Below are 50,003 nucleotides of genomic sequence, written 5' to 3'. Positions count from 1 at the left end.
TAGCTAACCTGAGCTGCGTAAGAAATAATGCTTCAAAAGTTCGAGCTGAGACCCTTCGGCTTCGCTTATTCACATGGATGTGATGTATGCCGATAACGCAGGATGCAGTTATCGGTCAGGGTGACTTCTTTTATACTCCAAGGGGCTCGCCGTAAACAGAAACGGTGTCTTGCCGACCACCAATTGCTCCTGCATTGGTGGCATACCGTCCATCCTTGGACATAACCGTAGCGGAGGCATCTCTTGTTGTACATATAGGAAAAGATGGGTGTCGTTTCTATTCTTTTCCTTATACGCAGCTCAGGTTAGCTAGGTTTTAAACGGCTGTTTCCAGCCAACGGTGTTAATCACCCGCCTGAAGTGACAAAATATAAACTCATCAACTGCATCACCGCTCACAGGAGTAAGTTATGAAATTAACTGAATTGAGCCGGCAGCTAAAATGAACTGGAGAGCAGTCAGCCATATCCTATGGCAGTGGTCAGCCGCTGTGAGCGGGTTACTGCTGTTGACCGGATGCGGCCTGGGCTTGCCTGATGACGAAGCAACATGGGTATTGAAAGATCTGGCGGCAGTGGAAAAACCATCACACCTCAAAGACATCACCCCCGCCCCCGAGAGACAGCAAATTTTCTATACCATCGAAGACCGCAGCTATCAGGCAGACTTGTATATACCGGCCCAACCACCACTGGCCGCACTGGTACTGGTACCGGGACTCGCCGAAGCTGGCAAGAACGATCCCCGCCTCAAGTCTTTTGCCACCACCCTGGCCCGTGTCCGCTTTCTGGTTTTGGTACCCGACTTACCTAACCTGCGTGCGCTTAAAGTAAAAGAAGAAGACGTACAAGGGTTGGTCGATACGTTTGAATATATGCAAAGCCTGCCCCAGGCCAGCAACAACATCCCTTCAGGCATCGGCGCGTTCAGCTATGCGGCTGGCCCGGCTGTGTTGGCAGCACTCAATGCCTCAATCTGTGAACAAGTCAACTTCGTACTGGGCGTGGGCGGCTATTATGACCTTAACCAAGTCATCAGATTTTTTACCACAGGTTATTTCCGCAGGCAGGGCGAATGGCAATATCTGGAACCAAACCGATATGGCAAATGGGTATTTATACTCAGTAACGTCGATCTGTTACGTAATGCTGATGATCGCCGGATCTTACGCACCATAGCCAAACACAAACTGCGTAACCCTGAAGCACAAAATGACGAACTGAAAAAGCAACTCATGCCTGCAGCACAAGTTGACGATCTGGAGCAGCAGCTCACCCCTGAAGGTGAGTCTGTGTTGGCATTAATCGAAAATCGTGATCCGGCACTCAGCCAATCCCTGATTGCCAAGCTGCCCGCTGAAATCCGCGCTCAACTTGAAGCGCTTAACATTGCCAGCCAGGATCTTTCACAACTTGAGGCACAACTGATTTTACTGCATGGCACCGACGACACCATCATCCCCTACACCGAAAGCATCGCTTTGAGCAAAGCCGTACCAGCCGATCAGTTCGAATTATTTCTTATTGACGGCCTTGCCCACGTTGATCTGCACCCGCTTAAACTCGACCGTCAGGCGGCTTGGCGTGCTATCACAGCGATTCTGGCTCAAAGGAAAAACGCTGAAGAAGAATAGGTTGGAACAGTTGAGTTTTAGCTCGACCAACTTGCAGATAGCACCCCATCCTGTTTTAAACACAACTCAACAGCTTCATCAGCTGAGTATTTCCAACTACAGAGAACCCACCTTGCCAATATCATAACTGCTGATATAGTCGTAGCCGGTAGATTTGAACCAATCGAGGCAGAGCTGCTCCAGCTGATCTTCCGTAATCATAGGCTATGATTTTCTCAATAAAATAAAATGCTCTATAAGCCTTATCATCAGCTCTTTTTGCTTAGGCAGGCTTTCCGCCACCAGCAAAGCTAATGCGACCAATGTATTGTCATTGATTAACTGCTCAACAGGTTTAGCCAGCAAGTGTTGATTCAAACTCAAATACCATAAAAACAAAAACGATCCACTGCGTTTATTACCGTCGGCAAGCGGATGATTCTTAATGACAAAATACAGCAATTGCCATTGACCTGGACTGTTCCAGTTATCTGCAACTCATAATCAAATTGGCTGAAAGGTGTCTAGCAAATTAGTGGCGATTCATTCTTTGATTTTACTGGGCTGGTTGTTCAGATAAACGATGAGATTTCATCTGTCGGAAGCCAGTGGTTGTGTGTTGTCATGCTTTTTCCAGCCTCGTGGCTGTATGCTGATTTCCAGTCCCAGGCTTTTCAGCACATGCAGGGCTTTGCCAAGCTCGATGGTTTGCTTGCCATTTTCCAGATCAGAGATAAAACGTACCCCAACACCGCATAACGCAGCAAATTCTGCTTGGGTGGCAGATTGTGATTTACGATGGGCCCGGACGAGCTTGCCAATATCCTCGACGGACTCAATATTACCGTACGGTATTTTTTTATCTTGACTCATGTTTCTGACCACTAAATATTCCCGTTCAGGAATATTACGACTAATATCAAAATATGACAAACAAATTTTCCCGAACGGGAAAATAAATCAATATCAACAGATATGAAACCAGTGATGCGTGGTAGTTTTTACTGGCAGAAAATCGGTTGAAACAGAAGTCAATTAGCCTGTGAGGCCGATCAGGATTTAAGGGGTAAACATTAGCAGCAATACGTCAAGACATGTATTGAGACTGAAATAGTGAGCTAGAGAAATGATTGGTCGGGACAGTAGGATTTGAACCTACGACCCCTTGCACCCCATGCAAGTGCGCTACCAGGCTGCGCCATGCCCCGACATTAGATATTGCAACGGTTTGCGGGTTTTTGAAGATTTGTGAAAACGCCGATTTTCGACAACGTTTCCAACAACCCCCATCGTTGCAGGTGGCAATTGTAGCAAAAAATAACAGGGTTGCCATGGCATTTTATGGCAGCATGACAAATGACTCATTATCAGATCACACTTTGTCGTTTGACCTGACCTCTCCAGCAATGCTTGAAACAACGATTGGAGTGAAAGAATTCCAGTAAGAAAGGCTGCTGTAGCCGTCAAAGTAGGCGTTACAATTGGCTGATGATAGACTCTTCCGGAAAAAGATATTTTCCAATCACAATAAGAATCCCTCCGGACACCCAAAAATGTCGACTAACAGGATAAATATCGAATCCGAAGCGACCCTTATCAGCCAGTTACAAGCAGGTGATCAGGAAGCATTCCGCCAAGTGGTCAGCCTTTACCACCCCAAACTCCTGGCTATTGCCAGGGCGATTGTCGGCGAAGCGTTTGCTGATGAAGTCGTTCAGGACAGCTGGGTGGCCGCATTGAAGGCAATCCACGATTTCGAGGGACGGTCAGCGCTGCGAACCTGGTTGATCCAAATTGTCAGCAACCGTGCTAAAACACGTTTGAAACGGGAAAACAGGCATGTTTCTCTCGATGAAGGCTGGCACAATCCTGACGAAAACGCTTTCGATGACAAGGGCAGGTGGTCTCACCCGCCGAAACCCTGGCATAACGATTCTCCAGAGGCACTCCTATCCAGCTCGGAACTGAGAGAGGTGATTCAGAAAACATTCGATGGCCTGCCCTATAATCAACGTGCGGTGATGTCATTACACGATATGGAAGGATTCGGTTTTGACGAGATTTGTAACATCCTTGATGTGAGTCAGTCCAATGTCCGGGTGCTGCTACATCGGGCACGTCTTACTATCAGAAAAGCTATTGCTGAGTACCAGGAACAATGAAATTGATGTTTTCTTGCAAGGACATTCACGACAAGGCCAGTCATTATCTTGATCATGAGGCTGGCCTGATGACAAGGCTGGGTGTTTTATTCCATCTCCTGATGTGTGGTCAATGCCGGCAGTTCCTGAAACAGCTCAAGCTCGCCGTCTCAACGGTCTCCAGGCTGAAGCCTGAACCGGAAATAACTACTGCTGATATGGAGGCATTAGCGGACAAACTTCATGCGATCAGTTGCAAGAGCGAGGCAGGAAAACAGGATGATTGACGCTTGTTCAAAATTCGTCACCGGCTTACTGCTGTTCAATAACCAGGAAATCGTAAGCTGGCATCGGTTTGGCCAGCAGGTATCCTTGTAGTTGATCACAGCCCCATTCTGCCAGCGTTTCCCGTTGTGCTTTTGTTTCTACACCCTCGGCCACGATCAGTAATTTCAGTTGATGAGCAAGGGCGATGACACTTTTTACGATCGCGGCATTCTTACCGCTCTCTTCAAGCTGGCGCACAAAGCTCTGATCGATTTTCAGTTTATCAACGGGTAGCCGGTGCAGGTAGTTCAACGAAGAGTAGCCGGTACCGAAATCATCGATAGCCAGTTTGAACCCGAGGCTTTTCAGTGTCTGCATGGTAGTGATTGTTTTTTCAATATCCTGCAAAGCCGCTTGCTCGGTGATTTCCAGCGTAAACAGACTCGCTTCAAGCCGGTATTTTTCCAGTTGCACTTTCAGGCTGTCGCATAACCGTTCGTTTTCCCAATGGCTTGCCGAGATATTGATCGCCAGGTTTGTCGGTTCATCATGGCTGGCCGTCCATTGCTTCGCCACATTAAATACCTGCTCGATCACCCAGTCACCGATCATAACAATCTGTCCGGAAGCTTCGGCCACCGGGATGAACTCTACGGGCGACACCCATTCATCACGACGGCGATGCCAGCGTATCAGGGCTTCGGCGCCAACCATCGTGCCACTGATGGCCGAATAAATCGGTTGCATGTAGATAACAAATTCTTCATGCCTGGCGGCATGTCTGAGATCGTTTTGCAGAGCTGTTTTTCTTAAGTAAAGCCTGTCCAGTTCATCATCGAACTCGCGATAGCCGTTACCGCCGGAGCTCGACACGGTCCGCAGTGCACTGTCCGCCTTTCGCAACGCTTCGAATAACTCGTCCCCTGGTGAGAGCATCACGCCACCGGCACTCAAAGAAAGATAAAAATGACGCTCGCTCAAGATGATAGGTTCACAGAATTTTGCAATCACCCGGTTCACCAGGCTTGTTACCTCGTCATGTTTGTCGAACAAAATGGCAAACAGATTGCTTTCCAGGTGAAACAACGCGACATCTGCTTGGTCAATCAACGCCCGCAAACGACCGGCAGCTTTCTTGATGACCAGATCGGCAGTGGCATGCCCACTGGAAGTAATGATGTGCTGATAGCGATCGATTTCGAGCAGGACAAGAAAGGCGGCCTGGCGATGTTCGAATGACTGTTCGAGTTGCTGTCGGTTGGGCAGGCCTGTCAGGACCTGGTGATAGGCCATGTGCGCGAGTTTTTCCCGCGCCTGTTTCTCTGCTGTCGCCTCGGTTAGGTAAAGATGATACTCCGCCAGGTCTGCCAGCCAGTGCAGTTCGGCGCTGAATGTTCTGCCGCAGATATCGTACTCCAGCCGCACGTTGCCCAGATGGTTTCTGGCGCGGGACATCAAGCCTTCCAGGCCGTCTGGTAACAGCAGCGAGGTATCTTCGGTCTGGAATAGCTGTTGTGACAACTGCCTGGCTCCCGGGTTGGCGTAATCGACCTGTCCCAGCTTGTTGATGGCAATAACCGGATCCGGGTTGAGTTCGGGAAAAGCTGTCAGCCTTTTTTGTTCCCTCAATGCCTGGGAGAGTTTTTTATTGATCAACAACAGAAAAACGGCGGCTATAAACAGCATCAGACTCATTGCGGCAATCCAGCCGACGCCTTTTTCAGTCTCGTTCAGGCTGGCCGAGGCATTGTGCCTCACCTTGTCATTGATGTCGCTCAACAGCGCAAAACTCTGCTGATTGATGCTGTCAGCTATCGGGGTAAATTCTGACAATACCGCCCTGGCTTCATCCCAGTCCGTAGGCGGCAACATGGCCGTATCAAATTTTCTCGAGATAGTTTTGAGATGCGCCGCCGAGGTCTGGATTTCTCGCAATGGTGCGCTCGGCCCCATTATGGATTCCATTTTTGTCAGCTCACGCTGAATCTGATCCGACGTTTCAGCTAACTGCTTATTAAATTGCCGGTTTTCACCGTCCAGGTAATATTGGTAAAACAATAATTCCTGGTGATTGAGTTTATTTTTGACCGATTGAATGTGTTCAAACAATGGCAGCGCCGTTTCAACCAGTTGACGGTTTGTCCGTTCCAGCTGCCTGACCGTATTAAGACCAAGCAGAACAACAACAGCTATCGCGGCAAGCGTGATAACCGTCAGGATTAACCTGATTTTCATTGTTGAAGACGCCAAAAGCCGACTCCGCCCACGAGTTAACGGGGCCGGCAGCCCATGCCGGATTCGTTCACCTGTCGCTTATACATGCCCTCGATGTTGTCAGCGACATGATCAATACGGCAGGGTTCCTCCAATGCCACCATGCTGGTGAACATGGTCACGACAACGAAAACAAGTCTGACAGTTGTTGATAAGCCATGTGCGCCCCTTCTCGCTATCGCGGATAATTAACGGAAAACAGCCGGTCCTCATCACGCAGCAGATAAAGCGTGACGCAGGCGGCCAACATCGGCCAGGCAGCAAAGAACAGCAGGTGATTGAACGGATCCAGGTATTGCGGAAACGATGAAAAAGTCGAAATGCCATGAAGAATAGCCACCAAGCCGTAACTCCACCGTTTCCACACGCCGGCGACAAAAGCGATGATGAGAATCAGCTCAAGCACACCGACAACAAGAAATGCGGTGTCACTCCAGCCACCCAGACCATAAAAATTTTCGAACACTTTACTGCTGTGTTCCGGCTGCACGAATTTATCGAGTGTCCACATCAACATGACAATAAACACGCCCAGCCGGAGTAAAAAAAGTGACCATTGCAGTTTTGTTGTTTTCATAACATTCCTCCGTTTGATAGAGAAAATTGAACAGGATCCATGAAACCTGCCGGCAACGCAGCCAAATCCCCCGGCTCGTCAATATCCTGCAATGTCGCCAGCTCTATCATATTCCAGCCTAATTGACTGACACGCTGTCGTGTCTGTTGCGCCACCACAGCGCTGCCCCAGAAAATATTGCTGAATAGGGTCGCATCAAACTGGCTCAACCCCAGCAGGCAATAACCACCATCCAATACCGGTATCATGCTTACCACTCCATGCTCCAGCCACCGGGCCGCCAGTTGTAAATGCTGAGCCTCCAGCCCGGGACAATCGGTCCCGATCAACAACAGAAACTCACCATCGGTAATCACCCTGCGGGAAACATCCTCCATGCGCGCGCCCAGATCCCCATCGCTTTGTGAACTCCAATGCAATGCGGCATCGTATTGTCTTGCAGACCAAACAGGATGCAGGTGGTCTGGCGTAACACAGCATTCAACCGGGCCGATAGCGGCTGCAAGTGCCGTAGCAATAGTGTGATCCAGCATTCGTTGTGCCAGCAACGCAGCGCCATCTTCGCCAAGGGCCGGGATCAACCGCGTTTTGGCAAGGCCGGGTAAAGGGGCTTTGGCCATGATCACGATACGAACCGGCTTCACTGGTAACGCCCCGCCAGTTTGCTGGCCGGCACCCCGCGCCAGTAATCAAATCGCAGTTGCCACATAAGCCAGATAGTGCGCCAGACCCCGAATTTTTGCCAGCGCCGGCCCGACGTCGTGACCTGATCCCACAGGCAGGCAGGCAGGCCGAGCCCCTTGAGCCTTTTACTGATTTCGATGTCTTCCATCAGCGGTTGTCTGGGGAAACCGCCCACTTTATTAAACACTTCCCGAGTCATAAACAAGGCCTGGTCACCCGTTACTATGCCAGACAACCTCGATCGCAGATTCATCATCATCGCAACGATCTTGAGCACAGGATGCCTGGCTTCAATCTTCACATTGAAACGCCCCCATTGGCGGCCTGCCGCCAGCGCCCTGCCGATAGCAATATCGGCCGTGTCCGGCAGCCGGGTATCAGCATGAAGGAATAACAAAACGCCGGCATCACTGGCTTGCGCGCCAGTATTCATTTGCAGAGCACGGCCACGGGTTGAAGTGATCACGGTGAACGGAGACTGACTGGCGATGTCCCGTGTAGCATCATCACTGCCGCCATCGACCAGCACGATCTCCATGCCCCTGTCGTGAAAGCGCTGCAAATGCGCTAGCAGTTCCGGCAAGGTACCGGCTTCATTCAGCATCGGGACGATAATGGCAAGCTGTGGCTTCATGATTTGTCGTTCAGTCTCCAGTCGTAATCGAGAAATTCGATTTCCAGCGCCCCTGTCTGCAAGGCCGCTTGCTGCGCTGCTGAAAGATCCAGTGCGTCGGCGTAGATGGCCAGGAACGACGCCAATGACTCCCTGCCGCGCCAGCCCTGTTCAAAATCTTCGCGATACCATTTGAAAATTTGTGAGACAGCGAGCCGCCCCGTTTCAAGTCGATTGCGGCTGGCATCGGCAAGAAACAAGCGGGTTTGCTGCTCAAGCTGTTCATTGAGCCGTTCAGCACTGTAGGCTTCTGCCCGTAGTGCCGGACAGCCAACGCTTGCGCAATTGACGGCAAAATGAATGCGTGGCTCCTCAAAGCGGCCGCTGCCACGGATCATGTCATGTTCAATGTGATCCAGCGAGACCTCTTCTCCCAGCAGGGGAATGAACGTTTTTTTCCACGGCGAGCGCAGAACACTGCCAAGGTCACGGATGGATTCCAGATCCGGGTATGCGGTGAGAATAAGCTCAACAGTCCAGGCATTGTAAGCATTGATCAAAAACGCCAATTGCGCCTCAGCCGGCCACTTTTCGAACTGTGTTGCTTCAACAGCGGCAAGTTGATTAAGGTAAAGTTTGAGCCTGCTTCGCTCATTGGAAAACCCGCCATAATCAACTTGTGTAGCCTTGCCGTCATCCAGCACAACCACGTGATTCCGCAATAATTTATCCCAGATACCGTGATCAAAATCAGCGGCATAAATCTGATTTACCATCAACATGCCGGCAAGAAATAAAATCAAACGCATCATCACCCCCGTTGCCATTGAAAATAACGTTCCAGTAGCGCCAGCACTTTCGCGGGTGCGTGGGCCCGTTTCCACTCGCCCGCAGTATATTTATTTGCCTCGCTCCAGGTCGGATAGGTATGAATGGTGCCGAGGATCTTATTCAGCCCCAGCCCGTGTTTCATCGCCAATACGAACTCGGCCAGCAGTTCAGCGGCATGTTCGCTGACTATGGTCACCCCGAGAATTGTATCCTTGCCGGGCGGTGTCAATACCTTGATAAAACCATGCGCCGCACTGTCAGCAATCGCCCGGTCCAGGTCGTCAATGCCATAGCGGGTCACCTCATAGTCAATGCCCTGCTCTTTTGCCTCCTGTTCATTGATGCCGACGCGAGCTACTTCGGGGTCGATAAACGTGGTCCAGGGAACAACCCGGTAATCGGCCTTGAATTTTTTCAAGTGGCCAAACAAGGCATTGACCGAGGCATACCAGGCCTGGTGCGCTGCGATATGCGTGAACTGATAAGGGCCGGCCACGTCACCCGCAGTCAGAATATTCGGGAAACGGGTTTGCAAAAACTCGTTGCTGCCGATGGTGCGGTTGCTGTCAATACCCAGTTGTTCCAGCCCGTAGCCTTGCAGACGCGATTCGCGCCCCACTGCGCACAACAGCGCATCGAATTCCATCCGTTGCTCACCGGCGGCGTTGTTGACCACGATGAATTTCTGTTCGCCGTTGCGCTCGAAACGCAGGGCTTCGTGGCTGGTCAGCACGTTGACCCCGTTATCGGTCAATACTGCCTTCGCCAGTTCCGATACTTCCGGATCCTCCCGCCTCATAATACGATCGGATCGCTCGATCTGTGTGACTTGTGAGCCAAACCGGGCAAATGCCTGTGACAGTTCACAGCCTATCGGACCGCCACCCAGCACCACCAGTCGTTGCGGCATAGCATCGAGTTTGGCGAATTGTTCCCATATCGTATCGCTGGTTACATATCCGACTTCATTGATGCCGGGCAAATCGGGTACCACCGGCTGGGCACCGGTAGCGATAATGATGCTGCGGGTGGTCAATGTCTGCGTGCCGCCATCGTTCAAGGCAATTTCAACTGTCCATGGATCGATAATCTTCGCGTAACCCTCCAGCACCTCAACGCCCAGCCTGGTGTAACGTTCGACGCTGTCATGCGGCTCGACCTGGCTGATAATGTTATGGACTCTCGCCATGACCTTACGGAAGGAAAATTGCGATTCGGCCGCTTCCAGTCCGTATTTTTCGGCATCCCGCATGTGCTGGGCCAGCTTGGCGCTGCGAATGATTGCCTTGCTCGGCACGCAACCGTAGTTCAGGCAATCGCCGCCCATTTTGTGCGCCTCCACCAGAGTCACGCTGGCCTTGACCGTGGCAGCAATATAGGACGACACCAGGCCGGCTGCGCCAGCGCCGATAACCACCAGGTTACGATCGAATTGTTTCGGTTTGCTCCAGCCTTGATAAACCCGGCGTCGCTGCACCACATTGACGATTTTTTTCGCCACTAGCGGGAACAAACCCAGCAAGGCAAACGAGGCCAGTAACTTGAATGACATGATCCCCGCCAGGCTGTCGATTTGGGCCAGTTGCGTACCGGCATTGACATAAACCAGCGTGCCCGCCAGCATGCCCACCTGGCTGACCCAGTAAAATGTCCAGGTCTTAAGCAGTGTCAGCCCCATCAACAGATTAATCACGAAAAACGGGAAGATCGGCACCAGCCGCAGGGTAAACAGATAAAAACCACCCTCTTTTTCTATACCGCGATTGATTGTTTTCAGCCGCTTGCCGAAACGGTTCTGCACCCAGTCCCGCAGCAGGAAACGGGAGACCAGGAAAGCCAGCGTCGCGCCGATGGTGGAGGCAAAAGAGACTATCACCGTACCCCACAGCAGGCCGAACAGCGCACCGGCAGCCAGGGTCATCACCGCCGCACCGGGCAGGGACAAGGCAGTGACGATGATATAAACCGCCATAAAACCCAGTCCGACTGCTACAGGCTGTGAACTCCGCCATTGCTCAAATTCTGCAAGGCTGTTCTTGAGGCTGGTCAGCGTCAGGTATTGCTGTAAATCAAATACAAAAAATGTAGCGATCAGCAGTACGACCACTGTGAGGATTATCTTTTTTTTCATCAGTGCTGTTTCCCGGTGATAACAAGGTGAGATCGCGGCATCAAAGTGCACCGCCGCAACTGCTGCCCTGCCCTGCTGTGCAGCCATAGCAGTGATTGGCGGTATTGATTTTTTCCATTTCAAAGGAACCTGCCAACAAATCCCGCAAATGCGGTTTTTGCTGTTCTCCGAGTGGCAGCCCCAACTGCTGGTTGAAATCGCAATCGTAGAGATAACCCTGCCAGTCAACGCTTATCACGTTGCGGCACATAACATGCTTCAGGTTGTCTGCTTGATAATTGTTTCTGAGCAGATTGAGATAATCATCGAACTGCCCTTTCGAAATCAGCATCGAACCGAAGCGCTTGATGGGCATGTTGGTCATGGTGAACAGTCTGTTGAATGTAATGCCGAAATGCGACTGTAATTCCCGTTTGTAATCCTGCTCAAGCTGCTGCTGGCCGGGTGGTAAAGAGGGTCCTTGCGGGTTATAGACAAGGTTTAGAATCAAACCCTTGTCCTGCTTTCCATAGCCCAACGCATTGAGTGACTGTAACGCCTGAATACTGCGACCAAAGACCCCTTTCCCCCGTTGCCCGTCAACGTTTTCCGGCGAATAACACGGCAGCGAAGCCACCACCTCCACCTGATGATCGGCCAGGAACTGCGCCATGTCCTCGTACCCAGGCTCGGAAAGAATGGTCAGATTGCAGCGATCAATCACGTGGACGCCTGCATGCCTTGCATGCATAACCAGATAGCGGAAAAAAGCATGCATTTCCGGCGCGCCGCCGGTCAGATCCAGATTTTTGATGCGGCCGGAATCCAGTAACTCGACGAGCAATTGCAGGTTATCCTCGTCCATCATCTCGGTGCGGTTGGGCCCGGCATTGACATGACAGTGCACGCAGCTTTGATTACACAAATAGCCGAGATTGACCTGAAGCGTGTGCAGTGCCTGCCGATGAATGACGGGAAAGTCTCCCGGTTTGAGATAGGCTAGCGTTTCATGCATGTCTGTTCCCCAATTCCAGTAAATTGATAAAAATGGGACTGACCAGCACCCTGAATGTTACAGCTGAAACAGTTATTCATCCTTTTGCACCACTGATATAAGCCGCCGTGAGGGCATCCTGCGGTTGTTCGAAAAGATGCTGACTGCGACCGAATTCGATAAGTTTGCCGACACGCTCCTTCATCCAGAAAAAAGCCGCGTAATTGGCAACCCGTTTTGCCTGCGCCAGGTTATGCGTGACAATCACCACTGTATAACGTCCGCGCAAAGAGATAATCAGTTCTTCCACTACCGCCGAGGCAATCGGATCCAGCGCGCTGCAGGGTTCGTCCATCAGCAGGATCTCCGGTTCAAGCACCAAAGCACGGGCAATACACAAACGCTGTTGCTGGCCGCCGGACAGTCTGGTGGCCGGGCTATTCAAACGGTCATGCACCTCCTCCCATAAGCCCACATCGGATAAAGCCTGGCGGATTTTTCTGTCAATTTCCGCCTTGCTGCGAACTCCGTGCTCTTTTAGTGGCAATGCCAGATTGCGGTAAATAGATAAGGGAAAAGGATTCGGTTTCTGGAAAATCATGCCGATCCGCCGACGCAGTTGCAGGCAATCGACCGAATTTGACAGCACATCACTGCCATCAAAGATCACCCTGCCACTGGCTGAAGCACCGGGGCTCATGTCTGTCATTCGGTTCAGGCTGGAAAGAAAGCTGGTCTTGCCGCAACCGGAAGGTCCTATCAAGGCGGTAATGCAGCCTTTATAGATATTCAATGAAACCGATCCCAGCACTGTTTTCTGCTGATAGGAAACGGATAAATCCCTCACTTCCAGGTGGGCGACCGGCTCACAACAGGCCTTGGCCAGATTGAGCGAACCGATTGTATAGGGGGTTTCAACTGTTAGCATCGGGAAATCTCCTTGCCATCCAACGGTCGGTCAAAGCATAAGCAGAGACATTGAAAAAAATGATTATCAATAACAACATCAGAGCTGAAGCCTGCGCGGCAGCATCGCCACCGGTAACATTCATTGACAGATCATAGATATGCACGGAAAGGGCGCGCCCGGAATCCAGTAACGATCCCGGCATCCGGTCAACATAACCACTGGTGAAAATAAGTGCAGCCGTTTCTGCCGTTGCCCGCCCCATGCTCAAAATCAAGCCGGCGACGATGGCAGGCGCAGCAGCTGGTAACAGCACATGCCACACCGCCTTGATTTTTTGCATGCCCAGCGCAGACGCACCTTGCCGCCAGCTATCGTTGACCGAACGGACTCCCATTTCGCAGGTGCGGATAAACACCGGCAGGATCATGCAGGCAAGGGTCAAACCACCGGACATAATGGAGAATCCCATGCCCAGGTATAGACTGAAAAAAGCATAGCCGAACAGACCAAATACAATGGAAGGCACACCTGCCAGCACATCCAGGAAAAGCCTGACATAACCGGCAAAGCGGCTGTTACGTCGGGTAAATTCGGCCAGCCAGACAGCAGTAGCCAGTCCCAAAGGCAAAGCGGCAACAAACGTCACGCCCAGGATCAGCAAAGTCGCCACCAGCACTGGCGCGATACCGCCGGAACGCCCTGAATCGGCCGGTGCTTCGAGCAGGAAGGACAGCGACAGATGAGACAAGCCCTTGTCCAGCAAGCCGCCAATAATCCAAAGCAGCAATACCAGCACCAGCAATGCCGAGAGCCAGATAAAGCCATGAAATAGCCGCTCAGACATGGTGGGCGCCCCGCTGCAAACGTGCCGCGCCGTAAGCAATAATCAACACCAGCGCAGTTAACAGCAAGCCTGAAAAGAACAAAGCAGCGCGGTGCAAATCCGTCGCATAGGCCATCTCCAGCGCAATATTGGCGGTCAGCGTTCGGACCGGCTGAAACAGACCTGTCGGATATTGCACCACATTTCCCGCCACCATCAATACGACCATGGTTTCCCCCAAAGCTCGTGCCACCGCCAGCAAAATACCACCGGCAATTGAAGCCGAAGCTGCAGGCATCAGTATTTTCAGAATCTGACTGGACTGGCGAATGCCCATGGCGGCGGCACCTTGCTGCAAACTGTTGGGCAGTGATTCAAACGCCGCCAATGTGGTCAGGCTCACCGTGGGAAGTATCATCAGGCTCAAGACAAAGCCCGCCACCAGCAGGCTGGTGCCAGGCGGCTGCCAGCTGGCAATAACAGGCACCAGTGCCATCAACCCCCACAAACCCAGCACCACGGAGGGCATGCCTGCCAGCAGCGCAATCAGGAAACGATAGGGCTTGCGCAGAAAGTCCGGCGCCACAAAAGCGACAAAGATCGCACAGGCAATACCCAGTGGCGCCGCCAACACTATCGCCAGGCCCATCACGGCCAGCGAGGCCAGCAGCATCGGCAGCATGCCAAACAGGCCTTCCAGCGGGTACCAGCCGGTGTCGATAAAGAATTTCTGCCAGCCGCCTTCGCTCAATACCGGCGCAGACTCTTTCAACAATACAGCGATAATGGCCAGCAGGACCGCCGCACAGAGCAAGGCGGCAAATCTCAGGATAATGGAGGCCAGCTGATCACTGCGTAGTTGGAACATAAAACTGCGCCTCTACCAGATCATGAACAGCGGCACTTTGCGCAAATTTAATAAATTGTTGTGCCAGGGCTTTGTTCTGATGTTTAACCACTAAATTCAATGGGCGTGACAAAGGGAACCGGCCTTGGCTAACTGTCTCCGTCGAGGCTGTCACCCCCTCCATGGGAAGCAGTTTAATCGGGGTGCACGCTGTCTGTTCGAACTCAGCCGTGCCAATCGATACATAACCAATAGCGCCGGGACTACCGGCTACAGTCTTGATGCCTTGCTGATTATCGCCAATCACTACATCCGCTTTGATCCGGCTGTTTTTCAAGCTGAAAAATTTGAGGAACAGCTCCAGCGTCGAACGGCCTTCCGCCTTGTTGACCACGGTGATTTCACGATCTTCGCCCCCCACTTGCGACCAGTTGCTCAGCTTACCGGTATAAATAGCTATGATCTGTTCATTACTGAGCGATTCGACCGGGTTACTACTGTGGATAATGATGCTGATACCATCCTGTGCGATGGTAAACGCCGTCAGGTCTGATTCATTTTCTTTCAGGCCGCGTGAGACCATGCCGATGTCAGCCAGGCCGGAACGGGCATCGATAATGCCACGCGTCGATCCCCCCATCTGCACATCAATCCGGCTGCCCGGATGTTGTGATTCATAACGTTTGGCAATTTCCATTGCCAGCGGCGCAATGGTGCTGGAACCGGTCAGCGTGAGCCTATCATCATCGGCATAAGCCGTGTGCATCAGGCCCACCAGTACGATAGCAATACCAGCATGGAAAAATGGCTTCATCGTTATTACCCCTTAGAACCTGTCTGCAATCTGGCTTCCAGCCAAAACAGCATAACTTCATAGTTCATTATTTCTCTCCATCACTGGGGGGGACTAAACACCTAACAACAAGCATTGCTCTGATCATCACCGTCAGCGAAAGGCAAGTCGGTGCCGCAACCTTGAAAAATCCCGTAATGGCGGGAAAAATTGCCGATAAATTGAAAATGCGCGGCAAAACGGGTTTCCGCCAGCATTTTCCAGGTATTACCACAGACCGGGAATACCTTGCCGGTTTCAATATCGTGATGCTTGTCCAGCACAAAACGAGCCGGGTGATGCTCAACCGTACCCTGATAAATGACAGCCTGGCCGTAATCTTCACAGGCTGTTTCCAGATCGGCGATCTTGAACAGCCGGTAGGTGGCAGAATAAAAGCGAATCGCACCGATATGAGCCGCCAGCAGCGGATCGGTGATTTCAAGCGGCCTGTCTTCGATCAACCGTGGATCTGTAAAGCCGGACTGGTGAGACAGCCGTTCGAAATCCTTCCAGTACAGAGCGCCGCCCAGACATTCGCCATAGAGCACCGGATCGTTTTTAACGGACTCGGGTATGCGCCGGTCGGCATAAACATCGGAAAAATAGAATTCACCGCCCGGTTTGAGCAGATTGTAGATACCCCGCATCACGGCAGGTTTGTCCGGAGACAGGTTGATAACGCAGTTGGAGACGATGACATCAAATGATTCAGCTTCCAGCCCCAGTTCGTCGAGCCTTTCGATGTAGCCATGCAGAAAACGTACATTATCAAAACCGAATTTTTCCCCATGATAGTGGCGATGCCGCTCGGCAACAGCCAGCTGTTCATCGGTCATATCAACACCGACCACCTCACCCTCCGGTCCGACCATCTGCGCCAACGCGTACACATCGCGACCACTGCCACAGCCCAGATCAAGAACCCGGCAGCCTTTCAGCTCGGCCGGGCACACCAGACCGCAACCGTAATAGCGCACCAATACCTCATCATGAATGTTGGCCAGCAGCGGTTTCAGCCATTCCGGAATGGTTGTGACATCACAACACGCCGTGGTTTTCAAATCCGCCGAGTTCTGCAACTGTCGGCCGTAGTAGTCTTTAACTACCTCATGCATATTTTTTGTCCTCTCTTACATTATGAATAATGAGTCTTCTGAAGAACTGTGTTGTTACAAAGATCGCCCTATTTTTTTAAAAAGGCAGCTTCAAGCTATTCGTAATTTTTTGACAAACCTTCGGTCCAGATATGTTTTCCAGAGGCCAAACAAAAGAGAATAAGCGGCCGAATTTGCATAACTGAAGAGCGCTTTACCGTCAGCAGTATCAAGCAAGGCCAGTACATTTTTTTGTGGTGTGTATTCAATCAACGGCTTGCCTTCGAATAAGGCAGGAATGTTCCGAGCTAATATCGTCCCTTGTCTGACCGAATAAACCCCGGAATGCCTGGCGCCACTGAGGCTTATGGCGTCGCCTGCAGCAAAAACTTCCGCAAAGGCGGTGTTCTGCAGTGTGTTGCCGACTTTGATAAATCCGCGATCATCACAGTCGAGTGATGAAGCCGGATACCAGGACAAGGGCGCCGACCCGGTGGCTAAAACCAGCCCGTCACAACGAGTTACAGCCAGATCCCCATTTAACAGTTGATCGCCTTTAATTTGATCGATGAGCTGATTGTCGATCAACCGCACGGCCCTTTTCTTTAAAATTGAACCTGCAAGGGACGCCAGTCCAGGTGGGTGATCGGGCAAGAATTTCTCACAAATCAGACTGAGATCAAACTGCGGTAATTTTTTCCGCAGTGCCAGACTGACCTCAAAGGCTGCAGCACCGCCGCCGAGGATCACCAGATGGGCCGGTTCGTCCAGCTTCAGCCATTGCTGCCACTGCTGAATAAAAGTCGTGAACGGCTTTACCGGTGTGACCGGGATCTCCGCCATTCTGATATCCGGTCCGGGCGGCGATGCGCCGGTATTTATCGATAAAACCTGATAACCATATTGCTGCCCCTGCCCGGAGATAATGGTTTTTTTATCGGCATCCAGGTGAGCAACGGTACCGTAGATCAATTCAATGCCCAGCTTTTCACATAACGGCTGCAGTGGAATTGCGCAGTCTTCGGGTTGATAACGCCCTGCCAGCAATCCCGGCATCATGCCTGAATACCAGGCATTATCAGTGGGATTGAGCAGAATTGTACCGGCAGGCGGTTTAAAACCGGCCAGAAGCCATTGCCGCATTGCCACCAAGTGAGCATGACCTGCTCCGGCGAGAATCAAGGGGTGAGTTTCTTTTTCATCCATCGCTTAGCCGGCTTCCTTTTGTTTCAGTATGCAGTCTGGTTCAGTTTTACAGCACAAGGCGCACCAATGTCACATGCCGCCGCCATCTCCGGCGGGGTTTTCCTTGCCATGAACCGGAGGACCGGGCACCGAACCATAGGAGCAGGACACGCAGCGATCGGCCGGGATGCTGGTTATAACACGATTGGCAGAACGATCAACAAAGCAATGAAGATCATTATCGCCATCGCAACCAGGCCTCGTTTTGACTGAGAGACCATGGATAATGCTCCCGCGATACGTGACAAGAGCCAGATCGGCGGTGCGCCAAGAAGTAATTCACGGTAGGCGCGTTTGCCAGCCAGATTCAGCGTTTGATGCATATAGCCTGCCCCTCGCAGAAAAGGCATCAGCATTTTCTGGCTGACAGTTCGCTGCGGTGGCCGACCGGCGGCTATATCTATCAAAGCCTGCCTGACAGCGTCAAAATCTCCCGACCACAATGACTGGAACAGAATGTCACCATCGGCACTGATGATATGCAAGGAGTTGGGTTTGGTATCCAGTGTCCGATGCAGGCTGCCGTCAATATCATCGACGATGACAGGCATATCAAGTTGATAGAAATCCCTGAACCTTTCGGCATTTGCCCGTTTTTCATCCTGTTGCTTAGCTTGTGGATAGGATTCTCCAGGGTGGGCTTCCCGCACATAGACCAAGGCAAAGGCAAACTGCTGTCCGGACGCTGCATACAACTCGCGCAAGAAAGGCAAGGCGCTGACCGTCATCGGACAGCTCAATGATCCTGTGACCAGCATCAATGGCAGGTTTGAGGCGAGTTGTCGAAGCGTTGTCGTGCCACCGCCGGCCAAACGGACTTCCTTGCCGGTATCTATCCTGTCAGTACGTCTTGCTTTTCGACTGAACCGCAGATCCGACATCATCACACCGAAATCGAAGTGATCAAACAGGTATGATGGCTGCTTTTTCTTACTCTCTTTTTCCAACATCAATCTTCCCATTTCCTTGATTCGAACATCTCATCAACTTCGGTATGGAAAAGATGATTGGTGTAGTTGCTCAGGGTCTTAACTCCGATGGCGGTGACAATATCGAGAATATGACGCTCGCTGTAGCCAGCTTGAAGAAATGCTCTCACATCCTCCTCTTCAGGTAAGCCGCGATTGTCGTGCATGACCCGGGTAAAGGCATGCAGAGCGGCAAGTTTCGGATCTGGAATGGCCTGGTCGTCGCGGATAGCATCGGTCACCTCGACCGGGACATTGGACATCTTGTCTGCAATCATGCTGTGGGCACTGACACAATAACTGCATCCATTTTCACGGCTGATGGTCAGTAACACCACCTCCTGCTCGGCGGGGGTGAACGCCGATTGCTGACGGAACTGGTCGTAACCGTATAGATACGTCTCCAGTAAGCCGGGGACTGTCGCCATATTACGATACATGTTGGGAATAAAGCCCAGGTTTTTTTTCGCTTTGACCAGTGTTTCGTGATTATCGTCAGTCACCGGCGCCAGTGTGATTTTGTGTTCTGATTGCATATTTCCTCCTGACAAAACGGACCGCTTGGTCCATATTTGGACAAAAAAATTATTTCAATGTGGCTAGTAACATAGCCGCCACCTTATCCAGCTTCTCCTTATCCATGCCGGCCTTGACCATGGTCCTGAGTCCACTGATGCCGGAAACAAGAAAATCACTTAATTGTTCAACATCACTATCAACAGCCAGTTCACCCTGCTCCCTGGCCCGTATTAGTGCTTGCGTAATGACCGAACGGATCGTGCCGAAACCGCGATTGACGGCTTGTGCAATAGCGGGTTGGCGACAGGCGGTTTCATTGGCGGTATTGACCAGCAGACAGCCCTTGCGTTGAGCACTGGATGCTTCGGCTGTCACCGAAGCAAGTAAGTCACGGATAAATCCCAGGCCTGAGCCTGTTTGTTGCAACTGTTTCGTCAGGTCTTCACCCAGTTGTTGCTGATAATGTTCGAGGCAACGGACGAATAACTGCTCCTTATTACCAAAGCTCTGGTAAAGACTGCTCTTGGAAAGATGCATGCAATTGAGCAAGTCCTGCAATGACGTCGCCGCATACCCTCCATGCCAGAACTGAAGGGTTGCTTGGGACATTGCCTTATCGGTATCAAATTGTCGGGGTCTGCCTGTACTCATAAATAAATTATGGACCATTCAGTTCATAATTAAAAGTGCGTATTTTGATTTACAGTCATTGCTGCTCGTCAGCAAGCGCCTGCCAAGTACTGACCACGGTATCCGGATTCAGGGAAATACTGCTGATCCCCCGTTCCAGCAGCCATTTGGCCAGATCGGGGTGATCCGATGGCCCCTGCCCGCAAATCCCCACATATTTCCCGGCCTCGCGACAAGCTGTAATCGCCATATCCAGCATCGCCAGCACGGCAGGATCCCGCTCGTCAAATGCACTGGCGACCAGCGCTGAATCTCTGTCCAGCCCCAGCGTGAGTTGGGTCATATCATTCGAGCCAATCGAGAAGCCATCAAAATACTGCAAGAAGTCTTTAGCCAGTACAGCGTTGGAAGGCAGCTCACACATCATGATCAGACGCAGGCCATTTTTGCCCCGCTCCAGACCATTTTGTTTCAAAATCTTAACCACCGCTTCTGCCTCGCCCAAAGAGCGCACAAACGGAATCATGATTTCGACGTTAGTCAGGCCCATTTCATCACGCACCCGTTTCATCGCTTCACATTCCAGCTTGAAACATTCCTCAAACTCGGGGGACTTGTAACGGGAAGCACCCCGGAAACCAATCATCGGGTTTTCTTCGCGCGGTTCAAACTGAGCGCCGCCGACCAGATTGGCGTATTCATTGGATTTAAAATCCGACATGCGAACAATGACCGGCTCGGGATAAAACGCCGCGGCGATGCTGGACACACCTTCAGCAATACGGCTGATGTAGAATTCGACCGGATCGCCGTAAGCCGTGGTTTTTTCATAGATGATCTGCTGGACTTCATCATCCATTTGTTCGGCAGCCATCAGTGCTTTAGGGTGAATGCCAATCATATTATTGATGATGAATTCCAGCCGCGCCAGCCCGACACCTTGATGTGGCAATTGGGCAAAACTGAAGGCCCGATCCGGATTGCCGACATTCATCATGATTTTGACCGGCAGCTCCGGCATCCGCTCCAGTGTTTCCACCCGGTGCTCATAATCGAGCAAGCCGGCATAGATATAACCCGCCTCCCCCTGGGCGCAGGACACTGTCACTTCGCTACCGTCAGCGACTTTTTCGGTCGCATCCCCGCAGCCCACTACCGCCGGTATGCCCAGCTCTCTGGCGATAATCGCCGCATGACAGGTTCTGCCGCCGCGGTTGGTGATAATCGCGGCAGCCTTTTTCATAATAGGTTCCCAGTCCGGGTCGGTCATATCGGTCAGTAACACATCACCGGCCTCAAATTTCCCCATTTGTTCCAGACTGTTGAGAATCCGTACTTTGCCACTGCCGATTTTTCTGCCGATGGATCGGCCGGTGGCAAGCACGGTACTTTTTTCCTTTAATACAAAATGTTCAGTGACATTTTTGTTGCGGCTCTGTACGGTCTCCGGCCGGGCCTGCACGATATAGATCTGACCATCGTTACCGTCTTTAGCCCATTCGATATCCATAGGACGCTGATAATGTTTTTCTATGGTTATCGCCATTTGCGCCAATGATTCGACTTCTTGATCGGTCAGGCAGAAGTGCAGGCGCTCTTCCGCGCCGACATTGACTGTTTTGACCGGCTGCCCGGCCTCACCGGAATAAATCATCTGGATAGCTTTATGCCCCAGGGTACGTCTCAGCACCGCCGGACGCCCTGCTTCCAGCGTGTTTTTATGAATATAAAACTCATCCGGATTGACCGCGCCCTGCACCACCAGCTCACCCAGACCGTAACTGCCGGTAATAAACACCACATCACGAAAACCGCTTTCGGTATCAAGCGTAAATGCCACACCGGCACTGGCGATATCGGAGCGCACCATTTTCTGAACAGCGGCTGACAGCGCTACTTCGCTGTGTACAAAGCCCTGATGCTCACGATAAGCGATGGCCCGATCATTAAACAAAGAAGCAAACACTTCGCGGATGGCGGTTTTAATATTGTCGAGGCCAGAGATATTCAGAAATGTTTCCTGTTGCCCGGCAAATGACGCATCAGGCAAATCTTCCGCTGTAGCAGAGGAACGAACAGCCCAACTGGTTTCTGTGCCATATTGTTTTTCCAGACCGGCATAAGCTTCATCAATCGCTGCTTCCATCTGCTGAGGAAAGGGAATATTGAGGATCCACTGCCTGATCTCGGTGCCTGCTGCCTGCAAGGCACTGACATCAGCGATATCCAGGTCGCGTAATCGCCGGTTAATTTTGTGTTGCAAACCATCATGCAGCAGAAACTCGCGATAAGCATCTGCCGTAGTGGCAAAACCGCCGGGTACCGTAACACCCAGCGGTGCCAGGTTTTGCAGCATTTCTCCCAAGGATGCATTTTTACCGCCGACCCTGCCGACGTCTTGCATATTCAATTCATCCAGCGGAACAACATATTCAGTCATGGTTTTACCCTTTTATAAATGACTCACGAAAGGCATGGCCAACACGGAAAATATTTTATCCGCAGATTTCGCCGATTAACGCAGATTAAAAACAAGCCTTTATCTTTATTAAAATCTGCGTTAATCGGCGAAATCTGCGGATATACCATACATCTCGGCAGCATCAAACCATACCGCTTCTTTCGCGGCCAACGCCCAGCGTTTTGACGACCTGACCCGCGATTTCTTCTATAGAGGTATTGGTGGTATCAAAAATCGGTACCGCACTTTTCTCAAACAAAGCCCGTGCTTTTTCCAGTTCGTGCTGACAAACCTGTAATGACGCATAATCGCTGTCGGGACGCCGCTTGTGCCGGATCCGGCTCAACGGCACGGCCTTGATCGTAAGCCCAACCAGCTTGTGCTGCTGCTCCAGCAAAAATGCCGGCAGGGTTTCCGCCTCCAGATCTTCGCCGGTCAAGGGATAATTGCTGACCTTGAGCGAAAAGTTCATGGCCAGATACAGGCTGGTCGGGGTTTTGCCACAACGTGAAACGCCGACCAGAATAACGTCTGCTTCCTGGTATTGATCCGGCAACAACCCATCATCATGAGTCAAGGAATAGTCAATGGCATCGAGCCGCCTCAAGTAACCTTCATCGCCGAATACGGTGCGTGACAAGCCCTGCCTGTGGGCCGACTCCATTTCAAAACAGTTTTCCAGCGGCCCGACAAAAGTATGAAACAGATTGATAACACAGGCCTGACTGCTCTCGATAATATATTGCTCGTTGTCATCGACCAAAGTGCTGAATACCACCGGTTTCAGCGATGATTTCAGGCTCACTTCATTGATTTGCTCACGGGCTTGCAGGGCTTTTTCAGTGGTATCGACAAAGGCCAGTGTCACGGTCACAAATTCCAGATCCGGAAACTGGGCCAGCAAACTCTTACCGTAAGTTTCTGCGGTCAAACCGGTCCGATCCGATACAAAAAACACATTGCGGACCTGTGTGTTCTGCTGTGGTTCACTTCGTTTCATAAACAGGCCATTTGCCAAAGACTCTAGATCATGTGCCAGATCTTGCTATCGCAATATCAGGGCTGACTTCCCGCCGCAGGATTTTGCCGTTTTTGGTGCGGGGAAACTCTTTAGCGATATAGACAATCTTAGGGGCTTTGTATGCTGCCAGATGCTGCTTGCCAAATGCCTGTAATTCGTCGGCTGTCACCTGCTGATGCTCCTGCAAAATGACATAGGTCACCACCAGAATCTTGTCTTTATCAATTTCTTCGCCCACTGCCGCACAGTCACTCACCGCCGGATGAGACTTGAATACCCGCTCGATTTCATAGGGTGAGACCCGGTAACCAAAACTCTTGATAATGTCGTCCTTACGCCCCAGAAACCAAAGATAACCGTCTTTATCATAACGGGCATAATCACCGGTGAAAAACCAGCCATCATGTTTCAGTTTGGCCGTTTCTTCCGGCAGGTTCCAGTATTCCAGAAACAGGCCCGGATCATTTTCCGGCACGCAAATCATACCCTCTTCACCGACAGCTACCGGCTTTAGCGTTTCCGGGTCCAGCAGTTGGATATCATGGCCCGGTTGCGGGAAACCCGCCGAGCCGGGACGAATCGGACGTGACTTGGTTTCGCACAGATAGTAGGAAAACTCCGACATACCGACCGCTTCGTAAATATCAATGGCAAAGCGTTCACGCCACAGTTGCAGCACTTCGTCAGACAAATGCTCACCCGCACTCATACAGTGACGCAGGCTGGGCACATCTGTTTTGCTGAAATCAGTTTTTTGCAGAATTTGCCGGTAAATGGTGGGCACCCCGATAAAAATGCTTGCCTCATGTTTGGCAATCAGTCTGGGCCACAGCGTAGCATCGTTTTTACCTTCATGCACAATCACGGTTTTGCCCAGGTAAAGCGGATCCATCAGGCCTGAACCCAGCACATAGGTCCAGTTGAACTTGCCCGAATGCAGAATACGGTCCTGTTTGCTCTCGGAAAAGTCAAACCAGTAGGTGGAAGCCGGGGTACGCCCTATCATGGCGCGATGGGCATGCAACACCCCCTTGGGATAACCGGTGGTGCCGGAGGTGTAAACCAGATAAGCCGGATCATCGGCGGCCGTCTGTTTCGGTGGCTGCCAGGTCTCGATCTGTTGCAGGCTGTCAGTCAGATCCAGCACTTTCATGCCTGGCACATCATCCTCCTCAACCTGGCCGGGACCGGAAAGCAGCACCAGTTTTAGTTGCGGGCAATCAGCTACATGATCTTTCAGCTTGCTCCACATCGCTTTATCAGTGACCAGCACTTTGGCAGCAGAATCCCGCGCCAGATAAAGCACTTCTTCCACCGTGAGCAATGTTGAAGTCGGTACTGAAATCGCCCCCAGCTTCATTGCACCCAAAAAGGCAATCGGATAATCCAGACAATTGGGCAGACGGATCAGCACCCTTTCGCCGGATTCAATGTCTTCGTTTCTCAGAACCTGGGCAAACTGGTTGGTTCGCCTGGATAGTTGTGCAAAGCTAATTTCATCCGTGCCCAGTTCATCATCTTCGACAATCATCGCGATGGATTTACCCACCAGCGTACCGAGGTGCCTGTCTGTACAGGCCACACCAATATTAAAATGACTGGGCACCTGCCAGTGCCAATGCGGGAAAGGCGGTAAATTTCTCATAAAATGGCTCCATAAGGCCAGTTTTCACGGATAACCTGTGTAGGCATCAATTGCAGCACTTGCATGGCAAAACTGCGGTCTTCTTCGTTAAGTGCGTGCAGCGCATTGGCACGTAACAAGGTTTGCAGCGCCTTACCGAACATAGGCGGATCCAGCATTTCGCCATCAAATCGAATCGCACCGCCCAGCAGGGCATCGGCTTCTATCGCCGCTTTCAGGATGCTGATCTTCTGATTAATATCGGTAGGTGAAGGTGTGTAGGCAACTTTGCATAAATGGATATGGCCGGGGTGAATCACCTGTTTTCCGGTCAAACCCAGGGCAGACTCTTCACAGGCATGTTTGTATACAATGCGTGACTCTTCCTCACCGTGCAGATCCAGCCAGCGGCGCACATCATTGGGCTCGAGAAACTTGTCCGGCATGCTGGAAGAACCGATCAGCGTTTCTACCCCGCCGATTACCCCTTTACCGGCAATCCGCGCCTCAAACATAATCTGATACAGAAAATGTTTCAGCTCTTCAGTCCAATGCTCCGGCGTGATGTGTATGCCCATGGCTTTGGAGAAATCATGGATCCCGAATACCACGTGTTTGACCGTCGAATACTGCATCAGATCCGGCGCAATCTTCAAAGATTTCGGATGCTCGATAATCGGCTGAATCGTAATTTTGTTATTGATGCTCACCAGCAGGTTGGACAGATCCCGCACTTCCGGCGCCCCGTAAGCTTCGCCGGCCTTAGCCAGCATCACCACATCGATACAATCGCCCATCTCCCGCACCAGTTGCATATCCTTTTCGTATTCATGGGTACGGAAAGGATTGACTCTGATCGCGATAGTGACGTCTTTGTTGTGTTGGCGCAGACCGGGCAATTCCTGGCGCAGCAGGGTCCGGCTCATGGTTTTCTGACGGCAGCCATCCTCGAGATCGAAGATCAACGTGTGGGCATTAGTCTGGTAAGCATGTTTTTTCATGCGCTGTGACGCCGCTTCCAGATCTTCATAGATCCCCGACTGCGGCGAATATTTCACCGGCGGATAATAAAGCTGTATCCCCGGCCAAAAATCTCCCAGTACACTTGAATTAAACACCCGGCAGAAATCCACATCTGCATACGGTTCAGCATACTGGTTGTTGCGATGGTCCATGATTCTTCCCCTCTTTTTATGCTCTGGATGGCTACCATCCATTTCCGCAACACAGTTCAGCGTTATGCGGATAGCCTCCCCTTCTAGGCAAGTTCGACGCGCTGATTTTTTCTCTCTTCAATACTGGCGGCGGCAACCGCCTCGGAGACATACTTGAGCAGTCTCGGATCAAAGGGTTTGGGAATAATGTAATCTTTGCCGAAAGACATTTCTTCAACGTCATAAGCTTCCAGCACCGACTCAGGCACAGGTTCTCTGGCTAACTCCGCTAAGGCATGGGCAGCGGCAATCTGCATATTTTGTGTGATTTGCGGCGCCTTGGCATCCAGCGCCCCGCGGAACAGATAAGGGAAACACAATGCGTTATTCACCTGATTGGGAAAGTCGGAACGCCCGGTTGCCATCACCAAATCATCACGAACTGCATAAGCCAGCGACGGCAGAATTTCCGGATCAGGATTTGCCAGGGCAAACACCACCGGGTTTACCGCCATTTTTTTCAACAACTCCGGCGCCAAAGCATTAGCCGCTGACACGCCGATAAACACATCAGCATCCTGCATGGCATCAGCCAGGGTCCGGTCATCCGTATCTCTGAGTAAATCCTGCATATCCTCGCTGACATCCTCCCGTTCCGTGTGTAAGACACCGGTTTTATTCACCAGGGTAATATCCTGCGCGCCCATGGCTTTCAACAGTCTTGCTGTTGCCATACCGGCGGCGCCGGCGCCGAGAAAGACGATTTTTGACTGCGCCAGTTGTTTGTCCTGTAATGCCAGCGCATTGATAAGCCCGGCACAAATCACCACTGCGGTACCGTGCTGATCATCATGAAAAACGGGAATATTCAATCGCTCACGCAGTTCACGCTCGATACGGAAACAATGTGGTGCGGCAATATCCTCAAGGTTAATACCGCCAAAAGTGGGCGCGATATTGACCACGGTTTCGATAAAACTTTCAACGCTGGGCGCAGTGACTTCGATATCAAAAACGTCGATATCTGCAAAACGTTTGAACAATACGGCTTTGCCTTCCATCACCGGCTTACTGGCCAGTGAACCGACGTTGCCCAGACCCAGTACAGCCGTGCCATCGGTGATGACGGCAACCAGGTTGCCTTTATTGGTGTATCGGTATGCCGTATCAGGATCCTGATGAATCGCTCTGACCGGTTCCGCAACACCGGGCGTGTAAGTCAGTGACAACTCGGCTGCAGTTGCACAGGGTTTGCTGGATTCGACACTGAGTTTGCCCGGACGCGGGAACTCATGGTAATCAAGTGCTTGTTGCTGGAAAGTCGGCTGCTGGGATTGGCTATCGTTCACGGTTTACTCCAGTTCGTTCATATAGTGATGATCATCAGTCACACACAGTCCCACTCGCCATTCCATCGGTTTATCTTCGTAGGTATAAGCAACACGCTCAATGCGAAGTAAAGGAAACCCTGCTTTGATGTTCAGTAATTGCGCCTGTTCGTCGTCGGCTGCAACAGCGGTCAATTTTTCTTCGGCCCGTACCATCGGCACACCGTATAAAGTCTCGTACATGCTGTACAAAGAGCCGTTATGTTCATTAATTTTGCTGCCGTTCAAACCACGAAAGGCTTTCGATTGCACGATGATGTAATCGATAATCACCGGCCGTTTGGAAAAGGTCAGCAGGCGTTTGATTTCGATCACCGACGTGCCTTTTTTCAGGCCGGTCAGCTTGGCAATCTCGGCTGTCGCTTTCAGCCGTTTACATTCGATAAGTTCGTTTTCCAGCAATTCTTTGCTGCCATCGGCCGAGGTCAGTCGCAAAAAGCGTAATTTGCTTTGTTCTTCTTTATGGGTCGCCACAAACGTGCCTTTACCCTGGCGTCTGACCAGAATATTTTCCATCGCCAGTGCATCAATCGCTTTGCGAACCGTGCCCTGACTCACGTTGAAACGGGCTGCCAGCTCCATTTCACTGGGAATACTTTCGCCGGGTTTCCACTCACCGGCTATCAGGCTCTGGGTCAGAAACACCTTGATTTGCTCATAAAGCGGTTTAAAAACGGGTGCTGTTATCGGGTTACTCATTTTCCTTCCTAAATTTCATTCAGCTTCTAGCCTAACAAATTCAGTCTTATATAAGATACAAAAACCAAAAAACTATTTCTCTGCTGAAATACCACATCCATTTATACTCAAACTACGCATCGTAAACTTCCCTATAACACTCTCCATAAGCCGATAGACAATGTGATTATTAATTTATCGCAGATAAAAATAATTGTCTAGTGTTTTATATCTTATATAAGACATAAGATAAATGTTGACACTTTAAAAGTGACTGACATAGAATCAATATCAAGGTCAGGTTCAACACGCTGACGATAAATATGAGGAGCCGTATGAATAATTATTTCCGGCCACGCCGTTCCATGCTGTATGTGCCTGGTTGCAACCAGCATTACCTGGAAAAAGCGCGCAGTTTGCAGGTTGACTCGATCATTCTGGATCTCGGAGCGCCGATTTTGCTCTCCGCCAAGGAAACATCCCGGGATAATGTTGTCGCAGCGCTTAAACAGGGCGGCTACGGTCAGCGTGAAGTTGTCGTACGGGTTAACGATCTGGATTCTGAATGGGGTTATGACGATGTACGTGCGGTTGCCGGACTCGGTGCTGACGCCATTTTGTTTTCTAATATCGAAAACCATGATGATGTGATGAATGCCATTTCAGCTCTGGATGAAAGTGGCGCTCACGACACACCAATCATGGTCATGATAGAAAGTCCGCTTGCTGTATTACATGCCGAAGAAATCGCCAAAGCGTCCGACCGTATCGCCTGCATGGTGCTGGCCACCTCGGACTTAATCTCTGATTTGCATGCCAGAACAACACTGGAAAGGACGGCCATTCGCACCAGCCTGTCATGGGTGGTATTAGCGGCGCGTGCTTATGGTAGAGCCGTGATTGATGGTATAAACAGTGATCTGAAAGATATGCAGGCTTTTGAATTTGCCTGCCGCATCGGGCGTGATATGGGCTTTGACGGCAAATCGTTAGTCCACCCTTTCCAGTTGCCTTATGCCAATGATGCCTACACGCCTAAACCGGTGGAAGTGGAAAGCGCTAAAGAAATTATTGCAGCCCTAAGTGCGGCTAATGCCGCCGGACGCGGGACGGTTCTGGTTAACGGCAAACTGGTGGAACATCACCATGTCACCGCCGCTAAACGGTTTCTCAATCTGAGTGAAATGATCACGCAACTGGAGCTGGACAATGACTGATCAGCATATCAACCACGGACGATTTTTTGAAGATTTCACGCTGGGTGAAGAAATTCTGCATGCCACACCCCGCACTATCACCGATGGCGATGCGGCTTTATATATTGCTTTGACTGGCTCACGCCATATTATTCACTGCGCACAGCCGGTGGCGCACTCTTTGGGTTTTGCCGATAAAACTATCGATGATCTGATGACCTTCCATATTGCCTTTGGCAAGAGCGTGCCGGATATTTCCGTCAATGCCGTCGCCAATCTGGGGTATGCCGAGGTTACCTTCAGCCAGCCTGTTTATGCCGGCGATACGCTCACCACCAAAACCACGGTGATAGGTCTCAAGGAAAACGCCAGCAAAAAAACCGGCATCGTTTATGTCCGTTCAGTGTCGTTGAACCAGAATAATAAAGAAGTGTTGTCCTGGGTACGCTGGGTCATGGTGCATAAACGTGATAGCCAGGCACCGGCGCCGCAGGAAGTTATTCCGGCGCTGGCCAGTGTAGTCGCAGTGGCAGACCTGACCATTCCGGCAGAGTTGGATGCCAGGGACTTTGACACCACAACTACCGGTTCAGATCGCTTGTGGGACGACTATGTCGAAGGTCAACGTATCAATCATCCTGCCGGTATGACGGTAGACGACAGCGATCACACGCTGGCAACCAAACTGTATCAGAACAATGCCAAACTGCACTTCGATGATTTGGCGATGAAACAAACCAGATTCGGCAGACGCTTGATGTATGGCGGCCATGTTATTTCGGTCTGCCGTGCCTTGAGTTATGACGGGCTGGAAAATGCCATTTCCATTGCCGCTATCAATGCCGGCACTCATGCCAACCCCAGTTTCGGCGGCGACACTTTTTACTGCTGGAGCGAAGTGCTGGAAAAATGGCCCATCCCCGGCCGCCAGGACATTGGTGCGCTGCGTCTGCGTATGGTCGGCATCAAGAACCAGACAGCCGAGAGTCTGGAATCCAGCCATATAACGTCGCCAGCTAAACAGGAATATCACCCTAATGTTGTCCTTGATCTGGACTACACCGTGTTAATGCCGCGCAAGACAAATTGATAATTTAAGGATTCAAAATGACCAGCCAGACTCACCCGAGCGAAGCTCTGTTTGACGATGAACAAGCCTTTCCGATTATTCCCAGCTGTGAGCATTTTGCCGGCAGCGAAAAACTTATCCTGAAAGCCTTATCGCTGCAGGATACACTGGGGCCGATTTTTGATATCACCTGTGATTGTGAAGATGGCGCAGCAGCCGGGGCCGAGCGCGAACATGCAGAAATGATTGTTCGTGTACTCGATTCACAAGCCAATAAACACAAAATGGCCGGTGCCCGTATTCATGACTATACCCATTATGCGTGGCGTCAGGATGTCGATATCCTGGTCGCAGGGCTGGGCAACATCATCAGCTATATCACCATTCCGAAAGTGACCAAAGCAGCGCAGGCAGCCAAAATGATTGCCTATATTCAGCAGGTGGCCAGAGATAACGGGATCAGCCGTGAAATCCCTGTCCATGTGCTGATAGAAACTCATGGCGCGCTGCGTGATGTTTTTGAAATTGCTGCCCTGCCCTGGTTACAGGTGCTCGATTTCGGCCTGATGGATTTTGTCAGTGGTCATCATGGCGCTATCGCCGCCTCTGCCATGCGTAGTCCGGGACAGTTTGAGCACCGCCTGCTGGCACGGGCCAAAACCGAAGTTGTCGCGGCAGCTCTGGCTAACGGCGTGGTCCCCGCCCATAACGTCACGCTGGATCTGAAAAACACTGAAATCACCTACGCCGATGCTTATCGGGCCCGCCATGAATTCGGTTTTATGCGGATGTGGAGTATCTATCCGACCCAGATCACAGCCATTGTTGATGCAATGAAACCTGACTATAGCGAAGTGCTTGATGCGGCTAATATCCTGTTGGCGGCGCAACAAGCAGATTGGGGACCGTTACAGTACGAAGGCGAATTACACGATCGTGCTACCTACCGTTATTTCTGGGAATTGTTACAAACAGCCAAAAAAACCGGCGTGGCATTGCCTGAAAAAGCGGAACAGGCATTTTTTTAGAAGGAACCCCCATGAGCAAACTATTATCCGCCGGCGCGCGTTTTCGTCAGGCAGTGAAAGAAGAGCAGCCGTTGCAGGTTATCGGCGCCATTAATGCCTATCATGCCCGTTTGGCTGACCGGGTGGGGTACAAAGCTCTTTATGTTTCAGGGGGTGGCGTGGCAGCCGGATCACTCGGTGTGCCCGATCTGGGGATTACTACCCTGTCGGATGTGCTCACTGATGTGGAACGCATTACCAATGTGACCGACCTGCCGGTGCTGGTTGATATTGATACCGGCTTCGGTGGTGCCTTTAATATCGCCCGCAGCATTAAATCCATGATCAAAGCCGGCGCCGGTGCCGTGCATATCGAAGATCAGATACAAAACAAACGCTGTGGGCACCGTCCTAATAAGGCGATTGTCAGCCAGGCTGAAATGGTCGATCGCGTTAAAGCCGCCGTTGATGCCAAAACTGATGATGATTTTGTGATCATGGCACGTACCGATGCTTTGGCGGTTGAAGGTTTGCAGTCCGCGATAGATCGGGCCTGTGCCTGTGTGGAAGCCGGGGCGGACATGATCTTCCCGGAAGCCATGACGGAATTATCCATGTACCGGCAGTTTGCCGAAGCAGTGCAGGTGCCGGTACTAGCCAATATTACCGAGTTCGGCAGTACGCCTTTGTTCACCGTTGCCGAACTGGCGGCACATAATGTCAGCTTGGTGTTGTATCCCCTGTCCGCCTTCCGCGCCATGAATCAGGCGGCGTTGAATGTTTATCAGTCAGTGCGTGAACACGGCACGCAAAAACAAGTGATTGATTTGATGCAAACACGTGAAGAACTCTATGACTATCTTGATTACCACGCGTTTGAGACCAAGCTGGATCAATTGTTCAACGACGAAAAAAGCAGCTAACAACAATAAGTCATAACAGCCGCTCAAAGCTATTGAATAACAGTAAAGAACTGTTCAGGAGAGAACCATGAGTGAAGTTCAAAAAAAGAAAAAAGGGGTGGCGCTGGCAGGCGTCGCCGCCGGTACCACCGCTATTTGTACTGTCGGCCACAGTGGTAATGATCTACATTATCGCGGCTATGACATCCTGGAACTGGCTGCTAAAGCCACATTTGAAGAAGTGGCGTATTTGCTCATTCATGAGCATCTGCCCAATCAGGCGGAACTGGCCGCCTATCACGCCAAACTGAAGACACTGCGCCATATTCCCGATGCACTCAAGGTAGTGCTGGAACAACTGCCCGCCAGTGCCCATCCGATGGATGTGATGCGAACCGCCTGCTCGATGCTGGGCACTTTAGAAACTGAAAACACCGATCATTCAGCCGCGGGGGCGCGTGATATCGCCGATCGCATGATTGCCTGTTTTGGTTCCATTCTGCTCTATTGGCACCACTTCAGCTTGAACGGTAAACGTATCGAACTGGAAACCGATGACAATTCCATTGCGGCCCATTTTCTGCATCTGTTACACGGTAAACCACCCTCATCCCTGCACACGGCGGCGATGAATGAATCGCTGGTGTTGTATGCGGAACATGAGTTCAATGCTTCAACCTTCACCGCGCGTGTGATTGCCGGCACGTTGGCAGATATCTATTCAGCCATCACCGGCGCTATCGGCGCCTTGAGCGGCCCCAAACACGGCGGCGCCAATGAAGCTGCGATGGAAATCATTCAACGTTATCAGACACCGGATGAAGCCGAAATGGACATCATGCGGCGGATGGCAAACAAGGAAATCATTATCGGCTTCGGCCACCCGGTTTACACCATTTCCGATCCGCGTAATGTCGCCATTAAGGAAGTCGCACGCAGGTTGTGCGAAGACGGCGGCAATATGAACCTGTTCAATATTTCCGAACGCATTGAACAAGTGATGTGGCGCGAGAAAAAAATGTTTCCCAACCTCGACTGGTACAGTGCGTCCAGCTATCACATGATGGGTATCCCGACCAGTTTCTTTACGCCTGTTTTTGTCATCTCGCGCATTACCGGCTGGGCTGCCCATGTTATCGAACAGCGGATCGACAACAAGATCATTCGTCCCAATGCCGAATATAACGGACCGGAAAATCGGCCGTTTGTCCCCATTAATGAACGAGCCTGACCCTCGTTATTTCAGTTTCAAAGGAAAATTTATGTCGTCTGCTATCTCTGATGTGCGCCCGAATCCCGATCAGGTACTGGTTGATATTGCTGATTATGTGGCTGATTATCTGGTCACCAGCAAAGAAGCGCTGGATACCGCGCGTTACTGTTTGATGGATACGCTGGGCTGTGGTCTGGAAGCCCTCTCCTATCCTGCTTGTACCAAATTGCTGGGTCCGGTTGTACCCGGTACCGTGGTGCCGAATGGCAGTAAGATCCCCGGCACCCAGTTTCAGCTGGATCCGATTCTGGCTGCATTCAATATTGGCGCCATGGTGCGCTGGCTGGACTTTAACGATACTTGGCTCGCCGCCGAATGGGGCCACCCTTCTGACAATCTGGGCGGCATTCTGGCCACCACTGACTGGTTATCACGCAACCGCCGGTCAGACAAACACCCGGCTATCACCATGCATGATGTATTAATCGCAATGATCAAAGCCCATGAAATACAAGGCGTCTTGGCGTTGGAAAACAGCTTTAACCGGGTCGGACTCGATCATGTTGTACTGGTCAAAGTCGCCTCCACTGCGGTTGTTACCGGCCTGCTCGGCGGCAGCAGGGAAGATATTATCAACGCAGTCTCTAATGCCTGGATTGATGGACAAAGCCTGCGTACCTATCGCCACAGCCCCAACACCGGTTCACGTAAATCCTGGGCGGCCGGCGATGCCACCAGTCGTGCTGTTCGTCTCGCATTAATGACGATGAAGGGAGAAATGGGATATCCCACGGCGCTGACTGCCAAAACATGGGGGTTCTATGATGTTTTATTCAAGGGCCGCCCCTTTACCTTCCAGCGCCAATACAGCAGTTATGTCATGGAGAATGTATTGTTCAAAATCTCCTTTCCTGCCGAATTCCATGCCCAAACAGCAGTGGAGTGTGCGATTCAGCTGCATCCACAGGTTGGAGACCGGCTGGATACGCTGGAAAAAATCGCCCGGATCGACAAAATCACCATTACTACCCACGAATCGGCTATTCGAATTATCGACAAGCAGGGCCCGCTGGCCAACCCGGCAGATCGCGATCACTGCATCCAGTATATGACGGCGGTAGGCTTGCTCAAGGGCAATCTGACAGCCGCCGATTATGAAGATAATGTAGCCGCCGATCCGCGCATTGATGCCTTACGCGATAAAATGCAGTGTGTGGAAAATCCAGCATACACCGAGGATTATCTCGATCCGGAAAAACGCTCGATTGCCAATGCGGTGCAGATCTTTTTCAAAGATGGCTCTCAGTCGGACAATATCAGTGTTGAATACCCGATTGGTCATCGCCGCCGCCGTAAAGAAGGCATTCCCGAGTTGGTCAAGAAATTCAAAATCAACCTTGCCCGCCGTTTCCCGGCCAGACAACAGGAAGCCATAGTCAATATCTGTATGGATGAGGCGCGGTTATCAGAAATGCCGGTACATGAGTTTGTGGACTTGTTTGTTATCTGAGCTGATAACGTTTTGAAATTCAGTCCGGAAGATACAGATAGAAATTCGGCCTGGATATAAAAAAACCCACAGCACATAGCAATGCTGCGGGTTTTTTATTGTCTCGGAACGCTTCTTTAATTAAGCAAAGTACGTAAATCTTCCAGTTCTTTCAGCAATTCACGTACCAGTTCTTTTTGATCGGCACTGGTGGTCGGGGTTGCTTTGTTTTCAGCACCCAGCTGCTGGCGCGCACCACCAATAGTGAAACCCTGTTCATACAGCAAACCACGGATTTCACGAATCAATACCACATCATGGCGTTGATAATAGCGTCGGTTACCGCGACGCTTGACCGGTTTAAGTTGAGAAAATTCCTGTTCCCAGTAACGCAATACGTGGGGTTTTACGCCACATAATTCACTGACTTCACCAATAGTGAAATAACGTTTGCCCGGGATCGGGGGCAATTCATTGTTGTTACTCGCTTCCAACATAACCGTCCACCCTCGCTTTCAGTTTTTGTCCGGGACGGAACGTCACCACCCGTCGTGCGGTGATGGGAATTTCCTCGCCGGTTTTAGGGTTACGTCCAGGCCGCTCGCTTTTATCTCTGAGTTCAAAATTGCCAAATCCGGACAGCTTTACCTGTTCGCCTTTTTCTAATGCAGTACGGATTTCTTCGAAAAACATTTCTACCAGCTCTTTAGCTTCACGTTTGTTAAAGCCTAGTTCATCGTAAAGTTGTTCCGTCATGTCGGCCTTAGTCAGTGCCATGTGTACCTCTATGAATTCTTATTTTATTATTAACAGCTTATGATCTTATAGCCGCACCAACATTCTGCTCTAACGTCACGATCACAGTTTGCATAAGTGCATCCACTTCTTCATCAGTCAATGTGCGCTCGCCATGCTGGAGATGAAAAGCAACGGCAAGACTCTTCTTGCCAAGCTCGACTCCTTCTCCAGTATAGACGTCAAACAGTTGAATTGACTTAAGAATATCAGAATCAATCCCTTGCAGGCAATGCTCAATTTGTCCTGCTGTGACCGACTCATCGACCAGCAAAGCCAAATCACGGCGAATCGCAGGAAAGCGGGATAATGCCTCAAATTCGGGCACCTGAGCCTGCAACACAGCGGAAAGATTTAATTCAAAAACATACACCTTACCATTGATATCTAAGGGTTTGTTAAGTTTTGGATGTAAAGCGCCGAGCCAGCCAATTGCTTGCCCGCCCTTGTAAACGCGCGCAGATTGCCCCGGGTGTAAGGCTGAATGCTGCTCTGCCTTAAAGTTGATCTCACCACCGCCTACACTGAGTAAGGCCTCAACATCAGCTTTGATATCAAAGAAATCCACTTCACGTTGTGGCTGAGACCATTGTTCCGGATAACGATTGCCGTAGATCAGACCGCCAATCTGACGATGCTGTTCAATATGGTTCAAGTCGCCTTTGAATACCCTGCCCACCTCAAATAAACGTACGCGTTCGTGTTGACGGTTAGCATTGTAGACCAGCGCCTGAACCAGTCCCGGCCACAAAGAAGTGCGCATCACAGATAAATCGGCTGAAATCGGATTAGCCAGTTTGATAGGCGCCAAATCATTTTCGGCCAGCAACTGTTGGGGTTTGGGATCAACAAAACTATAAGTGATAGCCTCAAAATAACCGCGGTCTACCAACAAGGTTTGCAGGCGTTCAGTATCGGTGGTGTGCTCAGAAATCTGTGAGGTCAGCACGGTGCCCTGCGGCCGGGTTTGTGGCAGTTTGTCATAACCATAAAGCCGGCCCAGTTCTTCGATCAAATCAACTTCAATTGCTAAATCAAAGCGGAAGCTGGGCACTTTCACCTGCCAGCCATCAGCCACTTTATCCAGCATCAAACCCAGACGGGTAAGTTGCTCGGTGACTTGTTGTGCATCCAGTTCAAGACCCAACACTCTTTTGATTCTGTCAGCACGCAGGTGAATGGTCGCCGATTTCGGCAGATCAGCTGCACTGGTTTTTTCTGTGACCGGACCGGCTTTGCCACCAACAATGTCCAATAACAGCGCGGTTGCCCGTTGCATCGCCAGTATCGTCAGTTCCGGATCAACTCCCCGCTCGAAACGGTGGGAAGAATCCGTGTGTAAACCATAAGCACGTGCTTTACCGGCAATCGCTTCCGGGCTGAAAAAAGCGGCTTCCAGGAACAGGTTCTGGGTACCGCTGGTCACACCGGAACCTTCGCCGCCCATAATGCCGGCCAATGCCAGCGGTCCGCTATCATCAGTGATCAATAAGGTATCAGCTTGAGTTTCAATCTCCTGTCCATCAAGCAGGCTTAATTTTTCGCCAGCTTTGGCCAGTCGAACAGTAATAGCACCGCTAAGTTTATCCAGATCAAAGGCATGCATCGGCTGCCCCAATTCCAGCATCACATAGTTGGTGACATCAACAACCGGCCCCAGACTGCGCAAGCCGCTACGGCGCAGTCTTTCCTGCATCCACAGTGGTGTTTCAGCTTGCGGTTTGATGTTTTCAATCACCCGGCCGAGATAGCGCGGACAGGCTTGGGGCGCTGCTACATTGACCGTAAATTGTCTGTCTACTGCTGCCGGCACCTCGGCGCAGTCGACATGAGCCACATCTTCAGACGTCAAGACACCCACTTCACGGGCGATACCGGCCACGCCAAGACAATCACTACGGTTAGGCGTCAAATCAATATCAATCGATTTATCATCCAGATCCAGATATTGACGAAAATCCTGCCCAACCGGCGCATCATCAGCGAGTTCCATCAGGCCGTCAGCCGATTCAGCCAAACCGAGTTCTTTGGACGAACACAACATACCAAACGAGGGGACGCCGCGTAATTTGGCTTGTTTAATCTTGAAATTGCCCGGTAAAACCGCACCGATCACCGCAACCGGGATTTTCAGCCCTTCACGTACATTAGCGGCGCCACAGACAATGTCCAGTAATTCATCAGCGGCTACATCGACCTGGCAGAGGCGTAATTTATCGGCATCGGGATGTGGCACCACGGATTTGACCTGCCCGACCAGCACACCACTGAATTCACCGGCAACCGGTTCAACGGCATCCACTTCCAGACCGGCCTGAGTCAGTTTTTCCACTAAGGCTGTGGTGTCCAGTTCAGGATTGACCCATTCGCGTAACCATTTTTCACTAAACTTCATTACTTTTCCCGCCGATTAACTGAACTGTTTGAGGAAACGCAGATCATTGTCAAAAAACAAACGCAGATCATTGACGCCATAACGCAGCATCGCCATACGTTCCACCCCCAGACCAAAAGCAAAGCCGAGATATTTTTCACTGTCTATATTGACGTGTTTGAAGACGTTCGGATGTACCATGCCGCAACCGAGAATTTCAATCCAGCCGGTTTGACCACACACCCGGCAACCTTCACCGCCACAAATCACACATTCAATATCAGCTTCCGCTGATGGTTCGGTGAACGGGAAATAAGAAGGACGAAAACGCACTTTCAGCGGTTTCTCAAAGAAGGCTTGCAGAAAGTCGGACAGAACCCCTTTCAGATCAGTAAAACTGATATTTTCATCCACCATCAGACCTTCCACTTGATGGAACATCGGAGTATGGGTCAGATCTGAATCACAGCGATAGACACGGCCTGGCGCAATCAGTCGCAATGGTGGCGGCTGTTCTTCCATCACCCGGATTTGAACGGGCGAAGTGTGCGTGCGCAGTAATTTATCGGCATCAAAATAAAAGGTGTCATGCATAGCACGCGCCGGATGATGCTCAGGAATATTCAGCGCGGTGAAGTTATGATGACAGTCTTCAATCTCAGGCCCTTCAGCCACATCAAAACCGATGTTCTGGAAGTAGCGTTCAATACGTTGCAATGTTCGCGTCACCGGATGCAGGCCACCGACGTCACTGTTGCGGCCCGGCAAGGTCACATCGACTGTTTCAGCAGCTAATGCTGCTTGCATCGCAGCATCCGCCAAGGTTTTAGTCCGTTGCTCGACCAACCCCGTCACTTCCTGCTTGGCAAGATTCACCGACTTGCCGATAACCGGGCGTTCTGCCACGCCTACATTACCCAGTTGTTTCAGATAGGCGGTGATTTTACCTTTCTTACCCAGATATTCCACGCGTACGGCATCGAGCGCTCTATTATCCTGAGCATTGGCTACAGCTTGTGTGGCTGCCGCTACGATTTCATCCAAAGCCTGTAACTGTGACTCCAGTTCAGCCATATTACCCCCATCTGAGGAAACATCATCAGAAACAAAAAAGGGCCGTTTTGGCGGCCCTCTTCTAACTTATTAACAGCACTAAGGCTATCGCTCTACGAAGCGATGTTATTCTGCCAGTGCAGCTTTCGCTTTTTCCGCAAGTGCAGCGAATGCAGCTTCATCATGTACAGCAATATCGGCCAACACTTTACGATCGATTTCGATAGACGCTTTTTTCAGACCATCAATCATACGGCTGTAAGACAAACCACACTCACGGGCTGCCGCGTTGATACGAGCAATCCACAAGATACGGAATTGACGTTTTTTCTGACGACGATCGCGATAAGCGTATTGGCCGGCTTTGGTGACAGCCTGGACAGCTACACGATAGACATTTTTACGACGGCCATAATAACCTTTGGCCTGATCAAGAACTTTTTTGTGACGTGCATGGGCAGTTACACCACGTTTTACTCTAGGCATCGGAAAACTCCTTAATTACAGATTAGGCAACATTTTACGAACTGACATATGGTCTGCTTTGCAGATTGTCAGCGTAGAACGCAGTTGGCGTTTCCGTTTAGTGCTCTTTTTAGTCAGGATATGACTAGTGAACGCTTGAGAACGCTTGAATTTTCCGCTGCCGGTACGTTTGAAACGTTTTGCAGCACCACTGTGATTTTTCAATTTAGGCATTATTTAAAACTCCGCATTGGGTTTATTATCTAATCTTTATTTTTTACTACCTGGGGCCAGAACCATTATCATTTGACGCCCTTCTTTCTTCGGATGCTGCTCAATAACAGACAGGTCTTTAAGGTCATCTGCCACACGTTGCAGCAATTTGAGACCCAAGTCCTGATGCGCCATTTCACGTCCGCGAAATCTGAGACTGACTTTGGTTTTGTTCCCGCTTTCTAGGAAACGTATCAGGTTGCGTAGTTTTACCTGATAATCCCCTTCCTCCGTCCCTGGTCGGAATTTAACTTCTTTAACCTGTATTTGTTTTTGTTTTTTCTTAGCTAGCGCTTTTTGCTTGCTTTCCTCAAACAAATACTTGCCGTAATCCATAATACGGCACACTGGTGGAGTTGCCTGTGGGGCAATTTCCACCAAATCCAATTCGGCTTCTTCGGCCAGCTCCAGCGCTTGTTTCAACGGAACAATACCGAGCTGTTCACCTTTGGCATCAGTTAATCGAACTTCTTTGGCTGTGATTTCACCATTCAGCCGTTTTTGATCTGTAGCGATGTTCTAGTCCTCTAAAATAAGTCGACCGCGGCGAGCGACGTCTTCTTTAAGCAAGCCGACAAAGTCCTCAAGTGACATAGCACCTAAGTCTTCGCCTTTGCGAGTACGTACTGCCACGGTGTTATCCTGCGCTTCGCGTTCACCCACAACAACTAAATAGGGGACACGTCGCAATGTATGCTCGCGTATTTTAAAGCCAATCTTCTCGTTTCTCAAGTCTGAATCAACTCTAAATCCTTGTTCTTGCAAATCCTTGGCTATTTTTTGCACATATTCAGACTGTTTATCAGTAATGCCCATGACCATGACCTGTTTCGGTGCAAGCCAGGTCGGGAAGGCACCGGCATACTCCTCAATCAGGATGCCGATAAAGCGTTCCAGTGATCCGAGAATGGCCCGATGCAGCATCACCGGTACCTGCTTGCTGCCATCATCGGCGACATAACTGGCATCAAGGCGTCCGGGCATCGAGAAGTCAACCTGAATGGTGCCGCACTGCCATACTCGGCCCAGACAATCTTTCAAGGAAAACTCGATTTTAGGTCCGTAGAATGCCCCTTCGCCAAGCTGCAAATCCCAGTCCAGTTGTGCTTTATTCAAGGCCTGTTCCAGTGCATGCTCAGCCTTATCCCAGACCTCGTCACTGCCAACACGATTGTCCGGACGAGTCGACAATTTAATGATAATTTCGTTGAAACCGAAGTCTGCATAAACTTCATGTAACAATTTAATAAATGTAGCTACTTCCGACTGGATTTGATCCTCGGTACAGAAGATATGCGCATCATCCTGGGTAAAACTGCGTAAACGCATCAGACCGTGTAAGGTGCCCGATGGCTCATTACGATGACAAGAGCCAAACTCCGCCATGCGTAACGGCAAGTCACGATAGCTTTTCAGCCCCTGATTAAAAATCTGAATATGGCAAGGGCAGTTCATTGGTTTGACTGCATAATCGCGGTTTTCAGAATGGGTGGTGAAAATCATGTCACCAAACTTGTCCCAGTGACCGGACTTTTCCCACAGGCTGCGATCGACCACTTGTGGCGTACGTACTTCCTGATAACCGTTATCACGCAACACATCGCGAATGTAATTCTCGACTTCGCGATAAATGCGCCAGCCATTGTCATGCCAGAAAATCATGCCGGACGCTTCTTCCTGCAGATGAAACAGGTCCAGATTCTTGGCAATCTTGCGATGATCCCGCTTTTCGGCTTCTTCCAGACGGTGCAGATAGCTTTTCAGTGCTTTTTTATCCTGCCAGGCGGTGCCATATACCCGCTGCAGCATTTCATTATCCGAGTCACCGCGCCAGTAGGCACCGGCCAGTTTCATCAATTTGAACGCTTTCAGCTTGCCGGTACTGGGCACATGAGGGCCACGGCACAAATCGACAAAATCACCCTGACGATATATAGATAAGGTTTCACCCTTGGGAATATCTTCCAGAATCTCGGCTTTGTATTTCTCGCCCATATTGCGGAACATTTCGATACCGGCCTCGCGGGACACTTCCTCACGTACTACCGGCAAATCCTGTTTAACCAGTTCTTCCATTCTTTTTTCGATCTTTTCCAGATCTTCCGGGGTAAAACCTTCAGGATAGGAAAAATCGTAGTAGAAACCGTCATCAACAACCGGGCCGATGGTCACCTGAGCTTGCGGATAAAGCTGTTTGACTGCTTGTGCCATCAGGTGCGAAGTAGAGTGACGAATAACGTCCAGCCCTTCCTCATCGCGATCGGTAACGATAGCCACGTCTGCATCTTCGTCAACCACATGCGAAGTGTCGACCAACTGGCCATTGACTTTGCCTGCCAATGCAGCGCGTGCCAGACCGGTGCCGATATCGGCGGCTATATCATGAATAGTGACCGGATGATCAAATTGACGTTGACTGCCGTCAGGAAGGGTTACTGAAATCATATTGGAAATCCATGGTTGTGGCCGATACAAAGGGCCTTAAAAACCAAAAAAGCGCCCGAAGCGCTTTTAGAAACTGGTAGGCACGATTGGATTCGAACCAACGACCCCCACCATGTCAAGGTGGTGCTCTAACCAACTGAGCTACGTGCCTGCCGTGAAGCTGCGAAATTATACGCAGCTGGCCGGATTATGCAAGTACCCGGATGCATAATTGTATGAGTCCGGGTACAAGTATTTTAGACCGTTACCGGTCCCAATGCGACCAAACGCAAATGTTCCAGTTCATCACGCAATCTGGCGGCGTCTTCAAACTCAAGATTTTGCGCGTGTTTGTACATCGCCTGTTCGATTTGCTGAATCCGTTTTGCCAGTTGTTTGGGTGACAGTGCGGCATACCTGGCCTGCTCTTCCGCCACCTTGGCGAACTGTTTCCTGTCTTTCGCTGTTCTGCCCTTCCCATCATCCATACCGGCACGAATGGCTTTTATAATGCCCTGCGGGGTGATGCCATGTTCTTTATTAAATGCCACCTGTTTTTCGCGGCGACGTTCTGTCTCTTCCATTGCGCGTTTCATTGAGCCGGTAATTTCATCGGCGTAGAGAATCGCTCTGCCGTTCAGGTTACGCGCAGCACGACCAATGGTCTGGATCAAGGATCGATCGGAGCGCAAAAAGCCTTCTTTATCGGCATCCAGAATCGCTACCAGCGAAACCTCCGGAATATCAAGGCCTTCTCGCAACAAGTTAATACCTATCAATACGTCAAACTCGCCCAGTCGCAAATCACGGAGAATTTCCACCCGCTCTACCGTGTCAATGTCTGAATGCAGATAACGCACTTTGACATTGTGCTCGCGAAGATAGTCAGTCAAATCCTCAGCCATGCGTTTGGTCAGGGTAGTAACGAGGACGCGTTCGTTGACCTGGGTGCGTTTGCGGATTTCTGAAAGCAGGTCATCCACCTGGGTGCCGACAGGCCGGATTTCGACTTCAGGATCCACCAGCCCGGTGGGCCGTACCACCTGTTCGACAACCGAACTGGCATGCGCTTCTTCATATTTACCCGGTGTGGCGGAGACAAAAATAGTCTGCGGTGCCAGCTTTTCCCATTCTTCAAATCTGAGCGGGCGGTTATCCAGTGCCGACGGTAATCGAAAGCCATAATTGACCAATGTTTCCTTGCGTGAACGATCACCTTTGTACATCGCACCGATTTGCGGCACCATCACATGGCTTTCATCAATGACCAGCACAGCATCATCCGGCAGATAGTCAAACAACGTCGGCGGCGCCTCACCACCATTACGGCCGGACAAGTGACGGGAATAGTTTTCGATGCCGTTGCAATACCCCAACTCCAGCAGCATTTCGATATCGAAGCGGGTACGCTGTTCCAGCCGCTGCGCTTCCACCAGTTTGTCCTGTGCATTAAGCTCTTCCAGCCGTTCGCGTAACTCTTCCTTGATAGCATCCACCGCTTTGAGCAGATTTTCCCGTGGTGTCACATAGTGGGTTTTCGGGTAGATGGTGATACGGCTCAGACGTTGCAGCACTTCGCCCGTCAGCGGATCGAAATAACTGAGCTGCTCGACTTCATCATCAAACAACTCCACTCTGACGGCATCGCGCTCGGACTCCGCCGGGAAAATATCAATCACTTCACCCCGCACCCGGTAGGTACCGCGATGCAGTTCAACATCATTGCGGGTGTATTGAAGCTCGGTCAAACGGTGAAGAATATCGCGCTGGCGGATAACGTCGCCCTGTACCAGATGCAAAACCATTTCCAGATAAGCATCTTTTTCACCCAGGCCGTAAATGCAGGACACACTGGAAACAATGATGGCATCGCGCCGTTCCAGCATCGCTTTGGTGGCCGATAAACGCATCTGCTCGATCTGTTCGTTGACCGATGCATCTTTATCTATAAATGTGTCGGACGAAGGCACATACGCTTCCGGCTGATAATAATCATAATAAGAAACAAAATACTCCACCGCATTGTGCGGAAAGAATTCTTTCATCTCACTGTATAGCTGGGCTGCGAGTGTTTTATTGGGCGCCAGCACCATGATCGGACGCTGCACCGCTTGCGCAACATTAGCCACGGTAAAGGTCTTACCCGAGCCGGTGACCCCCAGCAGGGTTTGCCACATCTCACCGTTGTTCAGACCTTCGATCAATGCCTTAATCGCGGCTGGCTGATCTCCAGCGGGAGAAAATTCACTGACTAACTGAAATTGTTTATTCATACATCTTTAGCATCGATTAGGTTTGGCACATACCGAAATAACCTGGAAATGCGCGATATCAGCGAGACAAGAAGCTGCTTTCTTCTTTGTCAGAACATTGCAGGAATAGCTACTCTCTTTCAAAATGTTATGCGAAGAAGAAAGCAGCTTATCGTCCCGCCCTGCGGGAGTTCATGTAAACAGCCAGTACTGCGTTACAGCCTTTGCAAAGGGAATGACCATTCGGCTGCAGGCTGCGCCTTGTTCTGACTGTTTACATGAATTCTGATACGTGCATTTCCAGGTTATTTCAGTATATATTACTGACTTCTTTATCAATTATTGTGTTTCATGAAGGAAAGATTTTGACTATCAAGCTCTCCCAACGCGTTCAAAACATCAAACCATCACCTACATTAGCAATCACTGCCCGGGCAGCGGCTTTAAGAGCCGAGGGTAAAGATGTTATTGGTCTGGGTGCGGGCGAACCCGATTTCGATACACCAGAGCACATTAAACAGGCTGCCATCGAAGCAATCAACAGCGGTTTTACCAAATATACTGCAGTTGACGGCACCGCTGATTTGAAACAAGCCATCATTAAAAAGTTCGCGCGTGATAACGGCCTCAACTATGAAGCCAATCAAATTCTGGTATCCGTTGGGGGTAAACAGAGCTTTTTTAATCTGGCACAGGCCCTGTTACAGCAAGGTGATGAAGTCATTATTCCTGCACCGTACTGGGTATCATACCCGGATATGACACTGCTTGCCGAAGGTAAGCCCGTCATTGTCACAGCCGGTCAGGACAGTCAGTTCAAAATCACCCCAGAACAGCTGGAAGCTGCGATCACCGACAAAACCCGTCTGTTTGTCATCAACAGCCCTTCCAACCCGACCGGTATGGCCTACAGCCGCGCTGAACTGGAAGCTTTGGGCGACGTTTTGCGTAAATACCCGGACGTGCTGATTGCCACCGACGATATGTACGAACATATCTACTGGGCTAATGAACCATTCTGCAATATTGTGATGGCCTGCCCTGATCTCTACGACCGAACCGTGGTGATGAACGGTGTATCCAAAGCTTATTCCATGACCGGCTGGCGTATCGGTTATGCGGGCGGGCCTGCCGATCTGATTGCATCAATGAAAAAGATTCAATCACAAAGCACCTCCAACCCGACCTCGATTTCTCAGGCCGCTTCTGTTGAGGCTTTAAACGGCGACCAATCCTGTATTCAGACCATGCTGGTCGAGTTCAAAAAACGCCATGATTTTGTAGTGGCAGAATTGAACGCAATGGACGGTATCGAGTCTCTGGAAACCGATGGCACCTTCTACGTATTCCCGAATATCAGCGGTGTGTTGGCGCGTAAACCCGAGCTGAAAGATGATCTGGATTTTGCCGAAGCTTTACTGGTCGAAAAAGGTGTAGCGGTTGTACCCGGAACGGCATTTGGCTTGAAGAATCATGTACGGTTGTCGATTGCTACCAGCGAAGAAAATCTGAAAGCAGCATTGTTGCGTATCGCCGAGTTTATCAGCTGAAAAATTATTATGAATGAGGCTTGACCTGTCAGGTTCAAGTCTCTATCATAGCCATCTTTCTGTTCCCCGATAGCTCAGTTGGTAGAGCAAATGACTGTTAATCATTGGGTCGCTGGTTCGAGTCCAGCTCGGGGAGCCAAACAAGATTCCGGAAAGCCCTGAAGAGCAATTTTCAGGGCTTTTTTGTTCCTGTTACAGACGCACAAATTGGTGGCTTCTCTTTCATCACGTCGTCTCAGCCTCCCTGTACTTTAAACTGCTAATTTCCCCGAGTATTCCCTGCCATGTCCAGCGACAATTTTAATTCACTCCCTATCTCCAAACCACAGATCGATGCACTGGACTCACTGGGCTATAAAACCATGACGCCGGTGCAGGCACAAAGCCTGCCGCTGATTTTGCAAGGTCGTGACTTGATTGTCCGTGCCAAGACAGGCAGCGGCAAAACAGCCGCCTTCGGCATAGGGCTGTTAAATGCGATTAATCCGCGCTTTTTCGGCGTGCAGGCGCTGGTGTTGTGCCCGACCCGTGAACTAGCCGATCAGGTGGGCAAGGAGATCCGCAAACTGGCGAGTTTCATGCCTAATATCAAACTGGTTTTGTTATGCGGCGGTAAACCATTCGGACCCCAAGTGGGTTCGCTGGAACACGGTGCGCATATCGTGGTCGGCACACCGGGGCGTGTCCAGGATCATTTACGCAAAAATACCCTGAAACTGGATGGGTTGAAAACCCTGGTGCTGGACGAAGCAGATCGAATGCTGGATATGGGCTTTGCCGATGTGATGCAGGCTATTATCGAGCAGACGCCGAAATCGCGTCAGACCTTGCTGTTTTCAGCTACTTACCCCGACACAATCGGACAGATGAGTCGCTCTATTCAGCGTAACCCGGCATCGGTCACCGTCGAGTCGGAGCACAAGCCGGAAGTGATTGAACAGCTGTTTTATGAAGTCAAAAAACACGAACGGGATACGACATTACTCGCCTTGTTCGAGCATTATCAGCCACAGACTGCGGTGGTATTCTGCCACACCAAGAAGCAATGTGATGAAGTGGCAGCCCTGCTGCAACAACACCGGATCGAGGCGCTGGCAATTCATGGCGATCTGGATCAGCGTGAACGGGATCAGGTGCTGGTACGGTTTGCCAATAACAGCTGCGCGGTACTGGTCGCCACTGACGTGGCGGCGCGCGGTCTCGATATCAAATCATTACAGATGGTAATCAACTACGAATTGCCCCGTGACCCCGAGGTGTATGTGCACCGGATCGGCCGCACCGGCCGGGCTGGTGAAACAGGCATGGCCATGAGTATTGTCACCCCCTCGGAAACGCAGCGGATCCTTGCTATTGAAAAGTATCTGAACCAGCCATGCCGTTGTGATGTGCTGGAGTCACTGGATCGCGACCCTGCTTTTTCATTACAGGCTACGATGGTCACCATCCAGATCGATGCCGGCAGAAAAAATAAAATGCGTCCGGGCGATATTCTCGGCGCTTTGACAGGCGATGCTAGTCTGGCGGGTTCTCAGGTCGGCAAAATCAATATTTTTGATATGTCCAGTTATGTGGCAGTTGAACGGGATGCGTTCAGACAGGCCATGAATCATCTGGCACAGGGCAAGATAAAAGGGCGAACTATTCGTGCCCGCGGGATTGGTTAACAAAAACCATTCATCATAAAAAAACTGTCAAAACCAAAAGCGCCGGCAATTAAACTGCCGGCGCTTTTTTTATAATTTTGAAAAGCCAGAGCCCCGACAATACTGGAAAACTATTTTCTTTTCAGTGACTCAACTATCCCGGTGAAACGCCGCCGACAGGGATGCCTTCAGCGCTGTATGTAACACGGGGTCTCTACCGGGACTCAGTAATAAATCACTGGGGTTGCCTGTTGGATGATAATCCATATATGATTTGAACTGTTTATGGAGTCACAACTTAACATGGAGGTTATGTAATGCTGCCCACCCCTATCTACAACATAATGCCTTTTTTCTATCTAGCTTCAGGGTTTTCTGTGCCGATGGTCATAGACAGTCCGTTCGCCTTTATCTCAGGCATCTCGTTCGGTCTCGCCGCTTGTCTTATCATGAGAGCCCGTCAGTGGATTTAACACAATCAGCTTATTTTGGGACTGCTTGAAGGCATCTCACATGAACCATCAACACGGTGCCTGTGGCTCGCCTTAATCCTGTTCATCCATACATCACAAAAAAATAGCTTCGTCTCCATGATGACCCGGCTGAAACGATTTCACGTCTATAACGCATTTTTCTATAACCGCAACGATCTCGACTTCAATCCTGCACGTCAATAAGCAACCCTGGTTGAAAGGGAAGCCCCGGCAAAACCTCTCCCGGATAACCTTTCTGGTTGCTCAGCAGCCGGCATTTGCCTACCGTTGTATCCACACAGCAGTGCGTATGGCCATAGCACCAGATATCGGCTTTCTTAACCAAGTGATCCAAGTCGGAAATAAACCCGCTGCCTATGGTGTTGTTGCCGAACTGTGGATGCTCGCACTTCAGGCTTGGACCATGGTGGGTGATCACAACAGTACGGCCGCCGAAAGGTTCATCAAGCTTTTGTTCCAGCCATGCGACCGCCTTGCCATGCAAAGCCAAGGCGTGCTCTGGCTTAAACAGTTCTTCGCCGAATTTGATAAGGAAGTGATCGTTGAGCGCCTGCTGTAATATCTTCATGTTGTAGGCTTGATCAGCTTTGCCTGTAGACCTGTAATCTGTCCACAGCGTCGTTCCCAAAAATCGCACGCCATTGATAATGACCTCATCGCACTCCAAAAAATGAACGAGCGGATGCGTTTCGGCAAAAGCACGCAACTCAGCGATTACAGTCCAGTATTCTTGTTTATAAAATTCGTGATTGCCTGCAACATAGACAACATGTTTCTGATGGGCTTCAGCTTCTTCAATAGCCCATTTCAGTCCCTGGGTGCCGACATTGATGTCACCCGCCAGAATAATTACATCAGACTGATTTTCTTCTATGGAAAAGCAGTCCGACATCTCCATATGTAAATCTGATAGTAATTGCAGCTTCATTGTCTGTTCTTTGCCGTTACGCATCGCGTTCACATTAAAAATATCAGCTTTTAATGCATGGATTAGAGTTCATATTAACGCAACCCGGCGCGTTCGGCTTGCCCCTACCATCGTAGGTACAGATGCTGATATTCTGGGTATTAACCCCCTTCGGCCAATCTACGAACTGGAGGACATGTCTATGCATGATGTCAGACCATGTTGTATCCGGCCTTCGCAGTTGCAAAGGCAATGCGCTCCTATTGGTACCCAATCATGACCAGTGGTCGCCGTCCCCGTTCTCGTCGCCCTGTCACCGGTTTCTCCGCCGGCGTGGTGGTGGTGCGCCGGGAAAAGTCAGGCTGGCGACTGCTGGTATTGCGCGCCTACCGCAACTGGGATTTTCCCAAAGGCACGAGAGAACCGGGGGAGACGCCGCTGACAACCGCTCTGCGTGAAACGGAAGAAGAGACGGGGATCACCGATCTCGCCTTCCACTGGGGCCAAGACTATTGCGAAACGGTTCCCTACACGGGTTCCGGAGGCAGGAAAGTGGCGCGTTACTATCTGGCAGAGACCGCCGCCAGGAACATC

The 50,003-nt window shown here is 50.7% G+C and carries 46 protein-coding genes and 3 tRNA genes (1 of these 49 only partly in view); 13 read left to right on the top strand and 36 right to left on the bottom strand.

The genetic code is table 11. From position 1 onward, the window contains the following. Nucleotides 1–442 precede the first annotated feature (442 nt). On the top strand, nucleotides 443–1,633 hold the full coding sequence (locus tag OMP95_RS01580; protein WP_266325219.1) for a hypothetical protein: 1,191 nt from the start codon (nucleotides 443–445) through the stop codon (nucleotides 1,631–1,633). A 204-nt stretch (nucleotides 1,634–1,837) separates the two neighbouring features. Here OMP95_RS01580 and OMP95_RS01575 read toward each other — a convergent pair whose 3' ends face one another. The 3 genes from OMP95_RS01575 to OMP95_RS01565 all read right to left on the bottom strand — a co-directional run bounded on the left by OMP95_RS01575 (nucleotide 1,838) and on the right by OMP95_RS01565 (nucleotide 2,820). Then, a complete protein-coding gene (locus OMP95_RS01575) occupies nucleotides 1,838–2,074 on the bottom strand; it encodes a Fic family protein (RefSeq protein WP_266325217.1) in 237 nt (78 codons plus the stop codon). A 129-nt stretch (nucleotides 2,075–2,203) separates the two neighbouring features. Further along, on the bottom strand, nucleotides 2,204–2,485 hold the full coding sequence (locus OMP95_RS01570; protein WP_266325216.1) for a helix-turn-helix transcriptional regulator: 282 nt from the start codon (nucleotides 2,483–2,485) through the stop codon (nucleotides 2,204–2,206). A gap of 258 nt (nucleotides 2,486–2,743) precedes the next feature. Continuing rightward, nucleotides 2,744–2,820 (bottom strand) — tRNA-Pro (locus tag OMP95_RS01565). Between the two features lie 345 nt (nucleotides 2,821–3,165). Here OMP95_RS01565 and OMP95_RS01560 point away from each other — a divergent pair. Together OMP95_RS01560 and OMP95_RS01555 are read left to right on the top strand one after the other, a co-directional pair. After that, a complete protein-coding gene (locus tag OMP95_RS01560) occupies nucleotides 3,166–3,774 on the top strand; it encodes an RNA polymerase sigma factor (RefSeq protein ID WP_266325214.1) in 609 nt (202 codons plus the stop codon). 5 nt (nucleotides 3,775–3,779) lie between these two features. Beyond that, nucleotides 3,780–4,040, top strand: a complete 261-nt coding sequence (locus OMP95_RS01555; protein WP_266325212.1) for a zf-HC2 domain-containing protein — start codon at nucleotides 3,780–3,782, stop codon at nucleotides 4,038–4,040. A 25-nt stretch (nucleotides 4,041–4,065) separates the two neighbouring features. On the opposite strand, the gene OMP95_RS01550 is transcribed toward OMP95_RS01555, so the two are convergent. The 22 genes from OMP95_RS01550 to OMP95_RS01445 form a co-directional block, all read right to left on the bottom strand. After that, complete coding sequence (locus OMP95_RS01550; protein WP_266325210.1) at nucleotides 4,066–6,255, bottom strand: putative bifunctional diguanylate cyclase/phosphodiesterase; 2,190 nt, start codon at nucleotides 6,253–6,255, stop codon at nucleotides 4,066–4,068. A 214-nt stretch (nucleotides 6,256–6,469) separates the two neighbouring features. Continuing rightward, nucleotides 6,470–6,871 carry a hypothetical protein gene (locus tag OMP95_RS01545; RefSeq protein ID WP_266325208.1) on the bottom strand — a complete coding sequence of 134 codons (402 nt, stop codon included), beginning with the start codon at nucleotides 6,869–6,871 and terminating at the stop codon, nucleotides 6,470–6,472. Continuing rightward, nucleotides 6,868–7,515: a TIGR04282 family arsenosugar biosynthesis glycosyltransferase gene (locus OMP95_RS01540; RefSeq protein ID WP_266325206.1), complete on the bottom strand. Its 648-nt coding sequence runs from the start codon at nucleotides 7,513–7,515 to the stop codon at nucleotides 6,868–6,870. Before OMP95_RS01540 ends, OMP95_RS01545 begins: the two co-directional genes overlap by 4 nt. Then, the gene (locus tag OMP95_RS01535) at nucleotides 7,512–8,189 is read right to left on the bottom strand and encodes a TIGR04283 family arsenosugar biosynthesis glycosyltransferase (RefSeq protein WP_266325204.1); all 678 of its coding nucleotides are present in this window, start codon (nucleotides 8,187–8,189) and stop codon (nucleotides 7,512–7,514) included. Before OMP95_RS01535 ends, OMP95_RS01540 begins: the two co-directional genes overlap by 4 nt. Next, nucleotides 8,186–8,980 carry a DUF547 domain-containing protein gene (locus tag OMP95_RS01530; RefSeq protein ID WP_266325202.1) on the bottom strand — a complete coding sequence of 265 codons (795 nt, stop codon included), beginning with the start codon at nucleotides 8,978–8,980 and terminating at the stop codon, nucleotides 8,186–8,188. The genes OMP95_RS01535 and OMP95_RS01530 overlap by 4 nt, the downstream gene beginning before the upstream one ends. Then, nucleotides 8,980–11,130, bottom strand: coding sequence for an FAD-dependent oxidoreductase (locus tag OMP95_RS01525; protein WP_266325200.1), 2,151 nt, complete (start codon nucleotides 11,128–11,130; stop codon nucleotides 8,980–8,982). Before OMP95_RS01525 ends, OMP95_RS01530 begins: the two co-directional genes overlap by 1 nt. A gap of 40 nt (nucleotides 11,131–11,170) precedes the next feature. After that, nucleotides 11,171–12,124, bottom strand: a complete 954-nt coding sequence (gene arsS / locus OMP95_RS01520) for an arsenosugar biosynthesis radical SAM (seleno)protein ArsS (protein WP_266325198.1) — start codon at nucleotides 12,122–12,124, stop codon at nucleotides 11,171–11,173. 76 nt (nucleotides 12,125–12,200) lie between these two features. After that, a complete protein-coding gene (locus tag OMP95_RS01515; RefSeq protein ID WP_266325196.1) occupies nucleotides 12,201–13,031 on the bottom strand; it encodes a phosphate ABC transporter ATP-binding protein in 831 nt (276 codons plus the stop codon). Continuing rightward, the gene (gene pstA / locus OMP95_RS01510; RefSeq protein WP_266325194.1) at nucleotides 13,018–13,857 is read right to left on the bottom strand and encodes a phosphate ABC transporter permease PstA; all 840 of its coding nucleotides are present in this window, start codon (nucleotides 13,855–13,857) and stop codon (nucleotides 13,018–13,020) included. Before pstA ends, OMP95_RS01515 begins: the two co-directional genes overlap by 14 nt. After that, complete coding sequence (gene pstC / locus OMP95_RS01505; RefSeq protein ID WP_266325192.1) at nucleotides 13,850–14,704, bottom strand: phosphate ABC transporter permease subunit PstC; 855 nt, start codon at nucleotides 14,702–14,704, stop codon at nucleotides 13,850–13,852. The genes pstA and pstC overlap by 8 nt, the downstream gene beginning before the upstream one ends. Beyond that, complete coding sequence (locus tag OMP95_RS01500) at nucleotides 14,685–15,497, bottom strand: phosphate ABC transporter substrate-binding protein (RefSeq protein WP_266325190.1); 813 nt, start codon at nucleotides 15,495–15,497, stop codon at nucleotides 14,685–14,687. The genes pstC and OMP95_RS01500 overlap by 20 nt, the downstream gene beginning before the upstream one ends. Nucleotides 15,498–15,598: 101 nt before the next feature. Next, nucleotides 15,599–16,633 (bottom strand): methyltransferase domain-containing protein, encoded by a 1,035-nt coding sequence (locus OMP95_RS01495; RefSeq protein WP_266325188.1) that lies wholly within the window; start codon nucleotides 16,631–16,633, stop codon nucleotides 15,599–15,601. A gap of 90 nt (nucleotides 16,634–16,723) precedes the next feature. Beyond that, a complete protein-coding gene (locus tag OMP95_RS01490) occupies nucleotides 16,724–17,818 on the bottom strand; it encodes an FAD-dependent oxidoreductase (protein ID WP_266325186.1) in 1,095 nt (364 codons plus the stop codon). Between the two features lie 173 nt (nucleotides 17,819–17,991). After that, a complete protein-coding gene (locus OMP95_RS01485) occupies nucleotides 17,992–18,807 on the bottom strand; it encodes a hypothetical protein (protein ID WP_266325184.1) in 816 nt (271 codons plus the stop codon). Next, nucleotides 18,807–19,361 carry a carboxymuconolactone decarboxylase family protein gene (locus tag OMP95_RS01480; RefSeq protein WP_266325182.1) on the bottom strand — a complete coding sequence of 185 codons (555 nt, stop codon included), beginning with the start codon at nucleotides 19,359–19,361 and terminating at the stop codon, nucleotides 18,807–18,809. The genes OMP95_RS01485 and OMP95_RS01480 overlap by 1 nt, the downstream gene beginning before the upstream one ends. A 49-nt stretch (nucleotides 19,362–19,410) precedes the next feature. Next, entirely contained in the window at nucleotides 19,411–19,995 is a 585-nt protein-coding gene (locus OMP95_RS01475) for a TetR/AcrR family transcriptional regulator (protein ID WP_266325180.1), read from the bottom strand. A gap of 55 nt (nucleotides 19,996–20,050) precedes the next feature. Then, on the bottom strand, nucleotides 20,051–22,414 hold the full coding sequence (gene ppsA / locus OMP95_RS01470) for a phosphoenolpyruvate synthase (RefSeq protein ID WP_266325178.1): 2,364 nt from the start codon (nucleotides 22,412–22,414) through the stop codon (nucleotides 20,051–20,053). A 163-nt stretch (nucleotides 22,415–22,577) separates the two neighbouring features. Further along, nucleotides 22,578–23,435: a pyruvate, water dikinase regulatory protein gene (locus OMP95_RS01465; RefSeq protein WP_266325176.1), complete on the bottom strand. Its 858-nt coding sequence runs from the start codon at nucleotides 23,433–23,435 to the stop codon at nucleotides 22,578–22,580. 28 nt (nucleotides 23,436–23,463) lie between these two features. Next, nucleotides 23,464–25,101, bottom strand: coding sequence for an acyl-CoA synthetase (locus tag OMP95_RS01460; protein WP_266325174.1), 1,638 nt, complete (start codon nucleotides 25,099–25,101; stop codon nucleotides 23,464–23,466). After that, nucleotides 25,098–26,255: an HpcH/HpaI aldolase/citrate lyase family protein gene (locus OMP95_RS01455; protein ID WP_266325172.1), complete on the bottom strand. Its 1,158-nt coding sequence runs from the start codon at nucleotides 26,253–26,255 to the stop codon at nucleotides 25,098–25,100. Before OMP95_RS01455 ends, OMP95_RS01460 begins: the two co-directional genes overlap by 4 nt. An 83-nt stretch (nucleotides 26,256–26,338) precedes the next feature. Next, entirely contained in the window at nucleotides 26,339–27,583 is a 1,245-nt protein-coding gene (locus OMP95_RS01450; protein ID WP_266325170.1) for a malic enzyme-like NAD(P)-binding protein, read from the bottom strand. A 3-nt stretch (nucleotides 27,584–27,586) separates the two neighbouring features. After that, entirely contained in the window at nucleotides 27,587–28,321 is a 735-nt protein-coding gene (locus OMP95_RS01445; protein WP_266325168.1) for a GntR family transcriptional regulator, read from the bottom strand. Nucleotides 28,322–28,635: 314 nt separating this feature from the next. Between OMP95_RS01445 and OMP95_RS01440 the strand changes: the two genes are divergently transcribed. The 6 genes from OMP95_RS01440 to OMP95_RS01415 all read left to right on the top strand — a co-directional run bounded on the left by OMP95_RS01440 (nucleotide 28,636) and on the right by OMP95_RS01415 (nucleotide 35,197). Continuing rightward, the gene (locus OMP95_RS01440) at nucleotides 28,636–29,517 is read left to right on the top strand and encodes an HpcH/HpaI aldolase/citrate lyase family protein (protein WP_266325166.1); all 882 of its coding nucleotides are present in this window, start codon (nucleotides 28,636–28,638) and stop codon (nucleotides 29,515–29,517) included. Next, nucleotides 29,510–30,586 carry a MaoC family dehydratase gene (locus OMP95_RS01435; RefSeq protein WP_266325164.1) on the top strand — a complete coding sequence of 359 codons (1,077 nt, stop codon included), beginning with the start codon at nucleotides 29,510–29,512 and terminating at the stop codon, nucleotides 30,584–30,586. Before OMP95_RS01440 ends, OMP95_RS01435 begins: the two co-directional genes overlap by 8 nt. A 17-nt stretch (nucleotides 30,587–30,603) precedes the next feature. Next, nucleotides 30,604–31,593: an HpcH/HpaI aldolase/citrate lyase family protein gene (locus OMP95_RS01430; protein ID WP_266325162.1), complete on the top strand. Its 990-nt coding sequence runs from the start codon at nucleotides 30,604–30,606 to the stop codon at nucleotides 31,591–31,593. Between the two features lie 11 nt (nucleotides 31,594–31,604). Then, nucleotides 31,605–32,495: a methylisocitrate lyase gene (prpB, locus tag OMP95_RS01425; protein ID WP_266325160.1), complete on the top strand. Its 891-nt coding sequence runs from the start codon at nucleotides 31,605–31,607 to the stop codon at nucleotides 32,493–32,495. Nucleotides 32,496–32,562: 67 nt separating this feature from the next. Next, a complete protein-coding gene (gene prpC, locus OMP95_RS01420; RefSeq protein ID WP_266325158.1) occupies nucleotides 32,563–33,705 on the top strand; it encodes a 2-methylcitrate synthase in 1,143 nt (380 codons plus the stop codon). Nucleotides 33,706–33,736: 31 nt separating this feature from the next. After that, nucleotides 33,737–35,197, top strand: coding sequence for a bifunctional 2-methylcitrate dehydratase/aconitate hydratase (locus OMP95_RS01415; RefSeq protein ID WP_266325156.1), 1,461 nt, complete (start codon nucleotides 33,737–33,739; stop codon nucleotides 35,195–35,197). Nucleotides 35,198–35,313: 116 nt separating this feature from the next. Here the strand turns inward: OMP95_RS01415 and OMP95_RS01410 are convergent, their stop codons facing one another. The 10 genes from OMP95_RS01410 to uvrB all read right to left on the bottom strand — a co-directional run bounded on the left by OMP95_RS01410 (nucleotide 35,314) and on the right by uvrB (nucleotide 44,833). Beyond that, nucleotides 35,314–35,673, bottom strand: coding sequence for a MerR family transcriptional regulator (locus OMP95_RS01410; protein WP_266325154.1), 360 nt, complete (start codon nucleotides 35,671–35,673; stop codon nucleotides 35,314–35,316). Next, complete coding sequence (ihfA, locus tag OMP95_RS01405) at nucleotides 35,657–35,953, bottom strand: integration host factor subunit alpha (protein ID WP_266325152.1); 297 nt, start codon at nucleotides 35,951–35,953, stop codon at nucleotides 35,657–35,659. The genes OMP95_RS01410 and ihfA overlap by 17 nt, the downstream gene beginning before the upstream one ends. Before the next feature lie 37 nt (nucleotides 35,954–35,990). After that, the gene (pheT, locus tag OMP95_RS01400) at nucleotides 35,991–38,366 is read right to left on the bottom strand and encodes a phenylalanine--tRNA ligase subunit beta (protein ID WP_266325150.1); all 2,376 of its coding nucleotides are present in this window, start codon (nucleotides 38,364–38,366) and stop codon (nucleotides 35,991–35,993) included. Nucleotides 38,367–38,381: 15 nt separating this feature from the next. Continuing rightward, nucleotides 38,382–39,419: a phenylalanine--tRNA ligase subunit alpha gene (pheS, locus tag OMP95_RS01395; protein WP_266325148.1), complete on the bottom strand. Its 1,038-nt coding sequence runs from the start codon at nucleotides 39,417–39,419 to the stop codon at nucleotides 38,382–38,384. A 105-nt stretch (nucleotides 39,420–39,524) separates the two neighbouring features. After that, nucleotides 39,525–39,884: a 50S ribosomal protein L20 gene (gene rplT, locus OMP95_RS01390; protein ID WP_266325146.1), complete on the bottom strand. Its 360-nt coding sequence runs from the start codon at nucleotides 39,882–39,884 to the stop codon at nucleotides 39,525–39,527. 15 nt (nucleotides 39,885–39,899) lie between these two features. Beyond that, on the bottom strand, nucleotides 39,900–40,097 hold the full coding sequence (gene rpmI, locus OMP95_RS01385; RefSeq protein ID WP_007145589.1) for a 50S ribosomal protein L35: 198 nt from the start codon (nucleotides 40,095–40,097) through the stop codon (nucleotides 39,900–39,902). Nucleotides 40,098–40,133: 36 nt separating this feature from the next. Beyond that, nucleotides 40,134–40,652 (bottom strand): translation initiation factor IF-3, encoded by a 519-nt coding sequence (infC, locus tag OMP95_RS01380; RefSeq protein WP_266325221.1) that lies wholly within the window; start codon nucleotides 40,650–40,652, stop codon nucleotides 40,134–40,136. 3 nt (nucleotides 40,653–40,655) lie between these two features. Next, entirely contained in the window at nucleotides 40,656–42,581 is a 1,926-nt protein-coding gene (gene thrS, locus OMP95_RS01375; RefSeq protein ID WP_266325140.1) for a threonine--tRNA ligase, read from the bottom strand. A gap of 74 nt (nucleotides 42,582–42,655) precedes the next feature. After that, nucleotides 42,656–42,732: transfer RNA gene (locus tag OMP95_RS01370), tRNA-Val, on the bottom strand. A gap of 85 nt (nucleotides 42,733–42,817) precedes the next feature. Beyond that, entirely contained in the window at nucleotides 42,818–44,833 is a 2,016-nt protein-coding gene (gene uvrB, locus OMP95_RS01365; protein ID WP_266325138.1) for an excinuclease ABC subunit UvrB, read from the bottom strand. A gap of 344 nt (nucleotides 44,834–45,177) precedes the next feature. On the opposite strand from uvrB, the gene OMP95_RS01360 reads away from it, so the two are divergent. The 3 genes from OMP95_RS01360 to dbpA all read left to right on the top strand — a co-directional run bounded on the left by OMP95_RS01360 (nucleotide 45,178) and on the right by dbpA (nucleotide 48,029). Further along, complete coding sequence (locus OMP95_RS01360; protein WP_266325136.1) at nucleotides 45,178–46,362, top strand: pyridoxal phosphate-dependent aminotransferase; 1,185 nt, start codon at nucleotides 45,178–45,180, stop codon at nucleotides 46,360–46,362. Between the two features lie 63 nt (nucleotides 46,363–46,425). Next, a tRNA-Asn gene (locus OMP95_RS01355) sits at nucleotides 46,426–46,501 on the top strand. 145 nt (nucleotides 46,502–46,646) lie between these two features. Then, nucleotides 46,647–48,029 carry an ATP-dependent RNA helicase DbpA gene (dbpA, locus tag OMP95_RS01350; RefSeq protein ID WP_266325134.1) on the top strand — a complete coding sequence of 461 codons (1,383 nt, stop codon included), beginning with the start codon at nucleotides 46,647–46,649 and terminating at the stop codon, nucleotides 48,027–48,029. Between the two features lie 636 nt (nucleotides 48,030–48,665). On the opposite strand, the gene OMP95_RS01345 is transcribed toward dbpA, so the two are convergent. Continuing rightward, nucleotides 48,666–49,454, bottom strand: coding sequence for a metallophosphoesterase (locus OMP95_RS01345; RefSeq protein WP_266325132.1), 789 nt, complete (start codon nucleotides 49,452–49,454; stop codon nucleotides 48,666–48,668). A 174-nt stretch (nucleotides 49,455–49,628) separates the two neighbouring features. On the opposite strand from OMP95_RS01345, the gene OMP95_RS01340 reads away from it, so the two are divergent. After that, on the top strand, nucleotides 49,629–50,003 hold the 5' portion of the coding sequence (locus tag OMP95_RS01340; RefSeq protein WP_266325130.1) for a bis(5'-nucleosyl)-tetraphosphatase. It continues 138 nt past the right edge of the window; 375 of the gene's 513 nt are visible here — the first part of the coding sequence; it begins with the start codon at nucleotides 49,629–49,631; its stop codon lies beyond the right edge, outside the window.

The sequence above is a fragment of the Methylophaga sp. OBS4 genome (assembly GCF_026319305.1).
Classification (GTDB): domain Bacteria; phylum Pseudomonadota; class Gammaproteobacteria; order Nitrosococcales; family Methylophagaceae; genus Methylophaga.
The sequence above is the reverse complement of the archived record's forward strand: the minus strand, read 5'-3'. Positions and strand labels throughout refer to the sequence as shown.

Excerpts from the sequence above, each read along its gene's own strand:
- pheT (WP_266325150.1), bottom strand. The coding sequence starts at position 38,366 with ATGAAGTTTAGTGAAAAATGGTTACGCGAATGGGTCAATCCTGAACTG.
- uvrB (WP_266325138.1), bottom strand. The coding sequence starts at position 44,833 with ATGAATAAACAATTTCAGTTAGTCAGTGAATTTTCTCCCGCTGGAGAT.
- pheS (WP_266325148.1), bottom strand. The coding sequence starts at position 39,419 with ATGGCTGAACTGGAGTCACAGTTACAGGCTTTGGATGAAATCGTAGCG.
- OMP95_RS01530 (WP_266325202.1), bottom strand. The coding sequence starts at position 8,980 with ATGATGCGTTTGATTTTATTTCTTGCCGGCATGTTGATGGTAAATCAG.
- thrS (WP_266325140.1), bottom strand. The coding sequence starts at position 42,581 with ATGATTTCAGTAACCCTTCCTGACGGCAGTCAACGTCAATTTGATCAT.
- OMP95_RS01480 (WP_266325182.1), bottom strand. The coding sequence starts at position 19,361 with ATGCAATCAGAACACAAAATCACACTGGCGCCGGTGACTGACGATAAT.
- OMP95_RS01475 (WP_266325180.1), bottom strand. The coding sequence starts at position 19,995 with ATGAGTACAGGCAGACCCCGACAATTTGATACCGATAAGGCAATGTCC.
- OMP95_RS01490 (WP_266325186.1), bottom strand. The coding sequence starts at position 17,818 with ATGGATGAAAAAGAAACTCACCCCTTGATTCTCGCCGGAGCAGGTCAT.
- OMP95_RS01515 (WP_266325196.1), bottom strand. The coding sequence starts at position 13,031 with ATGCTAACAGTTGAAACCCCCTATACAATCGGTTCGCTCAATCTGGCC.
- OMP95_RS01345 (WP_266325132.1), bottom strand. The coding sequence starts at position 49,454 with ATGCGTAACGGCAAAGAACAGACAATGAAGCTGCAATTACTATCAGAT.
- rpmI (WP_007145589.1), bottom strand. The coding sequence starts at position 40,097 with ATGCCTAAATTGAAAAATCACAGTGGTGCTGCAAAACGTTTCAAACGT.
- pstC (WP_266325192.1), bottom strand. The coding sequence starts at position 14,704 with ATGTTCCAACTACGCAGTGATCAGCTGGCCTCCATTATCCTGAGATTT.
- OMP95_RS01500 (WP_266325190.1), bottom strand. The coding sequence starts at position 15,497 with ATGAAGCCATTTTTCCATGCTGGTATTGCTATCGTACTGGTGGGCCTG.
- OMP95_RS01410 (WP_266325154.1), bottom strand. The coding sequence starts at position 35,673 with ATGTTGGAAGCGAGTAACAACAATGAATTGCCCCCGATCCCGGGCAAA.
- OMP95_RS01445 (WP_266325168.1), bottom strand. The coding sequence starts at position 28,321 with ATGAGTAACCCGATAACAGCACCCGTTTTTAAACCGCTTTATGAGCAA.
- rplT (WP_266325146.1), bottom strand. The coding sequence starts at position 39,884 with ATGCCTAGAGTAAAACGTGGTGTAACTGCCCATGCACGTCACAAAAAA.
- prpC (WP_266325158.1), top strand. The coding sequence starts at position 32,563 with ATGAGTGAAGTTCAAAAAAAGAAAAAAGGGGTGGCGCTGGCAGGCGTC.
- prpB (WP_266325160.1), top strand. The coding sequence starts at position 31,605 with ATGAGCAAACTATTATCCGCCGGCGCGCGTTTTCGTCAGGCAGTGAAA.
- pstA (WP_266325194.1), bottom strand. The coding sequence starts at position 13,857 with ATGTCTGAGCGGCTATTTCATGGCTTTATCTGGCTCTCGGCATTGCTG.
- OMP95_RS01545 (WP_266325208.1), bottom strand. The coding sequence starts at position 6,871 with ATGAAAACAACAAAACTGCAATGGTCACTTTTTTTACTCCGGCTGGGC.
- OMP95_RS01535 (WP_266325204.1), bottom strand. The coding sequence starts at position 8,189 with ATGAAGCCACAGCTTGCCATTATCGTCCCGATGCTGAATGAAGCCGGT.
- ppsA (WP_266325178.1), bottom strand. The coding sequence starts at position 22,414 with ATGACTGAATATGTTGTTCCGCTGGATGAATTGAATATGCAAGACGTC.
- OMP95_RS01435 (WP_266325164.1), top strand. The coding sequence starts at position 29,510 with ATGACTGATCAGCATATCAACCACGGACGATTTTTTGAAGATTTCACG.
- OMP95_RS01465 (WP_266325176.1), bottom strand. The coding sequence starts at position 23,435 with ATGAAACGAAGTGAACCACAGCAGAACACACAGGTCCGCAATGTGTTT.
- dbpA (WP_266325134.1), top strand. The coding sequence starts at position 46,647 with ATGTCCAGCGACAATTTTAATTCACTCCCTATCTCCAAACCACAGATC.
- OMP95_RS01455 (WP_266325172.1), bottom strand. The coding sequence starts at position 26,255 with ATGGACCATCGCAACAACCAGTATGCTGAACCGTATGCAGATGTGGAT.
- OMP95_RS01550 (WP_266325210.1), bottom strand. The coding sequence starts at position 6,255 with ATGAAAATCAGGTTAATCCTGACGGTTATCACGCTTGCCGCGATAGCT.
- OMP95_RS01485 (WP_266325184.1), bottom strand. The coding sequence starts at position 18,807 with ATGTTGGAAAAAGAGAGTAAGAAAAAGCAGCCATCATACCTGTTTGAT.
- OMP95_RS01555 (WP_266325212.1), top strand. The coding sequence starts at position 3,780 with ATGTTTTCTTGCAAGGACATTCACGACAAGGCCAGTCATTATCTTGAT.
- OMP95_RS01460 (WP_266325174.1), bottom strand. The coding sequence starts at position 25,101 with ATGAGAAATTTACCGCCTTTCCCGCATTGGCACTGGCAGGTGCCCAGT.
- OMP95_RS01440 (WP_266325166.1), top strand. The coding sequence starts at position 28,636 with ATGAATAATTATTTCCGGCCACGCCGTTCCATGCTGTATGTGCCTGGT.
- OMP95_RS01570 (WP_266325216.1), bottom strand. The coding sequence starts at position 2,485 with ATGAGTCAAGATAAAAAAATACCGTACGGTAATATTGAGTCCGTCGAG.
- arsS (WP_266325198.1), bottom strand. The coding sequence starts at position 12,124 with ATGCATGAAACGCTAGCCTATCTCAAACCGGGAGACTTTCCCGTCATT.
- OMP95_RS01415 (WP_266325156.1), top strand. The coding sequence starts at position 33,737 with ATGTCGTCTGCTATCTCTGATGTGCGCCCGAATCCCGATCAGGTACTG.
- OMP95_RS01580 (WP_266325219.1), top strand. The coding sequence starts at position 443 with ATGAACTGGAGAGCAGTCAGCCATATCCTATGGCAGTGGTCAGCCGCT.
- ihfA (WP_266325152.1), bottom strand. The coding sequence starts at position 35,953 with ATGGCACTGACTAAGGCCGACATGACGGAACAACTTTACGATGAACTA.
- OMP95_RS01495 (WP_266325188.1), bottom strand. The coding sequence starts at position 16,633 with ATGCATGAGGTAGTTAAAGACTACTACGGCCGACAGTTGCAGAACTCG.
- OMP95_RS01430 (WP_266325162.1), top strand. The coding sequence starts at position 30,604 with ATGACCAGCCAGACTCACCCGAGCGAAGCTCTGTTTGACGATGAACAA.
- OMP95_RS01560 (WP_266325214.1), top strand. The coding sequence starts at position 3,166 with ATGTCGACTAACAGGATAAATATCGAATCCGAAGCGACCCTTATCAGC.
- OMP95_RS01525 (WP_266325200.1), bottom strand. The coding sequence starts at position 11,130 with ATGAAAAAAAAGATAATCCTCACAGTGGTCGTACTGCTGATCGCTACA.